The 56,068-nt window shown below is 63.0% G+C and carries 52 protein-coding genes and 1 pseudogene (1 of these 53 cut by a window edge); 30 read left to right on the top strand and 23 right to left on the bottom strand.

Annotated elements, in window-relative coordinates; all coding sequences use genetic code 11:
- The 3 genes from treS to C8K18_RS26950 all read right to left on the bottom strand — a co-directional run.
- Positions 1-1,596: the start of a maltose alpha-D-glucosyltransferase gene (gene treS, locus C8K18_RS26960; protein ID WP_107710461.1), read on the bottom strand. Its footprint begins 1,866 nt before the window's first position; the window shows 1,596 of its 3,462 coding nt (coding positions 1-1,596); the start codon lies at positions 1,594-1,596; the stop codon falls past the left edge of the window.
- A complete protein-coding gene (locus tag C8K18_RS26955) occupies positions 1,593-5,057 on the bottom strand; it encodes a maltotransferase domain-containing protein (protein WP_107710462.1) in 3,465 nt (1,154 codons plus the stop codon). Before C8K18_RS26955 ends, treS begins: the two co-directional genes overlap by 4 nt.
- Positions 5,058-5,499: 442 nt before the next feature.
- Positions 5,500-6,162, bottom strand: coding sequence for a DUF1345 domain-containing protein (locus C8K18_RS26950; protein ID WP_107710463.1), 663 nt, complete (start codon positions 6,160-6,162; stop codon positions 5,500-5,502).
- Between the two features lie 369 nt (positions 6,163-6,531).
- Here C8K18_RS26950 and C8K18_RS26945 point away from each other — a divergent pair, with 369 nt between their 5' ends.
- Complete coding sequence (locus tag C8K18_RS26945) at positions 6,532-7,269, top strand: metallophosphoesterase (RefSeq protein ID WP_006047624.1); 738 nt, start codon at positions 6,532-6,534, stop codon at positions 7,267-7,269.
- 21 nt (positions 7,270-7,290) lie between these two features.
- On the opposite strand, the gene C8K18_RS26940 is transcribed toward C8K18_RS26945, so the two are convergent.
- Complete coding sequence (locus tag C8K18_RS26940) at positions 7,291-7,992, bottom strand: RES family NAD+ phosphorylase (protein ID WP_006047625.1); 702 nt, start codon at positions 7,990-7,992, stop codon at positions 7,291-7,293.
- Positions 7,989-8,426 (bottom strand): MbcA/ParS/Xre antitoxin family protein, encoded by a 438-nt coding sequence (locus C8K18_RS26935; protein ID WP_053859681.1) that lies wholly within the window; start codon positions 8,424-8,426, stop codon positions 7,989-7,991. The genes C8K18_RS26940 and C8K18_RS26935 overlap by 4 nt, the downstream gene beginning before the upstream one ends.
- A gap of 112 nt (positions 8,427-8,538) precedes the next feature.
- On the opposite strand from C8K18_RS26935, the gene C8K18_RS26930 reads away from it, so the two are divergent.
- Entirely contained in the window at positions 8,539-9,090 is a 552-nt protein-coding gene (locus tag C8K18_RS26930) for a hypothetical protein (protein WP_107710464.1), read from the top strand.
- A 20-nt stretch (positions 9,091-9,110) separates the two neighbouring features.
- Here the strand turns inward: C8K18_RS26930 and C8K18_RS26925 are convergent, their stop codons facing one another.
- The gene (locus C8K18_RS26925; RefSeq protein WP_107710465.1) at positions 9,111-9,962 is read right to left on the bottom strand and encodes a LysR substrate-binding domain-containing protein; all 852 of its coding nucleotides are present in this window, start codon (positions 9,960-9,962) and stop codon (positions 9,111-9,113) included.
- A 99-nt stretch (positions 9,963-10,061) separates the two neighbouring features.
- Between C8K18_RS26925 and C8K18_RS26920 the strand changes: the two genes are divergently transcribed.
- Together C8K18_RS26920 and C8K18_RS26915 are read left to right on the top strand one after the other, a co-directional pair.
- Positions 10,062-10,445 carry a tautomerase family protein gene (locus tag C8K18_RS26920; protein ID WP_107710466.1) on the top strand — a complete coding sequence of 128 codons (384 nt, stop codon included), beginning with the start codon at positions 10,062-10,064 and terminating at the stop codon, positions 10,443-10,445.
- Between the two features lie 81 nt (positions 10,446-10,526).
- Positions 10,527-11,363 (top strand): TOBE domain-containing protein, encoded by an 837-nt coding sequence (locus tag C8K18_RS26915; protein WP_107710467.1) that lies wholly within the window; start codon positions 10,527-10,529, stop codon positions 11,361-11,363.
- A 71-nt stretch (positions 11,364-11,434) separates the two neighbouring features.
- On the opposite strand, the gene C8K18_RS26910 is transcribed toward C8K18_RS26915, so the two are convergent.
- From C8K18_RS26910 to C8K18_RS26895, 4 genes are all read right to left on the bottom strand, one after another.
- The gene (locus tag C8K18_RS26910; RefSeq protein WP_107710468.1) at positions 11,435-12,136 is read right to left on the bottom strand and encodes a sulfate/molybdate ABC transporter ATP-binding protein; all 702 of its coding nucleotides are present in this window, start codon (positions 12,134-12,136) and stop codon (positions 11,435-11,437) included.
- A gap of 1 nt (position 12,137) precedes the next feature.
- Positions 12,138-12,812 (bottom strand): molybdate ABC transporter permease subunit, encoded by a 675-nt coding sequence (gene modB / locus C8K18_RS26905; protein ID WP_006047632.1) that lies wholly within the window; start codon positions 12,810-12,812, stop codon positions 12,138-12,140.
- Positions 12,813-12,862: 50 nt separating this feature from the next.
- Positions 12,863-13,636 carry a molybdate ABC transporter substrate-binding protein gene (gene modA, locus C8K18_RS26900; protein WP_107710469.1) on the bottom strand — a complete coding sequence of 258 codons (774 nt, stop codon included), beginning with the start codon at positions 13,634-13,636 and terminating at the stop codon, positions 12,863-12,865.
- Positions 13,637-13,767: 131 nt separating this feature from the next.
- Positions 13,768-14,469, bottom strand: coding sequence for a phosphatase PAP2 family protein (locus tag C8K18_RS26895; RefSeq protein WP_107710470.1), 702 nt, complete (start codon positions 14,467-14,469; stop codon positions 13,768-13,770).
- Between the two features lie 336 nt (positions 14,470-14,805).
- Between C8K18_RS26895 and C8K18_RS26890 the strand changes: the two genes are divergently transcribed.
- Positions 14,806-15,996, top strand: a complete 1,191-nt coding sequence (locus C8K18_RS26890; protein WP_107710471.1) for a PHB depolymerase family esterase — start codon at positions 14,806-14,808, stop codon at positions 15,994-15,996.
- A 119-nt stretch (positions 15,997-16,115) separates the two neighbouring features.
- Complete coding sequence (locus C8K18_RS26885; protein ID WP_006047636.1) at positions 16,116-16,292, top strand: DUF3563 family protein; 177 nt, start codon at positions 16,116-16,118, stop codon at positions 16,290-16,292.
- A 164-nt stretch (positions 16,293-16,456) separates the two neighbouring features.
- Here C8K18_RS26885 and C8K18_RS26880 read toward each other — a convergent pair whose 3' ends face one another.
- The 4 genes from C8K18_RS26880 to C8K18_RS26865 all read right to left on the bottom strand — a co-directional run bounded on the left by C8K18_RS26880 (position 16,457) and on the right by C8K18_RS26865 (position 20,411).
- Entirely contained in the window at positions 16,457-17,938 is a 1,482-nt protein-coding gene (locus C8K18_RS26880; RefSeq protein ID WP_107710472.1) for a deoxyribodipyrimidine photo-lyase, read from the bottom strand.
- A gap of 18 nt (positions 17,939-17,956) precedes the next feature.
- Positions 17,957-18,766 (bottom strand): BPSS1780 family membrane protein, encoded by an 810-nt coding sequence (locus tag C8K18_RS26875; protein WP_006047638.1) that lies wholly within the window; start codon positions 18,764-18,766, stop codon positions 17,957-17,959.
- The gene (locus tag C8K18_RS26870) at positions 18,757-19,752 is read right to left on the bottom strand and encodes a homoserine kinase (protein ID WP_029971441.1); all 996 of its coding nucleotides are present in this window, start codon (positions 19,750-19,752) and stop codon (positions 18,757-18,759) included. Before C8K18_RS26870 ends, C8K18_RS26875 begins: the two co-directional genes overlap by 10 nt.
- 263 nt (positions 19,753-20,015) lie before the next feature.
- On the bottom strand, positions 20,016-20,411 hold the full coding sequence (locus C8K18_RS26865; protein ID WP_006047640.1) for a hypothetical protein: 396 nt from the start codon (positions 20,409-20,411) through the stop codon (positions 20,016-20,018).
- A 199-nt stretch (positions 20,412-20,610) separates the two neighbouring features.
- Between C8K18_RS26865 and C8K18_RS26860 the strand changes: the two genes are divergently transcribed.
- Positions 20,611-22,137, top strand: a complete 1,527-nt coding sequence (locus C8K18_RS26860; protein WP_006047641.1) for an AMP nucleosidase — start codon at positions 20,611-20,613, stop codon at positions 22,135-22,137.
- A 73-nt stretch (positions 22,138-22,210) separates the two neighbouring features.
- Here C8K18_RS26860 and C8K18_RS26855 read toward each other — a convergent pair whose 3' ends face one another.
- Entirely contained in the window at positions 22,211-22,738 is a 528-nt protein-coding gene (locus C8K18_RS26855) for a chromate transporter (RefSeq protein WP_006047642.1), read from the bottom strand.
- Positions 22,735-23,304, bottom strand: a complete 570-nt coding sequence (locus tag C8K18_RS26850) for a chromate transporter (RefSeq protein ID WP_107710483.1) — start codon at positions 23,302-23,304, stop codon at positions 22,735-22,737. The genes C8K18_RS26855 and C8K18_RS26850 overlap by 4 nt, the downstream gene beginning before the upstream one ends.
- 97 nt (positions 23,305-23,401) lie before the next feature.
- Here C8K18_RS26850 and C8K18_RS26845 point away from each other — a divergent pair, with 97 nt between their 5' ends.
- Positions 23,402-24,316 carry a transcriptional regulator GcvA gene (locus tag C8K18_RS26845; RefSeq protein ID WP_006047644.1) on the top strand — a complete coding sequence of 305 codons (915 nt, stop codon included), beginning with the start codon at positions 23,402-23,404 and terminating at the stop codon, positions 24,314-24,316.
- An 85-nt stretch (positions 24,317-24,401) separates the two neighbouring features.
- Here C8K18_RS26845 and C8K18_RS26840 read toward each other — a convergent pair whose 3' ends face one another.
- Positions 24,402-25,145 carry a TIGR00730 family Rossman fold protein gene (locus tag C8K18_RS26840; RefSeq protein ID WP_013342013.1) on the bottom strand — a complete coding sequence of 248 codons (744 nt, stop codon included), beginning with the start codon at positions 25,143-25,145 and terminating at the stop codon, positions 24,402-24,404.
- Between the two features lies 1 nt (position 25,146).
- Between C8K18_RS26840 and polA the strand changes: the two genes are divergently transcribed.
- From polA to C8K18_RS26825, 3 genes are all read left to right on the top strand, one after another.
- The gene (gene polA, locus C8K18_RS26835) at positions 25,147-27,888 is read left to right on the top strand and encodes a DNA polymerase I (protein ID WP_107710473.1); all 2,742 of its coding nucleotides are present in this window, start codon (positions 25,147-25,149) and stop codon (positions 27,886-27,888) included.
- Positions 27,889-28,043: 155 nt separating this feature from the next.
- A complete protein-coding gene (locus C8K18_RS26830; protein WP_006047647.1) occupies positions 28,044-29,390 on the top strand; it encodes an NAD(P)/FAD-dependent oxidoreductase in 1,347 nt (448 codons plus the stop codon).
- Between the two features lie 122 nt (positions 29,391-29,512).
- Positions 29,513-30,385, top strand: a complete 873-nt coding sequence (locus C8K18_RS26825; RefSeq protein WP_107710474.1) for a dienelactone hydrolase family protein — start codon at positions 29,513-29,515, stop codon at positions 30,383-30,385.
- Positions 30,386-30,496: 111 nt separating this feature from the next.
- Here C8K18_RS26825 and C8K18_RS26820 read toward each other — a convergent pair whose 3' ends face one another.
- Both C8K18_RS26820 and C8K18_RS26815 read right to left on the bottom strand, forming a co-directional pair.
- Complete coding sequence (locus C8K18_RS26820) at positions 30,497-31,366, bottom strand: sulfurtransferase (RefSeq protein ID WP_053859670.1); 870 nt, start codon at positions 31,364-31,366, stop codon at positions 30,497-30,499.
- 163 nt (positions 31,367-31,529) lie between these two features.
- Positions 31,530-32,636, bottom strand: coding sequence for an aromatic ring-hydroxylating dioxygenase subunit alpha (locus C8K18_RS26815; RefSeq protein ID WP_029971445.1), 1,107 nt, complete (start codon positions 32,634-32,636; stop codon positions 31,530-31,532).
- A 288-nt stretch (positions 32,637-32,924) separates the two neighbouring features.
- Here C8K18_RS26815 and C8K18_RS26810 point away from each other — a divergent pair, with 288 nt between their 5' ends.
- The 4 genes from C8K18_RS26810 (at position 32,925) to folE2 (ending at position 37,224) form a co-directional block, all read left to right on the top strand.
- Positions 32,925-33,233: an exodeoxyribonuclease VII small subunit gene (locus C8K18_RS26810; protein ID WP_006047652.1), complete on the top strand. Its 309-nt coding sequence runs from the start codon at positions 32,925-32,927 to the stop codon at positions 33,231-33,233.
- A complete protein-coding gene (locus tag C8K18_RS26805; RefSeq protein WP_006047653.1) occupies positions 33,230-34,111 on the top strand; it encodes a polyprenyl synthetase family protein in 882 nt (293 codons plus the stop codon). The genes C8K18_RS26810 and C8K18_RS26805 overlap by 4 nt, the downstream gene beginning before the upstream one ends.
- Before the next feature lie 84 nt (positions 34,112-34,195).
- Positions 34,196-36,103, top strand: coding sequence for a 1-deoxy-D-xylulose-5-phosphate synthase (dxs, locus tag C8K18_RS26800; protein ID WP_006047654.1), 1,908 nt, complete (start codon positions 34,196-34,198; stop codon positions 36,101-36,103).
- Positions 36,104-36,417: 314 nt separating this feature from the next.
- Positions 36,418-37,224, top strand: coding sequence for a GTP cyclohydrolase FolE2 (gene folE2 / locus C8K18_RS26795; RefSeq protein WP_053859668.1), 807 nt, complete (start codon positions 36,418-36,420; stop codon positions 37,222-37,224).
- A 110-nt stretch (positions 37,225-37,334) separates the two neighbouring features.
- Here the strand turns inward: folE2 and tsaD are convergent, their stop codons facing one another.
- Positions 37,335-38,363 carry a tRNA (adenosine(37)-N6)-threonylcarbamoyltransferase complex transferase subunit TsaD gene (gene tsaD, locus C8K18_RS26790; protein ID WP_029971448.1) on the bottom strand — a complete coding sequence of 343 codons (1,029 nt, stop codon included), beginning with the start codon at positions 38,361-38,363 and terminating at the stop codon, positions 37,335-37,337.
- Between the two features lie 112 nt (positions 38,364-38,475).
- On the opposite strand from tsaD, the gene C8K18_RS26785 reads away from it, so the two are divergent.
- From C8K18_RS26785 to rpoD, 5 genes are all read left to right on the top strand, one after another.
- Positions 38,476-39,693, top strand: coding sequence for an NAD(P)/FAD-dependent oxidoreductase (locus C8K18_RS26785; protein ID WP_107710475.1), 1,218 nt, complete (start codon positions 38,476-38,478; stop codon positions 39,691-39,693).
- Between the two features lie 68 nt (positions 39,694-39,761).
- Positions 39,762-39,974: a 30S ribosomal protein S21 gene (gene rpsU, locus C8K18_RS26780; RefSeq protein ID WP_006047658.1), complete on the top strand. Its 213-nt coding sequence runs from the start codon at positions 39,762-39,764 to the stop codon at positions 39,972-39,974.
- A gap of 259 nt (positions 39,975-40,233) precedes the next feature.
- Positions 40,234-40,680 carry a GatB/YqeY domain-containing protein gene (locus C8K18_RS26775; protein ID WP_006047659.1) on the top strand — a complete coding sequence of 149 codons (447 nt, stop codon included), beginning with the start codon at positions 40,234-40,236 and terminating at the stop codon, positions 40,678-40,680.
- A 102-nt stretch (positions 40,681-40,782) separates the two neighbouring features.
- Positions 40,783-42,657, top strand: a complete 1,875-nt coding sequence (dnaG, locus tag C8K18_RS26770) for a DNA primase (RefSeq protein ID WP_107710476.1) — start codon at positions 40,783-40,785, stop codon at positions 42,655-42,657.
- A 91-nt stretch (positions 42,658-42,748) separates the two neighbouring features.
- Entirely contained in the window at positions 42,749-45,172 is a 2,424-nt protein-coding gene (gene rpoD, locus C8K18_RS26765; RefSeq protein ID WP_107710477.1) for an RNA polymerase sigma factor RpoD, read from the top strand.
- 570 nt (positions 45,173-45,742) lie between these two features.
- Here the strand turns inward: rpoD and nhaR are convergent.
- The gene (gene nhaR / locus C8K18_RS26760) at positions 45,743-46,639 is read right to left on the bottom strand and encodes a transcriptional activator NhaR (RefSeq protein ID WP_006047663.1); all 897 of its coding nucleotides are present in this window, start codon (positions 46,637-46,639) and stop codon (positions 45,743-45,745) included.
- A gap of 233 nt (positions 46,640-46,872) precedes the next feature.
- Between nhaR and C8K18_RS26755 the strand changes: the two genes are divergently transcribed.
- From C8K18_RS26755 to C8K18_RS26725, 7 genes are all read left to right on the top strand, one after another.
- On the top strand, positions 46,873-47,847 hold the full coding sequence (locus C8K18_RS26755) for a Tim44 domain-containing protein (RefSeq protein ID WP_107710478.1): 975 nt from the start codon (positions 46,873-46,875) through the stop codon (positions 47,845-47,847).
- A 337-nt stretch (positions 47,848-48,184) separates the two neighbouring features.
- Positions 48,185-49,375, top strand: coding sequence for an aminotransferase class V-fold PLP-dependent enzyme (locus C8K18_RS26750; protein WP_107710479.1), 1,191 nt, complete (start codon positions 48,185-48,187; stop codon positions 49,373-49,375).
- A 297-nt stretch (positions 49,376-49,672) separates the two neighbouring features.
- Complete coding sequence (locus C8K18_RS26745) at positions 49,673-50,506, top strand: transporter substrate-binding domain-containing protein (protein ID WP_053859662.1); 834 nt, start codon at positions 49,673-49,675, stop codon at positions 50,504-50,506.
- A 40-nt stretch (positions 50,507-50,546) separates the two neighbouring features.
- Complete coding sequence (locus C8K18_RS26740) at positions 50,547-51,263, top strand: amino acid ABC transporter permease (RefSeq protein WP_006047667.1); 717 nt, start codon at positions 50,547-50,549, stop codon at positions 51,261-51,263.
- Positions 51,264-51,285: 22 nt separating this feature from the next.
- Positions 51,286-51,936, top strand: coding sequence for an amino acid ABC transporter permease (locus C8K18_RS26735; RefSeq protein WP_006047668.1), 651 nt, complete (start codon positions 51,286-51,288; stop codon positions 51,934-51,936).
- Positions 51,933-52,685, top strand: coding sequence for an amino acid ABC transporter ATP-binding protein (locus C8K18_RS26730; protein ID WP_006047669.1), 753 nt, complete (start codon positions 51,933-51,935; stop codon positions 52,683-52,685). Before C8K18_RS26735 ends, C8K18_RS26730 begins: the two co-directional genes overlap by 4 nt.
- Before the next feature lie 89 nt (positions 52,686-52,774).
- Entirely contained in the window at positions 52,775-53,536 is a 762-nt protein-coding gene (locus tag C8K18_RS26725; protein ID WP_029971455.1) for an IclR family transcriptional regulator, read from the top strand.
- Positions 53,537-53,539: 3 nt separating this feature from the next.
- Here C8K18_RS26725 and C8K18_RS26720 read toward each other — a convergent pair whose 3' ends face one another.
- Positions 53,540-54,049, bottom strand: a complete 510-nt coding sequence (locus C8K18_RS26720) for a GNAT family N-acetyltransferase (protein ID WP_107710480.1) — start codon at positions 54,047-54,049, stop codon at positions 53,540-53,542.
- Positions 54,050-54,346: 297 nt separating this feature from the next.
- On the opposite strand from C8K18_RS26720, the gene C8K18_RS33860 reads away from it, so the two are divergent.
- The 3 genes from C8K18_RS33860 to C8K18_RS26705 all read left to right on the top strand — a co-directional run bounded on the left by C8K18_RS33860 (position 54,347) and on the right by C8K18_RS26705 (position 55,770).
- A complete protein-coding gene (locus tag C8K18_RS33860; protein ID WP_244231059.1) occupies positions 54,347-54,502 on the top strand; it encodes a hypothetical protein in 156 nt (51 codons plus the stop codon).
- Between the two features lie 75 nt (positions 54,503-54,577).
- Positions 54,578-55,282 carry a hypothetical protein gene (locus tag C8K18_RS26710; RefSeq protein WP_107710481.1) on the top strand — a complete coding sequence of 235 codons (705 nt, stop codon included), beginning with the start codon at positions 54,578-54,580 and terminating at the stop codon, positions 55,280-55,282.
- Positions 55,283-55,449: 167 nt separating this feature from the next.
- Positions 55,450-55,770, top strand: coding sequence for a pyrimidine/purine nucleoside phosphorylase (locus C8K18_RS26705; protein ID WP_025602071.1), 321 nt, complete (start codon positions 55,450-55,452; stop codon positions 55,768-55,770).
- A gap of 96 nt (positions 55,771-55,866) precedes the next feature.
- Here the strand turns inward: C8K18_RS26705 and sdhB are convergent.
- Positions 55,867-56,068, bottom strand: a pseudogene (gene sdhB / locus C8K18_RS26700) (succinate dehydrogenase iron-sulfur subunit); the annotation flags it as partial.

The raw sequence follows: 56,068 nt of genomic DNA, 5'->3' as shown, positions 1-56,068 counted from the left end.
CGGCGCACGCGACAGATTCGCGACGCAAAGAATCGGCGGCTCGCCGGGCAATTCGCGCAGATACGCGAGAATCTTGCGGTTCTCCGGCTTCAGGAAACGGATCGTGCCGCGCCCGAACGTCTGTTTCGCGCGACGCGTGGCGAGCATGCGCCGCGTCCAGTTGAGCAGCGAATGCGGATCGCGGCTTTGCGCTTCGACGTTCACCGCGTCAAAGCCGTAGAGCGAGCCCATCACCGGCGGCAGCACGAGTTGCTCGGGATCGGCGCGCGAGAAACCGCCGTTGCGATCCGACGACCATTGCATCGGCGTGCGCACGCCGTCGCGATCGCCGAGGTGAATGTTGTCGCCCATGCCGAGCTCGTCGCCGTAATAGATCACGGGCGTGCCAGGCATCGACAGCAGCAGCGAATTGATCAGCTCGATGCGGCGGCGGTCGCGCTCCATCAGCGGCGCGAGACGGCGGCGAATGCCGAGATTCAGGCGCGCGCGGCGATCGCTTGCGTAGGTGTTCCACAAGTAGTCGCGCTCGGAATCCGTGACCATTTCGAGCGTGAGCTCGTCGTGATTGCGCAGGAAAATCGCCCATTGATTCGACGGCGCGAGGTCCGGCGTTTGCCGCATGATGTCGGTGATCGGGAAGCGGTCCTCGCTCGCAATCGACATGTAGATGCGCGGCATCAGCGGGAAGTGGAAGGCCATGTGGCATTCGTCTTCGTCGCCGAAATATTCCTTCACGTCTTCCGGCCACTGGTTGGCTTCGGCAAGCAACATGCGGTTCGGATACTCGGCGTCGATGGTCGCGCGAATCTTCTTCAGCACTTCGTGCGTTTCGGGCAGGTTCTCGTTGTTCGTGCCTTCGCGTTCGACGAGATACGGCACCGCGTCCAGACGCAGCCCGTCGATGCCCATATCGAGCCAGAAGCGCATGATCTGCAACACCTCGCGCAGCACCGCGGGATTGTCGAAGTTCAGATCGGGCTGATGCGAGTAAAAGCGATGCCAGTAGTACGCGCCCGCGACCGGATCGTGTGTCCAGTTCGAAGGCTCGGAGTCGATAAAGATAATGCGCGTTTCCTGGTACTTCTGATCGGTATCGGACCACACATAGAAGTTGCGATGATTCGAGCCTGGCTTCGCGCGGCGCGCGCGCTGAAACCACGGGTGTTGGTCCGACGTGTGGTTAATTACCAGTTCGGTAATCACGCGGATGCCGCGCGCGTGCGCTTCCTGAATGAAGCGCTTGACGTCGGAGAGCTGGCCGTAATCCGGATGCACGTTGCGGTAATCGGCGATGTCGTAGCCGTCGTCGCGGCGCGGCGACGGATAGAACGGCAGCAGCCAGATCGCATTCACACCGAGTTCGGCGATGTAGTCGAGCTTCGCGATCAGGCCGGGAAAGTCGCCGACGCCGTCGTTATTCGCATCGAAGAACGACTTGATGTGCACCTGATAAATGATCGCGTCCTTGTACCAGAGCGGATCGTCGCTGAGCGCCGCCGGCTTGCCGCGGCGACGCGTGCGCGCGTTGGTTGCGCTGGCAGTCGCCGCGCTCGCATGTGCTTGCGACGCGGCCTGAGAGGGATCGTCACGCTTCATATCGCACCTTCCGTCGGGGTAGGGTTGCCGGCGTCTGCGTGAAAGGCGCCAGGCGGGGCACTGCTCGAATCGCTGTCGGCTTCATCGGGACGTTCGGCGGGCAGGCCGCCGAGCGGCGCGATGCGCCAGATCGAAAAAGGCTGACCCGTGCCGAGCCGCACATGCTGCCAGCGGCCATGCCATTCGAAACGGGCGCCCGTCATCTGATCGGTCACTTCAAGCGGGCCGTGGTCATGCAGATTCCATTTCTGGAAGGTGTCCCACGACAGCTCGATGTCCGCGCCCTGTTCGTTGAACGGGTCGAGATTGATCGCGACCAGGATCACGTTATCGCGCGCTTCGGTCGCCTTTTCGAAGAACAGAATGTTGTCGTTGTGCGCGGGCAGGAACGTGAGACCGAGATGCGTTTGCAGCGCGGGATTCGCGCGGCGAATCCGGTTCAGCGTGGTGATCTCGGCCATGATGTTGCCGGGCCGGTTCCAGTCCCACGCGCGCAACTGGTACTTCTCGGAGTCGAGATATTCCTCGCTGTTCGGCAACGCCGCGGCCTCGCACAGTTCGAAGCCGCTATACACGCCCCACAATCCGGCGAGCGTCGACGCGAGCGCCGCGCGAATCAGAAAGCCGGTGCGTCCCTGCGATTGCAGATGACGCGGGTTGATGTCCGGCGTATTCACAAAGAAGTTCGGCCGATAGAAATCGCGCGCGCCGGTTTGCGTGAGCTCCGTCAGATACTCGATGAAATCGCGCTTCGACTCGCGCCACGTGAAGTACGTGTACGACTGCGAGAAGCCGATCTTGCCGAGCCGGTTCATCATGCGCGGCCGCGTGAATGCCTCGGCGAGGAAGATCGTGTCGGGATAGCGCGAACGCACGTCGTTGATCATCCACTCCCAGAACGGCAACGGCTTCGTGTGCGGATTGTCCACGCGGAAAATATGCACGCCCGCTTCGATCCAGAACAGGATCACGTCGCGCAATGCGAGCCACAAGTCGGGCTTAGCGTCGTGTGCATAGAAGTCGGGATTGACGATGTCCTGATACTTCTTCGGCGGATTTTCCGCGTAACGCAGCGTGCCGTCGGGACGCCACGCGAACCATGTCGGATGCTCCTTCAGCCACGGATGATCCGGCGAGCACTGAATCGCGAAATCCAGCGCGATTTCGAGTCCGTGCGCGTGCGCGGCCGCGAGCATCGCCTTGAAGTCGTCGAGCGTGCCGAGCTGCGGATGCACGGCGGTATGGCCGCCTTCCGCGGCGCCGATTGCATACGGACTGCCCACGTCGCCCGGCTGCGCGTTCAGCGTGTTGTTGCGGCCCTTGCGATTGGTCACGCCGATTGGATGAATCGGCGGAAAGTACAAAACGTCAAAGCCCATGTCGCGAATGCGCGGCAGCTTCCTCGTGACATCGGCGAAGGTGCCGTGGCGCGCTTCGTCGTCGCTCATCGAACGAGGGAAGATCTCGTACCAGCTTGCAAAGCGCGCGGCCGTGCGTTCGGCGTCGATCTTGTAAGTCACCGGATCGCGGCTCAGGAACGGGCGATGCCGCGCGGCGGTCATTGCCTTCGCGGTGGCCGGATCGAGCAGCAGCCTGAGCTTCGTCTCGTCGTCGGCCTTCGTGAAGTCTTTGACGATGTGTTCCAGCGGTTGCCTGTCCGCGCCTTCGGCCGTTTCCACTTCGGCGAGCACGAGCGCGAACAGATGCGCGGCTTCGTCGAGTTCGGTTTCGACCGTTTGCCCCGCCTTCAATTTCTTCTCGACATGTTCGACGAGCGAAGCGAAGTCGTCGCGCCACGCAATCACCGTGAATTCATGACGGCCCATGCGTTCGAGTGGAATGCGCGCCTTCCAGATGTCGAGGCCCGCGGGTTGCGCGGGAGTCATCAGCACTTCGTGCCATGTGTTTTCGTCGGCGGCGCGCCACAGCACGGCGGCGGCGATCTTGTCGTGGCCTTCGGCGAAAATCGCGGCGCTGATTTCGGCCCGCTCGCCGACGCTGCGCTTCGCGGGAAAGCGGCCGTTGTCGACGGAAGGCATCACGCTTTCGATCGCCACGCGCGGCGCGTTGAGTGCTTCGAGCACGGTCTTGCGGCCGCTGCGCTTGCTGTTCGCCTTGTCGATGGGCGGCGCGAGACAGATCGGTTTTTCCGTCACGGCCTGAAAGAGCCGCACGGCGCCGGGCGCGAGCGTGAACGGCGTCAATGTCGTGGGCGACGCGTGGCCCGGCGCATCGAGCGGAATGAAGCGCGTGAAATTGCCGGGTACGCCCGCGAGAAAGCGCGCCGGGTCGACACGAACCGGCGCACCGAGTTCGGGATTGATCGCGATCAGGACCGCTTCCCCGGCATCGCGCACGTCGGGCCGATCCGCGCGCAGCAGCACGGCGGCGGGCGCGCCCGGTCCGCTCAACGGACGCAACTCGCCGTTCGCGTGCAGCGCGCCGGCCGTGCGTGCGAGTTCGTTCGCGCGCGAGATCTGTTGCGAGAGGTCGAATCGTTTGGATTGGCAAGCGAGCGCGAACTGCGACGCGTCGCCGCGCGTTTGCGACATCGGTTCGCTTACGCCGTATTCGAAGCCCATCGGCATCATCCAGCCAGCGCCGATTGACGCGGACGTGAAGAGCGCGCGCCGATAAGCCCGCTCGACGATGCCCGAATCGTGCGGATCGCTCAGTTCGGCGGCGAGCCGCGTACCGTAAGGCGCTTCCGGAAAAGCAATGGGTCCGCCGATGCGCGCGAGCGCCGCGTACTCGTCGGCCATCCAGCTTTCGCGATAGTCCCACCAGCGCAGCGACGAGAACACGCTGTCGAAGCCGGCGCCTTCGAGCGCCGGAAGATCGCTGCGCGCGAGGCCGGGCGTCGCGGCGAGAAAGCGCACGTCGGGATGCGCGGCGCGCACCGCATCGCGCAACTGCCGCCACACGTCGGCGGGCACGCGATGCGGCGAGTCGAAGCGAAAGCCGCCGATACCCGCATCGGCGAGCGCGAGCAACTGCTGCGTCCACCATGAGACGAGCGCGGCGCGCGTGCCGGCATCGCTGAAGTTGGCGTACGCGACGTTGTCCTCGCGATGCACGTGGCGCGGATCGAGGCGCGCCTCTTCGGTCTCGAGTGGATGGAACCAGTCGTGATGCTCGGCGTAAAGCGCGCCGTCGGCGGCCACGCGGTCGATCACGAGATCCACCAGCAATGTCAGGCCATGCTGGTGCGCGGCGTCCGCGAGCGTGCGGATAGCGTCCGTGGCGGACTGCCCGGCTTCGAACACCGGATGCAGGCGCGCATGATTGCCGACCACCTGGCCATGACTCGCCCGGCCCGGCTCGAACAGACTGCCGACCAGCGCATGATCGAAGCCGAGCGCGGCCGCGTGGGCGAACTGCGCCGGCCACGCGTCAAGCGGCCCAACAAGAAGTGAATGAAAAAAATAGATCCGCGGCGCGTACCCTTTTGGAGGTTCCATCGGTCGTTTCCAGATTTGTCCTGCTGCGGTGTGGATGCAGTTGGCATGCGATCACAGCGCTCATTGGGCTTCCAGAGCCGGCGGCCGCGCGATTCGTGAACTGTCGGCGCGTACTTGGTCAATGTAGTGCAAAGATCGTCACGCCGCTGGCCAGTTACGGGTGCCTCGCCGCCAGGCGTCGCGACGCGAGCCGGCCAGAACGTCTGCGGAAGTCAGCAAGGCCTGTGCCAGTGAACTCGGCCGGCGCGCGATGAAGGGGTGCGGGTGCCCTTATGGGGAGGCTTGCTCCGGGGCTTGCGGCCCGACGCTGCCGCAGAGGGCGGGCGCGTGTAAAAGGCGCTGCAATCGTCCGCGTTTTACACGCGACTCGCCTTGCGCGCGATTTAGCGGAGCGGGAAAGGAGAGGTCGCCGGGCGGCGATGCGCGCGCCCAGCGGAGCAGGTCACGAGCCGAGCAAGCCCGCTGCGATGTTTACGCACAAGCCGAGCACGGCAACGTTGAAATAGAACGACAGGATGGATTGCGCGAGCGCCGCGCGGCGAATGGTGCGCGAGCGCAGCACCACGTCCGACGTCTGCGAAGCGACCGCGATCGTGAACGAGAAGTACAGGAAGTCCCAATAGTCGGGCGTGAGCGAGCGGTCGGGAAACTGCAGCGGCGTTTCGGGCACGTCGGTGTCGTAATAGAGCCGCGCATAGTGCAGCGTGAAGATGGTGGGAATCATGAACCACGCGCCGATCATCGTGAGTCCGGTCAGCGTGTAGTGCCATACCGTCGACGCGCCCGCCGTGCCTTTCGCCGACGCAAGCTCGAGCACGATCGCGGCAATGCTGGCGACGGTGGCGGCGCAGATCACGAACAGCACGACGCCTGCGTTCTCATCGTCGCGGCGCGCGGAATCGCGCACGTTGCCTTCGTCGGCGCGGACCATGTGCGCCCAGATCAGCACGAGGTAACTCCACACGGTCGTGTCCCAGCCGACGAGTACGCGCGCCATCGGGCGTATGTGCGCGGGGATCAGCACGGCAGCCGCGACGCCGAACGCGAGGGCGATCAGCATGCGTGGGCGGTTGCGAAGCGTTTGCGGATAATATTTTGTGAACATGGAATGGCGAGCGAGGCGCTGAAGTGGCGCTGAAGTGGCGCGGAGTCTGTTGATGCGCCCGTAGTGTTCCGTAACGGCCTTGCGGGCCGCTTTCAATCGAAAGCGCATTGCAGGCCGAGCCTACGCGTGGCGCTTCTCGCAACTTTAGCCGCGCATGGGCGTCGAATCTGCGTTTATCGGCCAATGAGCACAGCCAGTTGGCAGTTTGCGAAGCCAGCAAGGACGCGCCCTCAAGTCAGCGATTTGCCGGAAAAATCTGCCCGGAATCTGTCGTTTTCGCGTGATTTTGTGTCAACTTTGCGCTTTCGATTGCCGCGCTACGAGAGGCAGCGCGCATACGCGTCGGACATTGCGCATTATCATGGGCTTATGGCTTCCGTACTCGACATCTCTGTTCAGCACCACCCGGCCAACCGGAGCGGCCGCGACTTCGTCGTCGGCGACTTGCACGGTTGTGTCGATGCATTGCGCTATCTGCTGCGCCTGGTTTCGTTCGACCCGGCGTGCGACCGGCTGTTTTCAGTCGGCGATCTCGTGGATCGCGGCGAGCATTCGGAGCAGGCGCTCGCGCTGCTCGACAAGCCGTGGTTCTTCGCCGTGCTCGGCAATCACGAAGACGCGCTGTGCGCCGTCGCCGATGGCCGCTTGCGGCGTCAGTGGTGGTACGGCATAGGCGGCGCGTGGGCCGCCAACCTGCCCGACGAAAGTTTGCGCCGCTATGCGGAGCGGCTGCGCACACTGCCGCTCGCGCGCGTGGTGGGCAGCGGGCCGGAGCGCTTCAATGTTCTGCACGCCGAATTTTTCGGCACCGACGCCGAACTCGACGCCGGCAATTTCTCCTCCGACACGCGCCAGCAAATGCTGTGGGGACGCGAACTCGCGATGGGCAACGGCGATCCGCAACGGCAACGCGGTTTGTCGCTCACTTACTGCGGCCATACGCCGATGCGCGACATCAAGCAGATCGGCTCGCAGGTGTTCGTCGATACGGGCGCGTTCGGGCCTGGCGGCAGGCTGACTTTGGTCGAGCCGAGGGCGCTGCGGCGCTGGTCCATTTCCGTCGAAGAAGCGCGCGCGGAAGGCGCGGCGGCGTTGGCGCTGCCCTGATCGCGCGTTGCTCGACGCGTGTCAGCCGACCTGGCTGAGTTCGAACACCATATCCACGCTGCTGCCGTTCCAGTTGTATTCCAGGTACGCCGCGTGATGGCAATCGCGCAGCAGCGTCGTTCTGAACGCGGCGAGGCATTCGCCTTCGGGGTCGCGCACCGACGGATACGCGATGCCCGGCGCTCCCGCTTCGCGCACCGCACGTCCGAGCGACTGGCCGGCGAGATAGTCGTCCGGCGACAGCACCGCGAGGTCCAGCTTCGGGTCGCCGCGCAGATCGACCACTTCGCCTTGCGCCGCCACGGTATAGAGACGCATCTGCTGACGCATGGGCGGCTCGGCGGTGGCTTCCAGGAATTTTCCCGTGTGATAACGCGTTTCGGCAATGGCGGTCGCGCGCGAGCGGGCGCAATAGAACACGCCGTACGTGCCGTCGGAAAAACGGCTGCCGAGCGGATTGAGATGCGTGAGCGCGGCCATGATCGGTCCATAACCCGGCCCGAAGCGGCGTTCTTCGCGCGGCACGAGATCGAGTTCGCCGATTTCGGTGCGCAGGCGGTCGTTGGTCATGGCTTCGAGCGCGTAGAGCGCGTCGAAATCTTCCGCCGATGCAACCCGGTCGAACAGATTGACGGCCGGAAAGCGTGTGGGAATCACGCGATACGCGGGCGACCAATCCAGTGGCGCGCTGCGCCAGCGGTCCTGCCAATGCGGTTCTGTCACGCCCAGCCGCCTCGCATTGCGTCGAGATACTGGCGCACGGCGACGAGGTCGCTAATGTTGCCGGCCAGCATGCGATCCAGCGCGCGGCGGCCGCCGAACGGCGGCGCGCTGTTGGGACGCTTGACCCAGTTGTCCGCGGCGCTGGGTTGCGGCAAGAGAATTTGCAGCGCCTTGTAGATGCCTAGCAGCAGCGACAGACGTTCCAGCGTGTCGCGGCCTAGCCGCGCCGTTTCCGGCGCCTGCTTCCATTTGAAGAAAGTCGAGCGGCCTGGCGAGCCGAGCAGCACGATCTGCTCGTCCGCGCTCAGATCCCAGTCTCGTGCGATGTTGAAGAACGCGCGCAATCCCGCTGCGGACATTTCTGCAAACGAGGGTTCCGAAAGCGGCCGACGAATCGGCGCTTCAGCTTGGGCGGCGCGGGCGGCATGTGCCATGAGCGGGTAAGTCCTTATATGTACTTATTTCCTATGCTAGTCCATTTCGGGATTTTTGCAAGGGAATATAATCCCGGCTCGTCGCAAAGGAAAGAATTCAGGAGTTCAGGAGATGAGATTTCGTGCAGTAGCAACGGCGGTTGCGGTGTGGTGCGCGTCCGGCGCGGCAATGGCGAGCGGTTATAGCGAAGTGTGGAATCCGCCTGAGGCCGCGGCGCACGGGAAGCATGGGGCGGCGAAGGGGCGGGCGAAGAGTGCTGCGAAGCATGTGGCGTCTGCGGGGGCCGCTAAGTCGAAGACGGGCGTAAAGCATGTGGCAAGCGCGGGCGCTAATAAAGCTTCCGGCCTCGCGAGCGGCAGGGCAAAGCCGAAGAGCGCGGGCGTCGCGGATGCCGTCAAACGCCCGGCGCAAGTCGTTCAGACGAAGTCCGATCACGCGAAGGCCATTCACGCGAAGGCCATTCACGCAAACATCGCGCAAGGTCAGAGCGCGCATGGCGGTGTAGTGAAGGTTGCCGGCACAGCGAAAGGCGCGGCTGCCCGCCCGGCGCCAGCGGACCACAAGACGCCGGCGCTCGCCGCTAACACTTCCGCGGATCAGCTAGACGCAGTCGCCAATCCTGCGACAGCCCGCAGCGGCTCCCTTCCGCCGATCTTGCACTGAACGCCCGAGCCGGCGCGCGCTCAACCGCCCGCCAGCCCGCTCGTCACCAGCCGCAGCGTTTCCCTCAAACGCGCATCCTTCACGCGCGAGTGCAGCGTCACGCGCGATTCCGGCAACGACGGCAAGCCGAGCCGCGTACCGACATCGACTAAACCGCGCGGCGCAACTCTTCTCGCCAGCGGCGACACCGCGAGCCCGGCTGCAACGGCCGCGCCGACAGCCGCGACGCCACCGCCGACAAACACCTCCTGCCATGCCACCGACGCCTCCGTCAGCGTCCGCAGCGCCACGTCGCGCACATTGCACGGCGCGCTCAACAGCGCCAGCGGCAACGGCTCGCCGACGCGCGGCAGCCACGCCGGCGTCGCGAGCCAGCAGACTGGTTCGCTGAACAGCACCTGTGCGTCGTCGCGCGGCGGCTCGTCAGCGCCATAACGGACGATGACCGCGTCCAGCCGGCGCTCGTCGAACTGGGCCAGCAGCGCGGCGGACGTGCCGAGGTGCAGTTCGACCACCAGCGCCGGATCGTGCGCATTCAGCCGCGCGAGCAGTTGCGGCAGATCGCGCCCCGCGACGTGTTCGCTCAACCCGAGCGCCAGCCGCCGGCGCTCCACCGACAGCGACCCCAGCGCCCGCTCATGCGCGCCCAGCAGTTCGCGCGCGGCGCCGAGAAACGCCTTGCCGTCGACGGAAAGCCGTACGACGCGCGGCGTGCGCTCCAGCAACTGCTTGCCCAGATGCGCTTCCAGCCGCTTCAGCTTGAGGCTGACGGCGGATTGCGTGGTGCCGAGCGCGTCGGCGGCGCGCGTGAAACTGCACAGGTCGGCGACGAGCACGAACGCGCGAACGGCGTCCAGATCGAGGACTTTCATTTCAATCCAACATAGATGAAATAGCTAAAGATGTCTGTTTATTATGGCTGAGCGCGCCTACGCTGTGTGCATGTATTCACCACCTCGAAGGAGAACGTCATGCCTTTCACCCGCATCGCTTTGCGCGCCGGCAAGCCCGTCGAATACCGGAAGGCGCTCACGGACAGCATCCAGCGCGCGCTCGTCGCCACCTTCAACGTACCGAAAGACGACATCTTCATGCTGATTAGCGAGCACGACGCCGCGAACTTTGTCTATGACAATCAGTATCTGAACGTCCAGCGAACGGACGATCTCGTGATGATTCAGCTCACCGTGAGCAACACGCGCACGCTCGAGCAGAAGAAGGCGCTCTATCAACGCCTGGTCGACGAACTGCACGAGTCGCCGGGACTGCGGCGCGAAGACGTGCTGATCAGTCTCGTGGAAGTGGTCAAGGAGAACTGGTCGTTCGGCAACGGGATTGCGCACTACGCGCTGTGAGCGGTGGCCGGAAGGCCGGTCGCTATAATGATCCGCTGCCTTTCCTCAATTCCGACCCGCTCATTCCCGACCGCCCGCGCCATGGCATCCGACCGCAACGATTCGTCCCACGAGCCGCTGGAACTCGGCGGCTCCGTCTGGTTCCAGGCGGGCGCGAACACGCTCGGCGGCGCGTCGCGAATCGCGCTGCTCGCGGCGATCGGCGAAACGGGCTCCATCACCAGCGCCGCGAAAGCCGTTGGCATGAGCTACAAGGGCGCGTGGGATGCCGTCGACGCCATGAACAATCTCGCCGGCGAGCCGCTCGTCATGCGGCTCACCGGTGGCAAGGGCGGCGGCGGCACGACGCTGACGCCGCGCGCGGTCAAGCTCATAGAGACGTTTCGCGCCGTCGAGCGCGAGCATCGGCGCTTTCTCGAGCGCGCGGGCGCGGCCATCGAAGGCTTTGCGACGGACTGGGATCTGATCGGCCGCATCGGCGTCAAGACGAGCGCGCGCAATCAGCTCTATGGCACGGTGTCGCAGATCACGCGCGGCTCCATCAACGACGAAATCTCGCTGACGCTGCCCGGCGGCCACACGATCGTCGCGGTTCTCACGCACGAAAGCACCGAGGCGCTCGGCCTCACGGTCGGCGCGGCGGCGTTCGCGCTGATCAAGGCGTCGTGGGTCGTGCTGCTCGTCGAAGATGAAAGCGGCGCGCCGCTGAAACTGTCGGCGCGCAATCAGTTGCGTGGCAGTGTGCAAAGCGTGAAGCGCGGCGCGGTCAATGCGGAAGTGTCGCTCGTGCTCGAAGGCGGCGCGGTCATTACCGCCGTCGTCACGAACCAGAGTGCCGAGGCGCTCAGTCTCGTGGAAGGCGCGAGCGCGGTCGCGGCCTTCAAGGCATCGAGCGTGATTCTTGGCGTGAAGGACTGAAGCGGACTGAATCGGACCGAAACGGACTGAAGCGGTGAAACGCGCGACGAAAGTGCGCGCTCAGGTCATGCTCACGTCTCGCTGCGCACGTAGCCGCTGAATGCCTGGTGTTCGCGGACGCGTCCGTCGCCGATCTGCACGACCTGATCGCCGAAGGCGGCGACGTCGTCGGGATCGTGCGTGATCAACACCATCGGAATGTCGAGGCGCGTTTGCAGCTCCGATAATTCCTGGCGCATGCGCTGGCGCAAATGGCTGTCCAGCGCGGAAAACGGCTCGTCCAGCAACAGCAGTTGCGGGTTGGCCACCAGCGCCCGCGCCAGTGCGACACGCTGCTTTTGTCCGCCGGAAAGCTGCGCCGGATAGTGGCCGCCGACGCTGCGCAACTCCAATGCATCGAGCCAGTAATCGACTTGCGCGGAACTCTTGCGCGCGCGCGGATTGAACCAGCCGCGCTGCAAGCCGAAGCCGATGTTCTGGCGCACGTTCAGATGCGGAAACAGCGCGTAGTCCTGGAAGAGATACGCGACCTGACGCGCCTGCGGCTTCAGATCGATTTCGCGCGCGCTGTCGAACAGCGCTTTGCCGTGCAGCGTGATCGTGCCTTCGTCGGGACGCAGCAGACCGGCGATCGCCTGCAGCGTCAGGCTCTTGCCCGCGCCCGAAGGGCCGAACAGCACCACCCGCTGCGTGGTCGCGGTAAAGGCGACGTCGAGCGTGAAGCGGCGCTCGGCGCTCTCGAAAGTCTTGCGGATGTCGACGCTTAGCGGCATATCAGCGGGAAACCAGAAGCGTGCGTTGCGGCACGAGGCGGCCGGCGAGCAGCAGGATGACGACGCACGTCACCGAAGTCACGACCACGAGGAAATTCGCGGTGCTGTCGTCGCCGGCTTGCACGGCCGAATAGACCGCTACCGAGAGCGTCTGCGTGCGGCCCGGCAAATTGCCCGCAATCATCAACGTGGCGCCGAATTCGCCGAGCGCCCGCGCGAACGCCAGCAAGCCGCCCGCGAGAATGCCGCGCGCGGCAAGCGGCAGGCTCACGCGAAAGAACACCGCCGTTTCGCTGACGCCGAGCGTGCGCGCGGCGCGCTCGAGTTGCGGATCGACGGCTTCGAATGCGGCGCGCGCGGACTTCAGCACGAGCGGGAAGGCGACCACCGTCGACGCGATCACCGCGCCTTGCCAGGTGAAGACCAGTTGAATGTCGAAGCGGTCGAGCCACGCGCCGATCACGCCGCGTCGCCCGAGCAGAACCAGCAGGTAGTAGCCGAGCACGGTCGGCGGCATCACGAGCGGCAGTGTCAGCAACGAATCCACGATGTCGCGCGCGCCCGAGCGCCAGCGCGACAAGCCGAAACCCGCCGCGACGCCGAACACGAGATTCAGCGCGGTCGCCCAGCCCGCCACTTTGAGTGACAGCATCAGCGGAATCCAGGCTTGTTGCATGACTTGCGGTTCCTCTGGGCGTGAGTGGATGGGCGTAAGTGGATGGCCGATCAGTGAGCGGGCTTGAAGCCGTACTTCGCCAGCACCGCCTGGCCCGCCGGCGACAACACGAAGTCGACGAAAGCCTGCGCATCCGCCGCGTGCCGGCTGCCTTCCACTTGCGCGATCGGATAGGTAATCGGCGTTTGTGTCGGCACGCTCAGCGCGACTTTCACCTTGCCCGGCACGATCGCGGCGTCGGTGCCGAACACGAAACCGGCGTCCACTTCGCCGCGCGACACGTAGTCGAGACTTTGACGCACGTTCGCCGCCAGCACGGCTTTGGCGCTGACCGCGTCCCACACGCCCGCAGCTTGCAGCGCGCCTTGCGTGTAGCGGCCCACCGGCACGGACGCCGGATCGCCATACGCGATCCGTTTCACGTTCGTCGATGCCAGTTCGTTCAGGCTCGACGGCGCAAAACGGCTGTCCGTCGGCACGATCAGCACCAGCGAGTTGGCCGCGAAATCCTTGCGCGTGGCCGGCACGATGACTTTTTCGGCGGCGGCCTTGTCCATCGCCTTCTGATCGGCCGAGGCGAACACGTCGGCGGGCGCGCCTTTGGCGATTTGCTGCATCAACACGTCGGACGCGCCGAAGTTGAGCAGCACTTTGGTGCCGGCGTGCTGCTTTTCGAAGGCGTCGCTGACGGCCTTGAATGCGTTGGTCAGACTCGCGGCGGCCGAGACGACCAGCTCATCGGCGCGTGCGTTGGCGCTCAAGGCAACGGAAAACGCGCTGGCGACAAACAGCGCTTGTTTCAGCAGGCGGCGGGAAGGCGTCATGAACGTATCAGACTCTGGCGTGTGCCGGAGCGGTGGTTAAAACGCATATCGTAATATAGACGAGGTTATAGCGCTGGCATGACGGACATTCGGCCGGTCAAATAGAGCAGCGAGCCAGAGCGAAAACGCGTTTAAACGTGGGAAGAACTGATGAGCGCGAGCGTGTCGCGCGTCTGCGAGACCGGCGCGGCGCCCGGCTGGACATCGCGCACGGCCTTCCATTTTGCGCGGATGAAAGGCCGGTCATGCCCCGACACTTTCAGCGCGATGTGAGTCACCCAGCGCTGCGTCGGCACGTGCACGCCGTGCATCAGCACCGCCAGCACCATCAGGCTCACCGCGACCGGAACCGCCGAAAGGCGCTCGGGCTGGGCCTTCCATGCCATCCGCACGAAAAGCAGCGCGGCAACGGCGCCGACGAGACAGCCGGTAATCGCTTCCGAAGGCGAGTGCGCGCTCAGGACGACGCGCGACACGCCCACGGCCATGCCTGCGGCGAGTCCGAGCAGAACGCCGAGCACGCGAGCCGGCGGACGCGTTCGCAGCAGCATCAGGAAAAGCGCGACGGGATAGACCGCCGTGGACAGCATCGCGTGGCCGCTGACGCCCGTGAAATCCAGCTCGCGCACGCCGACGCCCCAACCGAGGAACGCCAGCTTCGTGACGGTCACGACGCCGATCGCCGCGCCGAGCAGCACCAGCCAGCCCGCCGCCATGCGCCACGTATAGCCGACCGCGAGCCACAGCGCGATGGCGAACGCGAGCGGCAGCGTCATGCCGGCGCCGCCCAGGCTGGTGATGGAGTACCACAGATAGTCAGGCAATTCAGGCATCGGAAAAGGCGCTCAGGGCCGCATAGAATCGTTCATATCAGACTGCAACGCGCGAACCGGGCAAACCGACGACGCGCGCGACAACCGCCAGTATAGACGGCGGCCATCGACGGCTCGCGCCGTACGAAAAGCCTTTTTGTTTCGGGACGTTAGGTGGCCAACAGGGGCCGGCAGCGCTGCGCGCGCGTCGTCACCGCACGGGTTCATCGCAAAAAAACGGGGCGGCGAATTCGCGTGACGCGTTCTGCATCGCTGCTCGATTGATGTTATTGTGCATTGCACAAGAAGCCGGTTTCGCCCGGCAGTCCTGCCCCTTTTTGCGAGGTTTTTGCGCCGATGGCAAAAAGTCTATCGAAGATCTGGCTCGGCGGTCTTAAGCGCCTGCTGGCGATTCAGAGCGAGCACGCCCACAAGACCACCAAGCGCACCACGACGCGCCCGGCCCGGCCGGCGTCCAGCAAGCCGTCGACGAAAGTTCGTCCGCTCAAGTCCGCCGCGCTCCGTACTCCCGCCAAACGCGAGACGCCGCACGCTGCCGCGCGCGAATCGCGGGTGCGTCCGCGCGCGGCCGCGTGGGCGAGCGGTGCGTGGACGCGTTCGTTTCATTCGGCGCCCGCGGCGCCGGGACGGCTCGTCAATCATCTCCAATATGGGCTGTATGTGCCGTCGGGCCACGCACTCGAGAGCATGCCGCTCGTCGTGATGCTGCACGGCTGCACCCAGTCCATCGACGAATTCGCGCAAGGCACACGGATGAACGTGCTGGCGGATCGCTACGGCTTTGCCGTCGTTTATCCCGAGCAATCGAAGCACGCGCACTCGCACCGTTGCTGGCACTGGTACGACGCGGGCGAGAACGCGGGCGGCGCGGAGGCGCGCGCGGTGGCGTCGCTCGTCGATTCGTTGATCGTGCAGCACGGTTTTGACAGCGAGCGGGTGTATGTCGCCGGTATTTCCGCCGGCGCCGGGCTGACGGCGTTGCTCGCGCTGCGTTATCCCGAGCGCTTCGCCGCGGTCGCGCTGCATTCGGGCCCTGCTTTCGGCGAAGCCCGCTCCGGCATCACGGCGATGGACGTGATGCGGCGCGGCGCACGGCGCGATCCCGTCGAACTCGCCGACGAAGTGGCCGACGTCACCAATTATCCGGGCATGCCGGCGATCATCCTTCACGGCGACGCCGACGATGTCGTTGCGGCGGTCAACGCCGACCAGCTCGCGACGCAGTTTCTGCGGCTGAACCGGATGGTCGATCCGAAGGGCGCGCGCAAAGCCGGCGAATTGCGCGAAGAGCGCAAAGGCGGCGTGACGATTCGCGACTATTTCCGCAGCGGCCGGCGCGTGGTGCGCATGTGCCGCGTGCAGGGACTCGCGCACGCGTGGGCCGGCGGCGACGACGCCGTGCCGTTCCATTCGTCCAAGGGGCCGGACGCGAGCGCAATGGTGTGGGAGTTCTTCAAGCATCAACGGCGAGTGGGCGCGGGCGTTGTTGAAAGCACCGCCGACGAGGCGTCCGCTCAGGCCCGGTGACATCCGAGCAACACTTCGAAAATGAATGCTGGCGCGCGCCTAGGGTTTTCCCTATAATACGGGTTATCCCCTAGGCGTTAACACCAAGCCAACGCCAACACTCATTGCCGAGGTTCACCATGTACCTGCTTAGCCGCCTGTTCCTGTTTCTGACGAAGTCGCCCGAACAACTCGCCAAAGAACGCGCTGACGCGTTCCTCGCCGAAGCCACTGACCTGTACGACCTGGAATTCCGCATGCGCAAGCTGGATCGCGAAGCGAACTTCCGTCAGCCGTCGTGGATGAGCCAGCACTAAGCTGCGCGTCAGTTGAAGCATCGGCGGTAGTGAAGGACGCCGGTGCGGGGCTTGAGCGACTTTGCTTTTTGCCCCCGAGTTTTCATGCTTTTGAGGCTTCGAACTCGATTAAGCCGAAGCGAGCCATCCTCCGGCTGCATCGTTAGTTTCATGTGAGCGTGTGCTCACTTGCCGAATCGGGCCAACGTCCGCGCCCTTGCTTGCGCGTGATCCACGATCGGCGCCGGGTAATCTTCGCCCAGCACCACGCCGAACGCCGCCAGTTTTTGCGCGCCAGCCAACCACGGCGCATGAACCCATTTGGCCGGCAACTTCGCGAGCTGCGGCAAATAGCGCTTGATGAACCGCCCGTCGGCATCGAATTTCTCCGACTGCGTAATCGGATTGAAGATGCGGAAATAGGGCTGAGCATCGCATCCCGTCGACGCCGCCCATTGCCAGCCGCCGTTATTCGCTGCGAAGTCGTAGTCGTTCAATTGGTCGGCGAAATAGCGTTCGCCGCGCCGCCAGTCGATACCCAGATCCTTGACCAGAAAACTCGCCGTCACCATGCGCAGGCGATTGTGCATGTAGCCGGTGCGGTTCAGTTGCAGCATCGCCGCGTCGATCAGCGGGTAGCCCGTGCGGCCTTCGCACCATGCGGCGAACGCAGCATCCGCTGCCGGGCCTTGCTCCCAGCGCAGCCCGTCATATTCCTGCTTGAACGATGCGCCGCCCGCGAGCCTCGGGTGATGCGACAGGATCATGAAGTAAAAATCCCGCCAGATGAGTTCCGACAACCACGTCGCCGCTCCCAGGCCATCCGGCTGCAGCGATATCTCGTGAGCGAGTCGCGCGAGCGTGCGGATCGACACCGTGCCGAAGCGCAGATGCACCGACAAGTAGCTCGGCCCCCTGGCCGCCGGAAAATCGCGCCGCTCGGCGTAGCTGGCGATTCGCGTCACGAAGTCGTCAAGCAGACGCTGTGCGCCGCTCATGCCCGTAGGCAAGTCCAGTTCCGCGAGGTTGCCCGGCGCGAAGCCGAGTTGTTCGAGCGTCGGTAACTGTCGGTTCAGCCCCGGCGGCAGCGCGGCGAGACGATTCGCGTAAGTTTCGACCGGGTAGGGCTTCAGATAGAAGCTCGTCAACTGCTTGAGCCAGGCATTTTTGTACGGCGTGAACACGGTGAACGGCTTGTTCTGGCGGGTCAGCAATTCCGCGCGCTCGAAGATCACCTGGTCCTTGAACGTCAGGCACGCGCGGCCCGCTTCGGCGAGCCGCTCGCGCACGGTCTCGTCTCGCTCGATCGCGGCGGGTTCGTAATCGTGGTTCGCAAACACCGCGTCGACGCGAAGCTCGTCGGCCAGTTTCGGCACGAGATCCGCCGGATCGCCGTATAACACGATGAGACCGCCGCCTTGCGCGCGCAGCGCGTCGTCCAGTTCGCGCAGCGACGCAAGAATGAACTCGACGCGCCGGTCTTGCGCCGGCGCACCCGGATGGCGGGCCTGCCATGTATCGATGAGCGGTTGCAGGATCGTGGTGTCGAACACGAACACACACCAGACGCGCTCGCAGTGTTTGAGCGCGTGGTACAGCGCGGCGTGGTCGGTGGTGCGCAGGTCGCGGCGGAACCAGACCAGCGCGGTATCGAAAGTGTCGTTCACGACGGACGCGCGGCGCCCTCAGGTCGCCGGTGTGCTCGGCAGATCGGGCGTCTGCGGCGCCTGTACGCCGTAGCAGCCGCGATATGTCGCGTAGAACGAGCAATACAGCATGGTCGTGACGATCATCGTGGCCGGCATGAGCACGGCGAACGCGAAGTCGCCGGCGCCGAGCGCCTGCATCAGCACTGACAAGCCGAGCGATACGGTTGTCGCCACCGCGAACCACAGCGCGCCGAACACGACAAACGCGCCGCGGTTGCGCCAGCAACTAACGAGGCTGAAGAACATCGCCTTGATGGGCGGCACGTCATGCCAGGCAGCAAGAATCGGCGAGAACCAGAAAAGCATGGCCACCGGAATGTAGAACGCGAAGGCCGTGACCACGGCCAGCGGCATATTGCTGTTGGCCATCGCCTCGGGGTCCATTGCGCCGGCCGCGCCGAGCATCACCTTGAGCAGCATGCCGCCGTCGGCGAGCGCCGAGCCCGCCAGCACCAGCGCCATCGCGATCACATAGAACACGCCGAGCACGATCAGCCGGCGCGCGACTACCGAGCCGTAGGAACGGAAACCGTCCGCGAGAATCGTCGGGAACACCGGCTTGCCGGCGATCGTGTTGCGGCACGCGGCCATGAAGCCGACCGCGACGCCGGGAATGAACGCGAGCGGCAAAACGCTGCCGATCAGCGGAATTTGCGCGACGAGCGTCATCACCAGCAGATAGGTGAAGAAGAGCGTCAGGAACGCGAGCGGATTCTTGCGGAACAGCCAGATGCCTTGCCGGAACCAAACATAGCCGGTTTTCGCGGGGACTTCGATCAGTTGCATGAGGTATGGATGCCAGGAAGTGCGACGCCGGACAGGCGCTCGCGCAGAATGCGCTCGAAATGGCCGGGGTCGTGCGGCTTGAGCAACTCGGCCGCGCGCGGCAAATAAAAATCATACAGGCGCGACACCCAGAAACGGTACGCGCCCGCCCGCAGCATGTCGCCCCAATGACGGTTTTCCTCGACGGTGAAAGGACGCACGGTCTGATACGCGCGCAGCATCGCCTCGGTACGCGCGTGATCGAGCTTGCCGGTGGCGAGGTCCACGCACCAGTCGTTGACCGTCACCGCCACGTCGAACAGCCACTTGTCGCAGCCGGCGAAGTAAAAATCGAAGAAGCCGCCGAGGCGCACTTCGTGGCCGGTGTCGGGCGCGGCGTGCGCGAACATCGCGTTGTCGCGGAACAGATCGGCGTGGCACGGGCCTTCGGGCAACGCGGCGTAATCGGCGGATGCGAAGAACGCTTCCTGATACGCGAGTTCCGACGACAGCAGTTCACGCTGCTCGCCTTCGAGAAACGGCACGATGGTCGGCACGGTTTCCTTCCACCACGGCAGGCTGCGCAGATTCGGCTGATAGCCGCTGTAATCGCGCCCGGCGAGATGCATGCGCGCCAGCATCTGGCCGACTTCGATGCAGTGTTCGACGCCCGGCGCGAGCTCGGGCGCACCTTCGAGCTTCGTCACGATCGCCGCGGGCTTGCCGTGCAACATGCCGAACAGCGAGCCGTCCTCGCGCGGCATCGGGTCCGGCACGGGTACGCGGTGCGCCGCCAGATGGCGCATCAGGTTCAGATAGAACGGCAACTGCCCGGCCGTGAGCTTTTCAAAAATGGTGAGGACGTATTCGCCGCGCGTCGTCGTCAGAAAAAAATTGCTGTTTTCGATGCCGGATGTGATGCCGCGAAATTCGACGACGTCGCCGAGATCGTAATGGCGCATCCATTCTGCAAGTTGGGATTCGGTGACAGCGGTGAAGACAGCCATGCGGGGAACGTCGGATCAGGTTGGTCGGGCTGGCGCGGTGCGGCCAGCAACATACGTGCGGTGGTCAAGCCAGTGGCGAACGCGCGAACAGCGGGTCCGCAAACGGCAGCGGGATTCACGGCAACAGCGGCATCGAAACGGTTACAGCGGCTAAAGCAGCAGAAGCCGTCAAAGCGGTCAGGCGGTCAAGGTGGCCAACTTCGCGACGCCATATCCGCGCGCGCGTTGGCAAAAGCGGGGCGGAGCCACTGCCCCGCGATTCATCAGTACCTCAGATTCACCGAAGGCAAGCGCGTGCTCGCGCGACCGTTGTCGCGCACGGATGGCGACGTGTCGAGCGGCGCACTCATCTGATAGCGCGTGCCGAGGTTCGAATGCACATTGATTTCGACCGGCTTGCCCTTGTCGCGGTATTCGGTGATTTCGGTGCCGTTCGCGCTGCGCTCGTAAAAGCTCGGCGTGCGCGGGACGTTGATCTCGACCTTCGAGCTGACCTCGGCGGCCGGCCGGTTGATCTTGTCAAGGTCGGGCAGACCGGCGCGTTCGTTGGCGGACTGCGGCGCGCCCGGAGGCGGCGTGGCGTCGACAGGCTGAGCAGCCATCGCGGCGTTGCCAAAGGCAAGGGCCAGTGCAACGGCGACGGGAAGGAGCGGCTTCATGGTGATTCTCCGGAAGGGTGCCCCGATTCTAGCAAATCCAGACCTCTGCCACGGGCGCGATCCCTTATTTTGCGCCGCTTTCGCGCGCCGCGTCCGCGATTGCGCGAACGCTGCGACGGCGCATGTCGACGAGCGGCGCAGTCATTTGGCGATCACGGGTTCCGTGGTAATGTCGTCTCATCAATCGAGGCGAACGAAGATGAACAACGATACCAATCAACGCGCGGTGCAAACTCCCGCGAACAGCTTCCCGACCGAATCCTTCGACGACGCTGCCGAAGCTGTCACCCGCCTGTCGGCGATCTACGAAGCGAACACCTCCTTTTTGCGCGACGCCTTCGCGCGCTATCGCCGCAACGAACTGTTCGAGCGGCGGGTGCGCGCATGCTATCCGTTCGTGCGCGTCTGCACCGAAGTGAACACGCATATCGATTCGCGCCGCTCGTATGGGTTCGTCGCGGGGCCCGGCGTGTTCGAGACCACGGTGACGCGGCCCGATCTGTTCGGCAACTACTATCGCGAGCAATTGCGGCTGCTGGCGAAAAACCATCATGTGAAGATCGAAGTCGGCGTATCCGACCAGCCGATTCCGATTCACTTCGCGTTCGCCGAAGGCATTCACCTCGAGGGCGATCTCGATCGCGAGCGTCTGTTCCTGATGCGCGACGTGTTCGACACGCCGGACCTCGCGCTGCTCGACGACCGCATCGTCAACGGCACGTATGAGCCGTTGGCTGGCGATCCGCATCCGCTCGCGCTCTTCACGGCGGCGCGCGTCGATTTCTCGCTGCATCGGCTGAAGCATTACACGGCGACTTCGCCGACGCATTGCCAGAACTACGTGCTGTACACGAACTATCAGTTTTATATCGACGAGTTCGTCAAACTGGGCCGCACGATGATGGCCCATACCGACGACGAGGAACTGCGCGCCTATCGCAGCGAATACACGTCGTTTGTCGAACCGGGCGACGTCGTCATGTACAACGAGAATCTCGGCGAGCAGGCGCAGGAAGGCACGGCGCCGCCGCGTCTGCCGCAGATGCCCGCGTATCACCTGAAGCGCGCGGACGGCAGCGGCATCACGATGATCAACATCGGCGTGGGGCCGTCGAACGCGAAGACCATCACCGATCACATTGCCGTGTTGCGTCCGCACGCGTGGATCATGCTTGGTCACTGCGCGGGTCTGCGCAATACGCAGCGTCTGGGCGACTATGTGCTCGCGCACGGTTATGTGCGCGAAGACCATGTACTCGACGCCGATTTGCCGCTGTGGGTGCCGATTCCGGCGCTCGCCGAAGTGCAGGTCGCGCTCGAGCGCGCGGTCGCGCAGGTCACGCAACTCGACGGTGTGGAACTCAAGCGCGTGATGCGCACGGGCACGGTCGCGAGTGTGGACAACCGTAATTGGGAGTTGCGCGATCATCGTGAGCCGGTGCAACGGCTGTCGCAAAGCCGCGCGATTGCATTGGATATGGAGAGCGCGACGATCGCCGCGAACGGGTTCCGTTTCCGTGTGCCTTACGGGACCTTGCTATGCGTGTCCGATAAACCGCTGCACGGTGAACTCAAACTGCCCGGCATGGCGGACCAGTTTTATCGCGCGCAGGTCGATCAGCATCTGCAGATCGGCGTGAAGGCGATGGAGCTTTTGCGCGAGAACGGGCTGCATCGTTTGCATAGCCGCAAGCTGCGCAGTTTCGCGGAAGTGGCGTTTCAGTAACGCGGCGTTTTCGGGAGCGCGCGGTGGCTTTCGCCGCGCGCTTCTGCGTTTGCAACCGCGACCGCAACCCGCCTTACTGCCCGAAGCCCGTAAGCCCGATCAAGCTCCCGGCGGCCAGCAGCCACAGCGGATGAATGCGCGTCTTCAACGCGACCGCCGCAGTCAACGCGGTGATCGCCCATGCGATCGCCGTCGAATCCGACGCTTGCGCAATCAGCGCCGCGCTCGCCGCGACGATGCCGGCCGTCACCGGCACGAGTCCGACTTGCGCGTAACGCCGCCACGGGCGGTCCTTGAAACGGTCCCACGCGTGCAGCGCGAATATCGTCACGATCGACGACGGCCCGAACTTCGCAATCGACGTGACCAGCATGCCCGGCCAACCGGCCACGTGCCATCCGATCAACGTGACGATCATCAGGTTCGGCCCCGGCGCGGCTTGCGCGAGCGCGAACAGCGCGCTGAATTCGCTGGCCGGCATCCAGTGATGCACCTCGACCACCTGACGCTGCATCTCCGGAAGAATGGTGTTCCCGCCGCCGAATGCGAGCAGCGAAAGCTGGCTGAAAATGATCGCGAGGGAAATCAGCGTGTCGTTCATTGCGCGTTCCTCGATGCGACGTAGATGCTGAGCGGCGTCAGCACCAGCATGGTGGGCAGGAGCGGCAGCCGCATGATCGCAATCGCGATGAAGCCGAGCGCGGCGATCAGCGCGGCCGTCGGTTTATTGCGCAACGGCAGCACGATTTTTATCGCCATCGAAATCAGGAGGCCCGCCGCGGCAGCCGCAAGCCCCGCGAACAGATGGCGCACATGCGGGTCGTCTTGCGTGCGTTCGTACAGCACGCCCAGACCGATCACGACCAGCGACGGCCCAGCGATCAACCCAAGCAATCCGGCAAGCGCGCCCGCAATTCCGCGAAAGCGCATGCCAACGGCGACCGAAAGATTGATCACATTGCCGCCGGGCAGGAACTGGCAGAGGCCGAGCAGATCGGTGAAGTCTTCGGCGCTCAGCCAGCGGCGCTGCTCGACGAGCGCGCGGCGCGCGAGCGGCAACGCGCCGCCGAACGAGATCAGGCCGAGGCCGAGAAAGCCGCTGAAAATTTCCCGCACGGTGGGCTTCGGGCCCGTGGCGGAATCGAGTGAGGTGAGGTTGTGGTCCATGGCGCTTCGCTTCCAGTTCAAGCTCAGAAGGTTAGCGCCGAACCGCCGCGCCACAAAACGATTTTTGCGCCGCGCCTTGTGATCTACAATCACAAGCATGGCTCGCAATCTTCCTCCCTTCCCCGCGCTGCGCGCCTTTGAAGCCGCGGCGCGTCACGAAAGCTTCAGCGCCGCCGCGAACGAGCTGCATGTGACTCACGGTGCAATCAGCCGGCAGGTCGCCGCGTTCGAGTCCTGGCTCGGCGTGCAGGTGTTCCAGCGTCACGGCAAGCGTGTGCGGCTGACGGCCGACGGCCGCCGCTATCTGTCGACGGTGCAAGCCGCGTTCGACAGCATCGCGCACGCCACCGACCAGTTGCGCGACACCGGCGTCGTGCATGTGCTGCGCGTGAATGCGCTTCCCACGTTCGCGATGAAGTGGCTGCTGCCGCGTCTGCACCAGTTCCAGCGCAAGGTGCCGAATGCCGAATTGCGGCTCGCAACGTCGAATGCGCCCGTCGAGACATTGGACAGTTTCGACGTCGCGGTGCGGCGCGGTCCCGCGCATTGGGCGAACTGCGTGAGCGGCCATTTTCTCGGCGAGAGCGAGCTGCCCGTATGCAGTCCCGCGTTGCTGCAGCGCTCGCCGATCCGAATCGCGGACGATCTCGCGCGGCATGTGCTGCTGCATTCGGACACGCGGCCCGATGCGTGGAGCAACTGGTTATCGGCGGCGGGCGTGACGGCCAAGTGCCGCAAAAAGCAATCGTTCGATCACTTCTATCTGGCGTTGCAGGCCGCGGTGGATGGGCTCGGCGTGGCGCTCGGCCCATTGCCGCTGCTCGCCGACGAACTCGCGTCGGGCCGGCTCGTCGTGCCGCTCGCCGGACCGCGGATCGACGCGCGCGGCTATTGGTGGGTCGCACGCAGGGAGGTCGCGAATGCGCCGCTCGTCGCGCAATTCTGCGAATGGTTGCAGGCGCAAGGCGATCAGACCGACGAGATGCAAATGCAGGTGCAGGCGCAGACGTAGGCCGTTAAACATTAAACATGAAGCACAAACGCAAAACGGGCAGCACAAAGGCTGCCCGCTTTTTTAACGCTTCCGCGTGCTTGCGTTACAGATAGAACATCCGGTCTTCTTCCGACTTGGTCGGCTGCGGCTCGGCGCCTTCGCGATCTTCGTAGAACTTCAACACCGCTTCGAGCACCTGGTCCGGATCGTCGATCACCTGCATCAGGTCGATGTCGGTCGGATTGATGAGACCCATTGGCGTGAGCGAATTCTTGAACCACGCAAGCAGACCTTCCCAGAACTCAGCGCCGACCAGAATGATCGGCACGTGGCGCGACTTCTTGGTTTGAATGAGCGTGAGCACTTCGGCGAGTTCGTCCAACGTGCCGAAACCGCCGGGCATGACGATCACCGCGTCGGAGTTCTTGACGAACGTGACCTTGCGCGTGAAGAAGTGACGAAAGCGCAGCGAGATGTCTTGCCACTGATTGCCCGATTGCTCGTGCGGCAACTCGATGTTGAGGCCAACCGACGGCGCCTTGCCTGCATGCGCGCCTTTATTCGCGGCTTCCATGATGCCGGGGCCGCCGCCAGAGATCACGGCGAAGCCCGCATCCGACAGCTTGCGCGCGATTTGCGTGGCGAGTTTGTAATACGGCGAGTTCGGTTTCAGGCGCGCTGAACCGTAGATGCTGACAGCCGGGCGAATCTCCGAGAGGTACTCGGTCGCCTCAATAAACTCTGCCATAATCGTGAACATCTGCCACGATGCGCGGGCCTTTTTTGCCGTTGCGCGCTCTTGATCTGCGAGTGATCGCAGACTCGGAATCACTTTTCTCTTAGTCATAATGCCTGAAGAACGAAGCCTTGAAGGTAAGACCCTGCTATTGGTCGACGGTTCGAGTTATCTGTACCGGGCCTACCATGCGATGCCTGATCTGCGCGGGCCCGACGGTGGTCCCACGGGTGCGCTCTACGGGATGATCAACATGCTGCGGCGCATGCGCAAGGAAGTCACAGCAGAGTATAGCGCGTGCGTGTTCGACGCCAAGGGCAAAACGTTTCGCGACGACTGGTATCCCGACTATAAGGCGAATCGTCCCTCCATGCCCGACGATCTGTCGCGGCAAATCGAGCCGATTCACGTGGCCGTGCGCGCGCTCGGCTGGCCGCTTCTGATGATCGACGGCGTGGAAGCCGACGACGTGATCGGCACGCTTTCCACCGAGGCGGAAAAGCGCGGCATGAACGTGATCGTGTCGACTGGTGACAAGGATCTGGCGCAGCTCGTGTCGGATCATGTCACCCTCATCAATACGATGACCAACGAAAAGCTCGACCGTGCCGGCGTGCTCGCCAAATTCGGCGTGCCGCCGGAGCGCATTGTCGACTACCTGTCGTTGATCGGCGATACCGTCGACAACGTGCCGGGCGTCGAGAAATGCGGGCCGAAAACCGCGCTCAAATGGCTGACGCAATATGAGTCGCTGGATGGCATCGTCGCACATGCGGACGAGATCAAAGGTGCGGTAGGAGACAATCTGCGACGCGCGCTCGACTTTCTGCCGATGGCGCGCAAGCTCGTCACCGTCGAACGCAATTGCGATCTGACCGAACATATCGCGTCGATCGAGGAAAATTTGCAGAGCCGCCCGGAATCGCGGGAGGAATTGCGCGACGTGTTCACGCGCCACGGCTTCAAGACCTGGCTGCGCGAGGTGGAAATTGCCGATGCGGTCGAAGGTCCGGAAACCGACGTGCCGCCGGCGCTCACCGTCGATCACGAACGGCACTACGAAACCGTGCAGACGTGGGAGCAATTCGACGCGTGGCTGCAAAAGATCAACGCGGCCGAGATCACTTCGTTCGATACCGAAACCACGTCGCTCGATCCGATGGTCGCGCAAATCGTGGGCCTGTCGTTCTCGGTTGAGGCAGGTCATGCGGCTTATGTGCCGGTCGCGCATCGCGGCCCGGATGCGCCCGTGCAACTGCCACGCGACGAAGTGCTCGCGAAGCTCAAGCCGTGGCTCGAAAGCGCGGAGCATAAGAAAGTCGGTCAGCATCTGAAGTACGACGAGCAGGTGCTTGCCAATTACGGCATTGAAATGCGCGGCGTCGAACACGACACGCTGCTGCAATCGTACGTGCTGGAATCGCATCGTCCGCATGACATGGACAACCTCGCGCTGCGCCATCTCGGCATCAAGACGATCAAGTATGAAGACGTCGCGGGCAAGGGCGCGCAGCAAATCGGTTTCGACGAAGTCGCGCTCGACAAGGCCGCCGAATACGCAGCCGAAGACGCCGACATCACGTTGCGTCTGCATCAAACGCTGTATCCGCAGCTCGCGGCGGAAGAGACGCTCGAGCATGTGTATCGCGACATCGAAGTGCCCACGTCGCGAGTATTGCGCAAGATGGAGCGCAGCGGCGTTTTGATCGACGCGGAAAAGTTGCGTCAGCAAAGCAGCGAAATTGCAACGCGGCTTATCCAGTTGGAGAGCGAGGCGTATGTGCTCGCCGGCGGCGAATTCAACCTCGGTTCGCCGAAGCAGATTGGCCAGATCTTCTTCGAACGACTCGAGTTGCCGGTCGTGAAGAAAACGCCGAGCGGCGCGCCTTCGACGGACGAAGAAGTGCTGCAAAAGCTCGCCGAAGATTATCCGTTGCCCAAGATTCTGCTCGAACATCGCGGCTTGTCGAAGCTGAAGTCCACGTACACCGACAAGCTGCCGCGCATGGTCAACGCAAGCACGGGCCGCGTGCACACGAACTATGCGCAGGCCGTCGCGGTCACGGGGCGTCTTGCGTCGAACGATCCGAACCTGCAGAACATTCCTGTGCGCACCGGCGAAGGCCGCCGCATTCGCGAAGCCTTCATTGCGCCGCCGGGACACAAGCTCGTTTCCGCGGATTACTCGCAAATCGAACTGCGCATCATGGCGCACATTTCCGGCGACGAATCGTTGCTACGCGCCTTCTCGGAAGGTGAAGACATTCACCGCGCGACCGCAGCGGAAATTTTCAGCGTGACGCCGCTCGAAGTCTCGAACGATCAGCGGCGCGTGGCGAAGGTCATCAACTTCGGCCTGATCTACGGCATGAGCTCGTTCGGCCTCGCGTCGAATCTCGGCATTACGCGCGATGCCGCCAAGCTTTATATCGACCGCTATTTCGCACGTTATCCGGGCGTCGCGCGTTATATGGACGAGACGCGCTTGAGCGCGAAAGCCAAGGGTTATGTCGAGACCGTTTTCGGCCGACGGCTGTGGCTGCCGGAAATCAACGGCGGCAACGGTCCGCGTCGTCAGGCCGCCGAACGCGCGGCGATTAACGCGCCGATGCAAGGCACGGCCGCCGACCTCATCAAGCTCTCGATGATCGCGGTGCAGAAATGGATCGAAGAATCGAACATCGGCACGCGCATGATCATGCAGGTGCACGACGAACTGATCCTCGAAGTACCCGACGAAGAACTGTCCGACGTGCGCAAGCGTCTGCCGGAGTTGATGTGCGGCGTCGCCGCGCTGAAAGTGCCGCTGGTCGCGGAAGTCGGCGCGGGGCTCAACTGGGAGGAAGCGCATTGACGCAGGTGTGACGGCGCGCAATAGCGTCGTTTGCATGTCACACATGCAAATTGGCAGCTTGTGACAACCCGTGCGGCTCACGGACAATCGGTAAGAACGCGTGCCCGCGGCGCGCGATTACGACGCACAACCCATCGGCAAATACGGAGAGTTCAATGCATCGTTTTATCGTCGTTGGCGGAGGCGCAGGAGGACTCGAGCTGGCAACTCGCCTGGGCGATCGCTATGGTCACAACAACAAGGCGGGCACGCGTGCGCAGGTCACGCTCGTCGACCGTAATCCGACGCATATCTGGAAGCCGCTGTTGCATGAAGTGGCGGCCGGCAGCATGGACCCGTTCACGCAGGAACTCGAATATGCGGCGCAAGCGCGCTGGCATGGCTTCGAGTTTCAGCAGGGCGAGCTGACGGGACTCGATCGCGCGAACAAGCGCCTCACGCTCGGCACCGTACTCGACGACGACGGCGCCGAACTGCTGCCCGTGCGCCAGCTCGAGTACGACACGCTGATCATCGCGATCGGAAGCACGACCGCATTCTTCGGCGTGAAAGGCGCGCCGGAATTCTCCCTTGCACTCGACACCGTCAGCCAGGCCGAGCGCTTTCGCAAGCGCCTGATCGCGGCTTGCATGCGGGCCGAGCATCAGGCGCATGAACCGGTCGAGTCGGGACCGGGCACGTCGCCTTCAACCGAGCCGCGCATTCAGGTGGCGATTGTCGGCGGCGGCGCGACCGGCGTCGAACTGTCGGCGGAATTGCGCAACACGGCGCAGGTGTTGTCGGCGTACGGTCTGCACAAGCTCGATCCGCGGCATGACGTGGGCATCGTATTGATCGAAGCGGGGCCGCGCATTTTGCCGGCCTTGCAGGAACGCGTGTCGACGGCAACGGCCGAATTGCTGACCAAGCTCGGCGTCAGGCTGATGACGAGCGAAACGGTGGCCGAGGTCGCGCCCGGCATCATCCGCACGGCGAGCGGCAAAACAGTGCGCGCCGATCTGACCGTGTGGGCGGCGGGCATCAGGGCGCCCGCTATCCTGAGCCAGCTCGACGGCCTGCCCGTCAACCGGCTTGGTCAACTCAACGTGCGCCGCACGCTGCAAACCGAAATCGACGACAACGTGTTCGCGCTCGGCGATTGCGCGGCGTGTCCGTGGCCGGGCAACGAGAAGAATGTGCCGCCGCGCGCGCAGGCCGCGCATCAGCAGGCGAGCTTTCTGTTGAAGGCGCTGGCGGCGCGGCTCGAGAACCGGCCGCTGCCCGAGTTCACGTATCGCGACTTCGGCTCGCTCGTGTCGCTCGGGCACTTCAGCGCGGTCGGCAATCTGATGGGCGGGGTGATCGGCGGCAATATGCTGATTGAAGGGCTGTTCGCGCGCTTCATGTACATGTCGCTGTACCGGCTGCATATCGCCGCGCTGCACGGCTATGCGCGCATGGTGCTCGACACGTTCGCGCACTGGCTGCGGCGCACCACGTTGCCGCGGGTCAAGCTGCACTGACTGCGCGGCATGTTGGACGTTCGCACGTTCGCGCGTGGTTGCATGTTCGCATGTTCGGATCTGCAACGGGACACGCGTGAGGCGTATCCTGTTGCCTCCACCGTTCAACGAGGAGCGCCCGCATGCTGAACCCCGATGTCGACAGCCTCGCCCCGCACGTTCCCTTCAATCGACGCACCTTCATCAAGGCCGCACTCGGCACCGGCTTCGCGGCTGCGGTGTTGCCGGTGTCGGCGCAAACCATCCATACCGATAGCGAAGGTCTCGAGGCCGGCGAAATTGCCGTGCGCTCGGGCGGCACGCTGGTGCCCGCCTATCGCGCGCAGCCGAAGGGCAAGGCGCATCTGCCGGTGATCATCGTGATTCACGAGGCGTTCGGCGTGCATGAGCATATCGCCGACGTTTGCCGGCGCTTCGCCAAACTCGGCTATCTGGCCATTGCGCCGGATCTGTTTGTCCGCGAAGGCGATCCGATGGCGCTGCCGACCATTGCGCAGATCAGCCAGCAGATCCTCAGCAAAGTGCCGGACGACCAGGCGCTGGCCGATCTCGACGCGACCGTTGCGTGGGCCGGCGAGCACGGCGGCGATCTGAAGCGCCTCGGCGTGACGGGCTTTTGCTGGGGCGGCCGCATGGCCTGGCTGTATGCGGAGCACGAGCCGCGGCTTAAGGCGGCGGTCGCGTGGTATGGGCGCGTAGCCGGCGATCATACGGCCACCAATCCGGCGAATCCGCTCGACCGCGTGGCCGATCTTCACGCGCCGGTGCTCGGTCTTTACGGCTTGCAGGATCAGAGCATTCCGCAGGAATCGCTCGAGCAGATGAAGCAGGCGATCGCGCAAGGGCCGAACGTCGCGCGCGGTTCGCAGTTCGTTGTCTACGACGATGCGGGCCATGCGTTCTTCGCGGATTACCGGCCGAGCTACAAGAAGGCCGATGCTGAAGATGGCTGGCGCCGCGCGCTCGCCTGGTTCAAGCAGCACGGCGTGGCTTGACGGGCGAGCCCGACTCTTTCGAAGCGCGTGCGTTTGCTGAATGAAAAAAGGCCGTTGCCGCTTATAAGCGGCAACGGCCTTTCGTCTTTCAGACTTAATCTTCGCGCGGCCTCAAGGCTTCGGCCCGGTCGCAACGGGCCGCTTCGGGTCCGAACTCCATTCGCTCCAGGAACCCGCGTAGAGCGCGGCGCCATGCAGGCCGGCCACTTCCATTGCAAGCGCATTGACGCACGCTGTCACGCCCGAGCCGCATTGCAGGACGACGTGTTCCGGCGGCGTGTCGCCGAGCAGCACGTGGAATTCATCGCGCAGCGTGTGAGCCGGCTTGAAGCGGCCGTCGGCGGTGAGGTTGTCCTTGAAGAAGCGATTGAGCGCGCCGGGAATATGGCCGCCTACGCGATCCAGCGTCTCGTTCTCGCCGCGATAGCGGTCGGCCGCGCGGGCGTCGACCACCACGCGTTCCTTCGAGCCGAGATTGCGCTCGATCATGTGCGCGTCGACGGTAACGGAAAGCGGCGCGCCGGCCTTGAAGTCGCCGGTGTTTTGCGGCGGCACGTCTTGCGTGAGCGGCTGGCCCGCGGCTTCCCACGCCTGCAATCCGCCGTCGAGCAGCGCGACGGCGTCGTGGCCGAGCCAGCGCAGCAGCCACCACGCGCGTGCGGCATACATGCCGCCTTGCGCGTCATACGCGACAACTTGCTGGCCTTGCTTCAGGCCGCGCGATTCCAGCGTTTCGACGAGCCGCTCGCGATCCGGCAACGGATGGCGTCCATTGGTGCCGGTCTTCGGCCCCGACAGGTCGCGGTCGAGATGCAGATAATGCGCGCCCGGCAGATGTCCGGCGAGATACGCCTTTTCGCCGGCTTCGGGATCGGCCAGATCGAACCGGCAGTCGATGACGAACACGCTGCCCGGTGCCTCGGCGAGCCGTTCCGCGAGATTGGTCGCGGAGATCAAAGTGGTGTAGTGAGTGTGGGGCATGACGTCTCCTCGATGCGGGCGATGGCGGCTCCCTTGCCGGCGGCCTCATGACGCGACCGGATGGCTGGGCTACATCGTTAGTCTAAACAAAAAAAGACGGGCCGAAGCCCGTCTTTCCATGCGTTCGTGCAAACGCGAATGAGGCGATGCGTGAGCGCCGATTCTAGATCGTGCCCAGTTCGCGCCGCAGGAACTCGTGGAAGTGCTGCATGCCGTCTTCCATCGGGCTCTGGTATGGACCAACCTGCGACTCGCCGCGTTCCATGAGTGCCCGGCGGCCCGCGTCCATGCGTTCGGCGATCTCGTCGTCTTCACGCGCCGTTTCCATATACGCGGCGCGCTCGGCTTCGACGAACTCACGCTCGAACAACGCGATTTCCTCAGGGTAATAGAACTCGACCACGTTGGTGGTTTTCTGCGGACCGCGCGGAATCAGCCATGACACGACCAGTACGTGCGGATACCACTCGATCATGATGCCGGGGTAGTACACCATCCAGATCGCGCCGAACTCGGGCGGATTGCCGCCGCGAAAACGCAGGACTTCGTCGTGCCATTTGCGGTACGTCGGACTGCCCGGCTGCTCGAGGCCTTTGTGGACGCCCACCGTTTGCACGCTGTACCACTCGCCGAATTCCCACGCGAGGTCGTCGCAATTGACGAAGCTGCCAAGGCCCGGATGGAACGGCGCAACGTGATAGTCCTCCAGATAGACCTCGATGAAGGTCTTCCAGTTGTAGTTGCACTCGTGCACTTCGACGTGATCGAACATGAAGCCCGAGAAGTCGAAGTGTTGTCTGGTGCCGAGGTTGGACAGATCGCGCGCGACGTCGCGGCCTTGTGCTTCGAACAGCAGCCCTTGCCAGTTCTGCAGCGGCGTGGCGCCGAGATTCAGACAGGGGTTGTCCGCAAAATGCGGAGCGCCGAGAAGCTGGCCGTTGAGGTCGTATGTCCAGCGATGCAGGGGACAGACGATATTCTCCGCGTGGCCGCGGCCGTTGAGCATGATGGCCTGCCGGTGGCGGCACACGTTCGACAGAAGTTCGACTTGCGACTGCTGGTTACGAACGAGCACGCGCCCCTCGCTTTCGCTGGGCAAGGCAAAATAATTCCCCACTTCCGGCACCATGAGCTCGTGCCCGACGTAACGGGGACCTTTCCTGAAAAGGGTTTCGATTTCGCGCGTTAGAAGCGCTTCGTCAAAGTAAGCCGTGACTGGCAGTTGGCTGTGAACAGACCGCAACTGCAATGCATTGCTCAGATTGGACATTCCCACTCCCGATGAAGACGTGAAAGCAGTGAACAACCCAACCATCGAAGATTCGATTTAGGGAGCCCGAGATTATACCTGTTTCCCCCTCCTTGGGACAGTTAAGTCACTGATTTGGGTCAAAAATGTCGGGAAAGTTCGGCCTTTTCGGCACAGACCGATCGATTTTTTTCTGCGAGACTGACAGGGCGGCCACCGGCGAACACGCAGCCCGAAGGTGGGCTGAGAGATCGGATTTATCGCTTTTGCCGTAGAATGTCCGACTTGTTTTAATTTTTGCGACTATTCATGGCGAAGACCGCGTCGAACGATACCGCTGCCGCGCCAGCCGAGGGCGTCGACAACACGCCGCTGCCCGAGAATTACGAGGCGGCGCAGGCGGAGCTGGAGGGCCTCGTTGCACGCATGGAAAGCGGCAATCTGAGCCTCGAAGAGTCGCTGTCCGCGTATCGGCGCGGCGCGGCTCTGGTGGCGTTTTGCCAGCAGCAGCTCGAGAAGGTCGAGCAGCAGGTACGGGTGCTCGACGGTGAGACGCTCAAGCCACTGCCCGTGAATACAGCAGGAACAGCCGCTACTGAAAGCGGGGACGACCTATGACATTCGAACAATGGACTCGCTCGGTGCTCGAGCGCGTCGAAGCGGCACTCGAACACTACTTGCCGGCTGAAACAACGGAGCCTGCAAAGCTTCACGAAGCGATGCGCTACGCGGTGCTTGGCGGCGGCAAGCGGGTCCGCCCGTTGCTGTGCCATGCGGCGGGCGAACTCACCGGCGCGCGCGCCGAGTGTCTCGATGCGGCGGCAGCGGCGCTTGAAATGATCCACGTGTATTCGCTCGTGCACGATGACATGCCCTGCATGGACGACGACGCACTGCGTCGCGGCAAGCCCACGGTACACGTCAAATATGACGAAGCCACGGCACTGCTGGTTGGGGACGCGCTGCAATCGCAGGCTTTCGTTTCGTTGACGTCCGATGTGCTGGCGCCGGCGCAACAGGCGGCGCTCGTGCGCGAACTGGCTCTGGCGAGCGGTTCGATCGGCATGTGCGGCGGTCAAGCCATCGACCTCGCGAGCGTCGGTCATACGCTGACGCGCGCGCAGCTCGAAACCATGCACCGCATGAAGACCGGCGCGTTGCTGCGCGCCGCGGTGCGCATGGGCGCGCTGGCCGGCGAGGCGCCCGACGCAAACGCGATGCGTTCGCTCGACGCTTATTCGGCCGCGGTCGGTCTCGCGTTTCAGGTCGTCGACGATATTCTCGACGTCACGACCGATTCCGCGACGCTCGGCAAGACAGCAGGCAAGGACGCGAAGGACGGCAAGCCGACCTACGTGTCGATTATTGGGCTCGACGCATCGCGTTCGCTCGCCGCGCAGTTGCGCAGCGACGCGCACGCCGCGCTGGCGCCGTTCGGCGCACGCGCGCAGCGTCTTGCCGAATTGGCCGACCTGGTGGTGAACCGGGTTAGCTGAACGCGAAAGCCCGCCGCCGCGCGCCGTCCCACAAGGTGCGTGTATGAAGTGCGGGCGCGTAAGTTTTCCTACAATGGAACGACGATGTACGACTTGCTGAAAACCATCGACGACCCGGCCGCCCTGCGCCGCCTCGATCGCCGCCAATTGCAACCGCTTGCCGACGAGTTGCGCGCTTTTGTGCTCGACAGCGTGTCGCAGACGGGCGGCCATCTCTCGTCCAATCTCGGCACGGTCGAGTTGACCATTGCTCTGCACTATGTGTTCGACACACCGCACGACCGCATCGTGTGGGACGTCGGCCATCAGACGTATCCGCACAAGATCCTGACGGGCCGCCGCGAACGGATGCACACGCTGCGCCAGTTGGGCGGCATCTCCGGCTTCCCGAAGCGCGACGAATCCGAGTACGACACGTTCGGCACCGCGCATTCGAGCACGTCGATTTCCGCGGCGCTCGGCATGGCTATCGCGAGCAAGCTGCAGGGCGACAACCGCATGGGCATCGCCGTGATCGGCGACGGCGCCATGACGGCGGGCATGGCGTTCGAAGCCATGAACAACGCGGGCGTTGAAGACGACGTGCCGCTGCTCGTGATCCTGAACGACAACGACATGTCGATTTCGCCGCCGGTCGGCGCGCTCAATCGCCATCTGGCGCGGCTCATGTCCGGACGCTTCTACGCTGCCGCGCGCGCGGGCGTCGAGCGCGTACTGCGCGTCGCTCCGCCCATGCTCGATCTGGCGCGCAAGCTCGAAGAGCACGCGAAGGGCATGATCGTGCCGGCTACGCTGTTCGAGGAATTCGGCTTTAACTACATCGGCCCGATCGACGGCCATGATCTCGATTCGCTGATCCCCACGCTGCAAAACATCAAGGAACTGCGCGGTCCGCAATTCCTGCACGTGGTGACGAAGAAGGGCCAGGGCTACAAGCTGGCCGAGGCCGATCCGGTGCTGTACCACGGCCCCGGCAAGTTCAATCCGGCCGAGGGCATCAAGCCGGCCTCCGCGCCGTCGAAGAAAACCTACACGCAGGTGTTCGGCGAATGGCTGTGCGACGCCGCTGAACTCGACGCGCGCGTCGTCGGCATCACGCCGGCCATGCGCGAAGGCTCGGGCATGGTGGAGTTCGAGAAGCGCTTCCCGGACCGCTATTTCGACGTCGGCATCGCCGAGCAGCATGCGGTCACGTTCGCCGGCGGTCTTGCCGCCGACGGCATGAAGCCGGTCGTCGCGATCTACTCGACGTTCCTGCAGCGCGCTTACGACCAGTTGATCCACGACGTCGCGCTGCAGAATCTGCCGGTGGTGTTCGCCATCGACCGTGCGGGTCTGGTCGGCGCGGACGGTGCGACGCACGCGGGCGCCTACGACCTCGCGTTCATGCGCTGCATTCCGAACATGATGGTGATGGTTCCGTCGGACGAAAACGAAAGCCGCCAGATGCTGTACACGGCGCTGCAGCAGTCGTGCCCGACGGCGGTTCGCTATCCGCGCGGCGCCGGCACCGGCGTGGCGACGGTCAAGCAGATGGCCGCGCTCCCGGTCGGCAAGGGCGAAGTGCGTCGCGAAACCTCGCAACCGGCGGGCAAGCGCATTGCGATCCTCGCGTTCGGCACGATGGTCGCGCCGTCGCTCGCGGCTGCCGAGCAACTCGACGCCACGGTGGCGAACATGCGTTTCGTGAAGCCGCTCGACGCAGACCTCGTGCGTCAACTGGCGGAAACGCACGACGCCATCGTCACTGTCGAAGAAGGCTGTGTGATGGGCGGCGCAGGCTCGGCGTGCGTCGAAGCCCTGCTTGAGAGTGGGGTTATGCGTCCGGTACTACAATTGGGCCTTCCCGACCGCTTCATCGATCATGGCGATCCGGCCAAGCTGCTCGCCGCATGCGGACTGGACGCCGCGGGCATCGCGAAGTCGATTCGCGAACGCTTCCTGTCGAGCGGCGCGGTCGGCGCGCAATCGTCGGTTAAGCGGGTTGCTTGAGCGGAGGCTTAAGCTGGTCGATCGCATCTGTTGACCAGTCAGGCTAGCCGCTCGATCAACGCGCCGGCCGTCACGATGCGCCATCTCTAACTTGAGTCGATGGGCGTGTGCCCATCATCGAACGCCGGCAGGGGCCGGCGTTTGCCGTTGCGGTTTTTGCTTCGCGCGGCCGCTGACGACTCCCAGACCTGTCGCTTCGCGAACGCCTCAAAGGGGCGACTCTCCATCCACGAAGACTTGCTTCAAGGAGCGGAGATTTTCTGCGAAGTTGAACACAGGGTGGCGAGTCAGCGTCTTCCTGAAAGGACAAGAACATGAATCAGATGAATCCCGCCTTTGTGATGCCCGACGTGCAAAGCACGCCGGATACCCGCCAGATTCCGATTCAGCGGGTTGGCGTCAAGGCGGTGCGCCATCCGCTGACGGTGCGTACACAAAGCGGTGATGCGCAGCCGACGGTCGGCACCTGGAACCTCGACGTCCATTTGCCCGCCGATCAGAAGGGCACGCACATGTCGCGCTTCGTCGCGTTGCTCGAGGAGAACAAGGCGCCACTCGAACCGGCGACGTTCCGCACGATGCTCGCCGCGATGCTCCAAAAGCTCGAGGCCGAGGCGGGCCGCATCGAGGTGTCGTTTCCTTACTTCGTGAACAAGACCGCGCCGGTGTCGGGCGTGCAAAGCCTGCTTGATTACGAAGTCACGCTGACCGGCGAGACGCGTAATGGCGAAACGCGTCTGTTCCTGAAAGTGTTGGTGCCGGTCACAAGCCTCTGCCCGTGCTCGAAGAAGATCTCGCAGTACGGCGCGCACAACCAGCGCTCGCACGTCACGATCAACGCGGAACTGGCAGGCGAGGTCGCGGTGGAAGACCTGATCCGTATCGCCGAAGAAGAAGCATCGTGCGAACTGTGGGGCTTGCTCAAGCGCCCGGACGAGAAGTTCGTCACTGAGCGCGCGTACGAGAACCCGAAGTTCGTCGAAGACCTGGTGCGCGACGTCGCGCAACGTCTGAACGCGGACGAGCGGATCGTCGCTTATGTGCTCGAGGCCGAGAACTTCGAGTCGATCCACAATCACAGCGCGTATGCGGTGATCGAACGCGATAAGCGAGTGGTTTAACGCCGACTGATAGCCGGCAATGACTGAATGAAAAGCCGCTTGCTGAAGCGGCTTTTTTGTCGGCATTTACACGGGATGCGTCGGGCGCTACGTGAAAATCTGACTCACGTTCAGCGCGCGAGCGAGCTCAAATCCCAGCGCGGCTTCACGGTAAACGCGTAGTCCTTGCCCGACTGATCCGGCCAGCGCTGCAGCCGCAACGCACCGGCGAGCGCGATCATTGCACCGTTGTCCGTGCACAGCGACAAGTCCGGGTAATGCACATAGAAGTTGCGCTTTTGCGCCGCCGCCGAGAGCGCTTCGCGCAACTGCCGGTTCGCGCCCACGCCGCCCGCCACGACGAGGCGGTTTAACTTCGTGCGCTTGAGCGCGGCGATCGACTTGGTTGCCAGCACATCGACGGCTGCGTCGACGAAACCGCGCGCCAGGTCCGCTTTCGCCTGCTCGCAGATGTTCGCGCCGCCGAGCTTTTTCGCGTGCGTGAGCACAGCCGTTTTCAGACCGCTGAAACTGAAGTCAAGGTCGCCGGAATGCAGCATCGGACGAGGCAGCACGACCGCGCCCGGCGTGCCGAATTCGGCCATGCGCGAGACTTCCGGGCCGCCCGGATAGCCTAGGCCAAGCAACTTGGCGGTTTTGTCGAAGGCTTCGCCGGCGGCGTCGTCGAGCGTCTCGCCAAGGGTTTCGTACACGCCCACGTCGGTCACGCGCATCAACTGTGTATGGCCGCCCGACACCAGCAATGCGACAAACGGAAACGGCGGCGGTTCGTCGACGAGCAGCGGCGACAGCAAATGCCCTTCCAGATGATGAATGCCGATGGTCGGCTTGTCCCACGCCATCGCCAGCGAATTGGCGACGCTCGCGCCCACCAGCAGCGCGCCCGCGAGCCCCGGCCCTTGCGTGTAGGCGATCGCGTCGATGTCGCCGCGTGCCGCGCCCGCGCGCTCCATCACCTCTTCGAGCAAGGGCAGCGCACGCCGGATATGATCGCGCGACGCGAGTTCAGGCACCACGCCGCCATACTCGCGATGCATCGCGATCTGCGAATGCAGCGCATGCGCGAGCAGGCCGCGCTCGGTGTCGTAGAGCGCGAGGCCGGTTTCGTCGCAGGAGCTTTCGATGCCGAGAACGAGCATGTCTGGTGGGGCTGAAACGGACGCTTGAGAGCGTCCGCAACGCAGAGAAGTAAGCCTGAAAGTATAGCAGCGCGGGCAAGCCGCCGCCGGCCCGCAGGTACAATGCGGCCCCATGGAATCCTTCGATATCGCAGTGATCGGTGCGGGCGCGGCCGGCATGATGTGCGCGGCCGTGGCCGGGCAACTGGGCCGGCGTGTCGTGCTGATCGATCACTCGCAGCGTCTCGCGGAAAAAATCCGCATCTCGGGTGGCGGCCGCTGCAACTTCACGAATCTGTACGCGGGCCCGGCCAATTATTTGTCGGCGAATCCGCATTTTTGCCGCTCCGCGCTCGCACGCTACACGCCGCGCGATTTCATGGCGTTGCTCAAGCGCCATCACGTGACGTGGCATGAAAAGCACAAGGGCCAGTTGTTCTGCAACGAGTCGAGCGACGCGGTCATCAACGTGCTCAAAAGCGAGTGCGACGCGGGGCATGTCGCCTGGCGTACGCCGCTTGCGGTCGAACATGTGAGGCAGGACGCCGAAGGCCGCTTCACGCTGGACACGAATGCGGGTCCGATTGCGGCGCGCGCGCTCGTCGTCGCGACGGGCGGGCTGTCGATTCCGAAAATCGGCGCCACGGATTTCGCTTATCGTCTGGCGAAGCAATTCGGCCACAAGCTGATCGATACGCGCCCCGCGCTCGTTCCGCTGACTTTTGCCGCCGCCGACTGGGAGCCGTTTTCGGCGCTGTCGGGCGTCTCGCTGGAAGTGCGGATCGCGACGGGGAACAAGAAGACGGGCGCCGAATTCGAAGAGGATTTGCTGCTCACGCACCGCGGGCTTTCCGGCCCTGGCGTGCTGCAGATTTCGAGCTACTGGCAGCCGGGCGAGCCGATCCACATCGATCTGCTGCCGAACCAGGATGCGGCTGCCGCGTTGCTCGAAGCGAAGACCGGGACCCGCCGCCAGATCGCGAATCTGTTGTCGGAATGGGTGCCGCAGCGGCTCGCCCACGTGTGGCTCGACACCCATCAGATTCCCGCCGAAGCGCGCGTGGCCGATCTGCCGGACAAGGCGCTACGGCGCATCGGCGAGGCGCTGTCGCGCTGGACGCTCACGCCCAACGGCACCGAAGGCTACCGCAAGGCCGAAGTGACGCGCGGCGGCGTCGACACCCGCGACCTTTCGTCGACGACGATGATGAGCGCCCGCGCGCCGGGCCTGTACTTCATCGGCGAGGCGGTGGACGTCACCGGCTGGCTCGGCGGCTACAATTTTCAGTGGGCCTGGGCGTCGGGCGTGGCGGCCGGCCAGGCTGCCGCGGAGTACGCTCGGGGGGCTTGACGGCGCAGTGGCTTTGTGTAAAAGCTCTGCTATACTCCTGAACCTTTACAAAGTTCCGTTATTGAAAAATGACGACCATCCGCGTAAAAGACAACGAGCCGTTTGAAGTCGCCATGCGCCGTTTCAAGCGCACCATGGAGAAAAGCGGGTTGCTGACGGAACTGCGGGCGCGCGAGTTTTACGAAAAGCCTACGGCTGAGCGCAAACGCAAGAAGGCCGCCGCGGTGAAGCGTCATTTCAAGCGTCTGCGCAGCCAGATGCTGCCAAAGAAGTTCTACTGATTCTGGTGTTGCCGCTGTTGCAGTCCAACGGAACAACGACAACGAACCGGTGACGGCGCAACCAGTGCCGTCACGGAAAACACGGTCTCTTCGGACCAGCCAGCAGGGTCGCATCCACTACGCACAATTGCGTCAACCCGCTTGAGGAAGCAGTCCCAAGCGGGCGTTTGTGTTCATGCGCTGCTTATGCGTGCTTGTGCGTGCTTGTGCGTATGTCCGACGCGGCCGGTTCTCAATTTTCAACGCATTCAGGTGAGTGATGAGCCTCAAAGACCGGATCAACGACGATATGAAAACCGCCATGCGGGCACGTGAGACCGAGCGTCTTGGCACGATCCGGCTGCTGCTCGCCGCGATCAAGCAACGCGAAGTCGACGAGCGTGTGACGCTGGACGACGCCGCGGTGACCGCTGTCATCGACAAGATGATCAAGCAGCGCAAGGACTCGATCAGCCAGTTCGAAGGCGCGGGCCGCACGGATCTCGCCGACAAGGAAAAGGCGGAGTTGGCCATTCTTTCGGCATACATGCCCGAGCAGATGTCCGAGGCGGAAATCGTCGCCGAGGTGCAGGCCGCCGTCGCGCAAACCGGTGCCGCCGGTCCGCAGGACATGGGCAAGGTAATGGGCGTGCTCAAGCCGAAGCTCGCGGGCCGTGCCGACATGACCGCCGTATCGGCTCAGGTCAAAGCCGCGCTCGCGAAGTAAGGCGAAAGCGCGGGCTGTGTGTGTGGTTCGCGTGCCCGCGGTTGAGCGTGGCGCGCGCCGCATCGGGTGTTTCAGGCAGTCATTCAGGCAGCGTCATCTACCTTGATTCCTCCGTCATTCCTGCAGGATCTGCTCAACCGCGTCGATATCGTCGACGTGGTGGGCCGGTACGTGCAGTTGAAGAAGGGCGGCGCGAACTTCATGGGGCTTTGCCCGTTTCACAACGAGAAAAGCCCGTCGTTCACCGTTAGTCCGACGAAGCAGTTCTATCACTGCTTCGGCTGCGGCGCCCACGGCACGGCGATCGGTTTCCTGATGGAACACGTCGGCGCCTCGTTTCCCGAAGCCGTCAACGAACTTGCGCAATCCGTCGGCCTGACAGTGCCGAACGAGCCTTCGCCCGGCTACGGAGGCGCAGGCGGCTCGGGCGGCGGCTATTCGCCGGCCGCTTCCAAAGCAGTCACCACCGCGCTTTCCGACGTCATGCAGACCGCCTGCGATTACTACCGCAAGCAACTGCGCGGCGCGCCGGTCGCGATCCAATATCTGAAGAAGCGCGGCCTGACCGGCGAGATCGCCGCGCGCTTTGGCCTCGGCTACGCGCCGGACGGCTGGCAGAACCTCGAAGCCGCGTTTCCGAACTATCGCGATGACTCGCTGGTCGAATCGGGTCTCGTGATCGTCAGCGAAAAATCGGACGCACAGGGTCAGAACCGGCGCTACGACCGCTTTCGCGAGCGGATCATGTTCCCGATACGCAATGTGAAGGGACAGGTGATCGGCTTCGGCGGCCGCGTGCTGGACGGCGGTGAGCCGAAATATTTGAATTCTCCGGAAACGCCGCTATTTAACAAAGGCAGCGAGTTATACGGCCTCTTCGAGGCGCGTCTCGCGATTCGGGAACAGGGCTACGTGCTGGTCGTCGAAGGCTATATGGACGTGGTCGCGCTGGCTCAATTGGGGTTCCAGAACGCGGTCGCCACGCTCGGCACGGCTTGCACGCCGGTCCATGTGCAGAAGCTGATGCGCCAGACCGACACGGTCATTTTCAGTTTCGACGGCGATTCGGCTGGGCGGCGCGCCGCGCGTCGCGCGCTGGACGCCTGCTTGCCGCATGCGGCGGACAACCGGACCATCCGCTTCCTGTTTCTGCCTGCGGAGCACGACCCGGACAGCTACGTGCGCGAATTCGGCACCGAGGCGTTCGCCGAGCAGGTCGAGCGTGCGATGCCGCTGTCGCAGTTCATGCTGAACGAAGTGCTCGCCGGCAAGGAACTGGATCAGCCCGAAGGCCGGGCGCGCGCGCTGTTCGACGCGAAGCCGCTGTTGCAGGCGCTGCCGGCCAATGCGTTGCGCGCGCAGATCATGCATATGTTCGCCGACCGGCTCGACGTGCCGTTCGACGAGGTGGCCGCGCTCTGCGAGGTCGATTCGCGCATCGCGGCGGCCGCGCGCCTCGCGCCGGCTCGCAAGGACCGGCGCAGCGTGACGGGCATCGAGGAAAAGACGCTGCGCAATCTTGTGATGTATCCGCGCACGGTCGCGGTGCTCGATGAAGAGGCCGAACAGGCGTTGCTGACCGTCACGCGGCACGGCGAGCTATTCGAGGAAGTGACGACGCACGCGCGCGCACTCGGCGATTCGGCGGAGTTCCAGTTGCTCTCCGACCTATTGCGAAACGGTGCAAACGCCCCAACTTTCGAGGAAATCTTTCGCAAAATTCTGGACTATGATGAAAATGTCCGGGATTTGTTGCTGAAGGACCCGGAAGATGCGACCGTCATCGAGGAGCGGCGCGAGCAGGAACGGATCGTCGGAGAGGAGTTGAAAGCGGCGATTCTGAAGATGCGTTACGACGCTTATTGCGATCGTCTCGAGCAGCTTTCGCGGCAATCCCGGCACACGCCGGAGGAGTTCGCGGAACTCGCGGAGCTTAATCGTAAGCGAGCTGACATGAAGCGCCAGCTCGGCTTGTAGGCGGAGCCGCAGAAGCCTGAGTGGTATAATAAAAGGTTTCCAGCGGTTTGTTTTTCAAGGGTTTTCCTAGCAAAGGCGAAAAGGCGATGCGATGGCAAAGACTACAGGTGGAAAGAGCAAAACAGGCCCACGCTCCACGGAGCAGACCGCAAAGGTCGCCTCGGCCAAGTTGGTTTCTTCTACCCGGAAGGTGTCTGCTGCCAGCGTGACACCGGCTGCCAGGAGAAAATCATCGACCACTTCGCCCGCGCAAGCGGAGCCGGCAGGCAAGGCAAAAGGAGTGGCAACGGCGGTCACGAAGACGGCGCAAGCCGTACCGCCTCCGGCTGCGAGGCGGCCGGGTGTCAGAAGCGCAAGGGAAGCGGCTGTCGCGCAGGACGATGCGGCAGTGCGCGAGACTCCAGTATCCACGGTTCAACCGGCTGTTGTCCACCAGCCGCGAGTCGAGACTACAGCCGGTACGGCGAACTCCATGACGAAAAAGCTGAATGAAGTACCCGTCGATGACGACGCAACCCAAAGCGAAGAAACCCCTGTGGCCGCTCCCGGCAAAGTGGAAAAGGCCAAGGCTCGCGACCGCCGTGCGAAAGAAAAGGCGCTGCTGAAAGACGCGTTTTCGTCGTCGCAGCCCGGCACGGTCGAGGAACTGGAAGAGCGTCGTTCGAAACTCCGCGCGCTGATCAAGCTCGGCAAGGAGCGCGGCTTCCTCACATACGCTGAAATCAACGATCACCTGCCGGACAACTTCACCGAGACCGAGGCGATCGAAGGCATCATCAGCACGTTTAACGACATGGGCGTGGCTGTCTACGAGCAGGCGCCCGATGCCGAAACGCTGCTGCTGAACGACAACGCTCCGGCCGCTTCGTCGGACGACGAAGTGGAAGAGGAAGCCGAAGTCGCGCTCTCCACCGTCGACTCCGAATTCGGCCGCACGACCGACCCCGTCCGCATGTACATGCGCGAAATGGGCACGGTCGAGCTGCTCACGCGTGAAGGCGAAATCGAGATTGCGAAGCGGATCGAAGACGGCCTGAAGCACATGGTGATGGCCATCTCCGCGTGCCCGACCACGATCGCCGACATTCTGGCCATGGCCGAGCGCGTCGCGAATGAGGAAATCCGCATCGACGAACTGGTCGACGGCCTGATCGACGCCGACGCGGAAGACGCGGACGGCTTCTCGGTGCAGGAAGCGGAAGCCATCGAGAGCGAAGAAGAGGAAGAAGAGGAAGAGGACGAAGAGGACGAGGAAGAAGACGACGGCACCGCGCAGGCCACGGCCAACGCAGCGCAAATGGAAGCGCTCAAGCGTGCGTCGCTCGAAAAATTTGCCCTCATCAGCGAATGGTTCGACAAGATGCGTCGCGCGTTCGAGAAGGAAGGCTACAAGTCCAAGTCCTATCTGAAGGCGCAGGAAACCATCCAGAACGAGCTAATGACGATCCGCTTCACCGCGCGTACCGTCGAGCGTCTGTGCGACACGTTGCGCGCGCAAGTGGATGAAGTGCGTCAGGTCGAGCGTCAGATTCTGCACACCGTCGTCGACAAGTGCGGCATGCCGCGCGCCGAATTTATCGCGCGTTTCCCGGGTAGCGAAACGGATCTCGAATGGGCCGACAAGATCGTCAGCGAAGGGCATCCGTATAGCGCGATCCTCACGCGGAACATTCCGGCCATTCGCGAGCAGCAACAACGTCTGCTGGATTTGCAGGCGCGTGTCGTGTTGCCGCTGAAGGACCTGAAGGAAACCAACCGGCAAATGGCGGCGGGCGAACTGAAGGCGCGTCAGGCCAAGCGCGAAATGACCGAGGCGAATTTGCGTCTCGTGATTTCGATTGCGAAGAAGTACACGAACCGCGGTCTGCAGTTCCTCGACCTGATTCAGGAAGGCAACATCGGCCTGATGAAGGCGGTGGACAAGTTCGAATATCGTCGTGGCTACAAGTTCTCCACGTATGCAACGTGGTGGATTCGCCAGGCCATTACGCGTTCGATCGCGGACCAGGCGCGCACCATCCGCATTCCGGTTCACATGATCGAGACGATCAACAAGATGAACCGCATCTCGCGTCAGATCTTGCAGGAAACCGGTCTCGAGCCGGACCCGGCAACGCTGGCCGAGAAGATGGAAATGCCGGAAGACAAGATCCGCAAGATCATGAAGATCGCGAAAGAGCCGATCTCCATGGAAACGCCGATTGGTGACGACGACGATTCGCATCTTGGCGACTTCATCGAAGACACGAACACGGTCGCGCCCGCAGACGCCGCGTTGCATGCAAGCATGCGCGATGTCGTGAAAGACGTGCTCGACTCGCTGACGCCGCGTGAAGCCAAGGTGTTGCGCATGCGTTTCGGTATCGAGATGAGCACTGACCACACGCTCGAGGAAGTCGGCAAGCAGTTCGACGTCACGCGTGAGCGGATTCGTCAGATCGAGGCGAAGGCGCTGCGCAAGCTGCGTCACCCGAGCCGGTCCGACAAGCTGAAGTCGTTCCTTGAAGGGAACTGATCGACGCGATTGTCTGAAGCGTTGTTAGCGGCACATGATGTCAAAGGGGCTTCCCGGTCGTTTCGCAAAAGCGAAGCGGTTGCGGAAGCCCCTTTTTCATGTAGTCGGCCAGTCAGAAGGCGGGCCGCACGCGAAGCCCTTCGTTGTTTGCATCCGATACGGTAAAATCCCGAGTTCTCAGGGCCTCTAGCTCATGCCTGGTTAGAGCAGCGGACTTAGCAAAGGCTCACCTAAACCATGCAGCTTGGCATGGTGAGTCGTGAATGGGTTGCCTTGGGGTAAGTTAGCTCTGCCCCCTGGTAGAACTGCTCAAATTCGGGGAAACCTCTGCTGCTCGCAGCGTGGCAATCCCGAGCGAAGCTCTCTTTGAGAGAACGTGTAGAGACTGAACGGGCAGGTCGTAAAGACAAGAGACAGTCCAGACCACAAACCCGAAAGGGGCGGCGAAAGCCGTAGCTGGGTAGCATAATCCGTTGGTGCCGTGTTCGACTCACGGGAGGCCCACCAAACATTTCGAAAGCCACTCATCGCGAGTGGCTTTTTTCTTGGTGCGTGCCTGCGCGTTGCCGTCTACGCATTGAACAGTTCGCTGCGCGCGGCGTCGATGATCATCGCGACAGCCGGATGACTGATGCGGCGCTCGATCGAGATCGCGAAGAATTCCTCGACGATCGTATTGATCTGGCCGACCGTGGTCAGTTTGTGTTCCGCCTGCAACTGCGCCTCGAGCACGGTCGGCGCGAACAGCAGACCGCGTCCTTCGCGGCCGAACGCGAGGGCCATCGCGCCGTCATCGAATTCGCCGACGATCCGCGGTGAAATCGCGCGCGACGCGAGCCAATGATCCAGCTTGCGGCGCACCGCCGACTCCGTGCCGGGCAGCAGCAGCGGCAACTGACCGAGCGACAGCGGGAAGCGTTTGCGAACGCCCTGCAGCAGCGACTCGGCGCCAAAGCAGCTTAACGTCGAACGGCCGAGCCGGTGATTGAACGCCTTGATGTTGACGTCGGCGGGAATGGGCGCATCGGCGATGATCAGATCGAGCCGGTGCACGGCCAGTTGCGCGAGCAACGCATGCAGCTTGCCCTCGTGACAGATCACACGCAGCGACACCGGCGCGCTCAGCGCGGGTTCCAGCAGCCGGTAGGCGATCGCCTTCGGCACCGAGTCCGCGATGCCGACACGAAACCGCGATTGCGTGCCGACCTCTTTCTCGCGGCGCACCGCGCTTTCCAGTTCCGAACCCAGTGAAAAAATTTCGTCCGCATAGTCGAGCGCGAGCCGTCCCGCGTCGGTGAGTTCGAGCGTGCGTCCGCTCTTTCTGAACAGCTTCTTATCCAGCGCTTCTTCGAGGAGCTTGATCTGACCGCTCAGCGTTTGCGGCGTGACATGCAGTTGCTCGCCCGCGCGCACGATCCCGCCCGCGTGCGCCGCGACCCAGAAGTAATACAGATGCTTGAAGTTCACGCGTTCCTCCGTCGATTCAGCAACGTTACGGTTTTTACGAATGATCAGCAATAAAAATACGAATTTTCCGTCGTCTGGACTTCGGCTAGATTGAAGGCTCGCAGGTCGTACGTTGCAAATTGCCGGCAGACCAGCGGCAAACATGGCGACCGAAGAAAATTACCGTCCGTAAGCTAGTCGCGTGTGAAGACGACGCGCGAGGCGGGCGCCCCGGTTCATCAAGAGAGGTTTATATGCATACGCAAGCCATCAATCAGTTCCGCCGTGTCGCCAGTAAGGTGACGCGCGGCACCGCGACGCTCGGTCTCGCGGCCGTGCTGGCGCTCGGCGCGCTGGCGGCCAACGACGCCGAAGCGAAGCGCGTCGGCGGCAGTCAAAGCATCGGACGCCAGTCGCAGATGGCGTCGCCGTCCGCTCCGGCGCAACGAAGCCAGCAGGCTCAGCCGGCGCAGCAGGCCGCGCAGGCGCCGGCCGCGGCGCCCGCGCGCAACCGTTGGCTCGGTCCGCTGGCCGGTCTCGCCGCCGGCTTCGGCATCGCCGCGTTGCTGTCGTCGCTCGGACTGGGCGCGGGGCTCGCGCAAATGCTGTCGAACATGCTGCTGATCGGCCTCGTCGTGATGGCCGGCGTGATGCTGTTCCGCTTTATCGCTAATCGTCGTCGTCCGGATCTGGCTTATGGACAGGGCGCCGCGAGCCGGTCGCAGGGCAACGGTTCGCCGTTCCAGCACCCGAACCAGAACGGCCAGGCGCGGCCCGATACGAATTTTTTCGGCACGCAGCGCGCCGCGACGAATCCGGTCGCTGCAACGGGCGCATTCAGCGCGCCGTCGCAGCCGCTCGGGCTCGATCAGGCTGAACTGGTGACGTCGGCGAAAACCATGTTCATGCGTCTTCAACGTGCATGGGACGCCAACGAGCAGGGCGACCTGTTCGAGCTGACCACGCCTGAGATGTTCGCGCAGCTCAAGCGCGATCTGGAGGGCCGCGGCAGCCAGCCGAGCCGTACGGAGGTGCCGCAACTCGATGCGGAAGTGCTCGGTGTCGAAAGTACGGCAAACGAAACGTTCGTCAGCGTGCGCTTCTACGGCCAGATGCGTGAGGACGATGCACCGACCGCGCAACCGTTCCAGGAGGTCTGGAATATTGTCCGAAGCGCGCATACCGGAGATACGTGGCGACTCGCGGGCATTCAGCAACTGGATCGTTAAGCGAGCGAAGGAACTACGCCTGACCGGATGCAATCGGTCGGGCGTGTGTGCGAGAGGGCGTGCATCTTTTGGTGCGCGCCCTCGTCAAAAAAAGAACAACGTCAATCTATGCGCTACATGCGCGCCTCTCCTAATACACCGTTGTCGGCGGACCGCATCTGCCGCGGCATCGTCGGCAGCGGTCCCCACGGCACAACCTCTTTCCTCCGGCCGTAAAAACATTTTCTGCGTGCGGTTTTCGCCGCCTCAACGACGAGACACGCACCCGGTTACCGGCTAAGTTAACGTCGGCACCGAAAGACGCGCCCCCGCGTCGCGCCACGCAGAGGACGAGCGAATGCACACGGACACTTTGAGCTTCACAAAAACCAACGCCGGCGTGGACTGGGCACGCGTGCGCGAGTCATACCCGAAGCAGCATCCGCTGCTCAATCTGAACAACGCCGCCGTGAGTCCGCCGCCGCTGGTTGTCGAGCAGGCGGTCATCGACGCCTATCGCTTCGTCAGCAAAAATCCGGACGTCAACATGTGGACCGGTCTGGATGCGAAGCTGCCGGACATCAAGCGGCAGTTGGCTGCACTAGCCGATTGCGCCGCCGACGAAATCGCGCTCAACCGGAACGCAAGCGAAGGCCTGAGCGTGGCGATTTTCGGCATTCCGTTGTCGGCCGGCGAGCGGGTGCTCGTGTCTCCGTGGGACTACCCGAGCGCACTTGGCGGCTGGCAGCAGCGGCAGACGCGCGAGGGCATTGTTGTCGACACGGCCGCGTTCGATCCGCTTGCAAGCGACGACGAAATCGTCGCGGCGTACTCATCCGCGATGCGTTCCGGCACGCGCGCGCTTCACCTGACGCATATGCTTCACTGGACCGGCAGAGTGCTGCCTGTCGGCCGCTTGTGCGCGCTCGCGCGAGAGCGCGGCATCATCACCGTTGTCGATGCAGCGCAGTCGTTCGCGCAGATGCCGGTGAGCTTCCGCGAACTCGGCTGCGATTTCTTCGTCACGAGTTTGCATAAGTGGCTCGGCGCGCCCGTCGGCAATGGCATGCTGATCGTCAATCGACAGCGCATACGCGAGACCTGGCCGCTGCTCGCTCCGTTCGATGCCGCGCCGGATGCCATCGACAAATTCGATCACTGGAATCTCGGCACCTATAACTCGGCGCTGCAAGCGGGCATCGAACCGGCGATTCGCTTCCATCAGGCGATCGGCGCCGCCAACATTCATGCACGGCTCAGCGCGCTGACCCGTTACTGGGCAGCACGCGCCGCGGACATCGCCGGCTTACGCTTTCACACGCCGCTCGACACGGAAACGCTCGGCGCCGTGAGCCTCTTTTCTATCGAAGGCGTCGACGCCCTGCGCGTCGAGCGTACATTGCGGGAATCGTTCGCGATTCACGTCAAGTACCGTTGCGTCGGCGAGCTGCAAGGCCTGCGCGTGTCGCCGCATATCTACATGAACGAAGCGGACCTCGACATGTTCGTCGATGCCCTCCGCGCGGCCGTCAGGGACGCGCGCGCATAAATCGCCGCCTCGGCTAGCAGCAAACGGACGGGCGCTTTCGCGCCTCGTCCGCCATCGCCACCTTCCCCGCCATCGCCGAAAAACCACCGCGCTCGACGGTGTATACCCCATTGCCAGCATTTTTTTCGCATGAAACACTGCGACTATCTGCTGTGCCGGACACGATTCCGATATATCAGACGACCAACTTCAGCCGCGCGATCACTTCTGTCCCGCCGATAGCGGACATGCCGCGAAGACCATGCTGATCGCCGTTTCTTCCACGCACGAAGCTTCAACACCAGACCGGGATCGAAAATGAGATTTGTCAGGGAAAGCGCACGACTTGCCTCTTTGTTTGCCGCGGCCGCGTTGCTCACGCTCGTGGGCTGTACCAAGGTGACGCCGCCGGAACAAAGCGCCGGAGCCGATTCGACGCTCAAGCAGGTCTTGCAGCGCGGCACGCTGCGGGTCGGCGACTGCCTGACCTTCGCGCCGTTCGGCTTCTACAACAAGGACGGCCAACCCGACGGCTACGACGTCGACCTCGCGAAAGAACTGGCGAAGCAGATGGGCGTCAAGCTCGAGGTCGTCAACACGACGAGCGCGAACCGCATTCCGAACCTGCAAACGAGCAAGGTCGACGTGGTGTTCTGCAACTTCACGCGCAACCTGGAACGTGCGAAGGAAATCGCCTTCACGAATCCGTATGTGGTGGCGAGCGAGGCGCTGCTGGTCAAGAAAAGCAGCGGCATCAAGTCGATCAACGATATGGCCAATCGTACGATTGCGACAGTGAAGGGTTCGACGAACGGCGACGAAGTGCGCTCGCTGAACATGCAGGTCAAGATTCAGGAGTTCGACAGCTCGCAGGCCGCGATTCTCGCGGTGAAGCAGGGGCAGGCGGACGCGATGATCGAGGACAACAACTTTCTGGCCTATCAGGCATCGCTCGATTCGAATCTGACGGTCACCAACGAAGCGCTTGTGCCGCTGGAGTACAACGCGTTCGGCGTGAAGGCGGGCGATCAGGTGTGGCTCAATTACCTGAACCTGTTCCTCTTCAACATCAATGCGTCGAAACAGAATGCGCAGCTCTACAAGAAGTGGTTCGGAACAGAGCCGCGTTTTCCGCTGAATCCGCAGTACTGAATGCGCGCATGCAAGTTGTTGTTCAACGGACGGAGGAACCATGAGCTATGAATGGATAACCCTCGCGGGTTATTTGAACGATTTCGTTCGCGCGTCGTGGCTGACGCTCCAGGTCACGCTGCTGGCCTTCGTTCTGTCGATGGTGCTCGGCTTGCTGACCGCGCTGGCGAGCGCGTCGCGCGTGCGGCTGCTGAGAGGTATTGCGAGCGTTTATATCGAGGCGATCCGCAATACGCCCGTGCTATTACAGATATTCATCGTGTTCTTCGGGTTGCCGTCGCTCGGCATCACGCTCAACGCTTATACGGCCGGCGTAATCGCATTGGGTGTGAACGTCGGCGCCTATCTCGCCGAGGTATTTCGCGCCGGCATCCAGTCGGTGCCGCGCGGACAACTCGAGGCCGCGTCGATTCTCGGGCTCGAACGCTCGCAGATTTTCATGGAGGTTGTGTTGCCGCAGGCGGCGCGCGCGGTTTATCCGGCGATCGTCAACAACCTGATTCAGTTGCTGCTGGGCACGTCGCTTCTGTCGGCAATTGCGCTGCCTGAATTGAGCGGCACGGCGACTGTCATCAATGCTCGCACGCTGCTCTATATCCAGACGTTCACGATCACGCTGATTGCGTATCTGTTCCTTAGCAATGTGCTGTCGTGGGTCGCGGGCCAAATCGGCGTGCGCGTTTTTCATCCGCCGCTCGAAGTGAAGAAACGCACGCGGCGACTCTTTCTTGTCGCACGACAGGCCGATCGCACCTGAGCGCTGAAACCGGAGACCGAACATGTCGAGCGAATTGTTAATGACGAGCCTCGCCATCCTTTTTCAGGGATTGCTCGCGACACTGCTGTTGTCCGCGGCGGCGATTGTCGGCGGAACGTTGATCGGCCTGCTCGCAGCCGTGCTGCGTTCGTTCGGGCCGTGGGGCACGCCGACCGTCGCACGGCTCTATACCGAACTGTTTCGCGGCACGCCGGTGCTCATCACGCTGATGTTCATCTACTTCGGCGTGTCCTACTTCGGCTACGCGATCGATGTATTCGCCGCGGGCGTCGTCGGCTTAAGCGTTTATCAGGGCGCCTACATTGCCGAGGTATTCCGCTCGGGCATCGAAGCGGTGCCGAAAGGCCAATGGGAAGTCGCGCAGATTCTCGGGCTCAGCAAGACGCAGGCGTTCTTCTCGGTGATCTTGCCGCAGACGGGAAAGATCGTGATGCCGCCGCTTATCGGCCAGTACTTATCGCTGATCAAGGACACGTCGATTGTGAGCATGATCGGCATGTCGGAATTGATGCATGGCGGGCAGGCCATCGTCGACCGGATTGGCAAGCCGGTTGAGATTTATGGACTCGTTGCCGTGCTTTATTTCATCGTGTGCTTTCCACTATCGCAGTGGGTGCGCCACCATGACCGAAGAAGGAGCCTGCTGTCATGACCACAGTCACTACGTCGAAGCCGATTATCAAACTCACGGGCGTCGGCAAATCGTTCGGCGCCACGCAGGTCCTGAAGGAAATCGATCTCGACGTGCGGCCGGGCGAAGTACTCGTGCTGATCGGCGCATCGGGTTCCGGCAAGAGCACGGTGCTGCGCATCATGAGCGGCCTTGAAACAGCCGATGCGGGCGAAGTCTGGGTGAACGACGTGCCGCTTCACGATGCACGTCGCGCGAAGGAGATTCGCGGGCACGTCGGCATGGTGTTCCAGCAGTTCAATCTGTTTCCGCATAAGACCGCGCTCGGCAACGTGACGCTGGCGCTCATCAAGGCGCGCAAGATGAATGCGGCCGACGCGCGCAAGCGCGGCATGGAGGCGCTCGACAGAGTAGGTCTCGCGGACCGCGCCGAACACTATCCGAGCCAGCTCTCCGGCGGCCAGCAACAACGTGTGGCCATTGCAAGAGCGCTGGCCGTCGAACCGGGCATCATGTTCTTCGACGAAGCCACGTCCGCGCTCGACCCGGAGCTCGTCGGCGAAGTAACGGAAGTCATGCGCGGACTCGCGCGCGACGGGATGACGATGGTCGTCGTCACACATGAAATGGGTTTCGCGCGCAAAACGGCCGACCGTGTCGTGTTCATGGATAAAGGCGTGATCGCGGAGCAAGGTGCGCCTGAGCAGATCTTCGTGAATCCGCAGAACGAACGCACGCGGCAGTTCCTGCATCGCGTGCTCGACCATTGAGGGGCCGCACGGCGCATCGCCCGCCGCATGCCAGACTCGCGTCACATAACAGATACAGTGCGAACCCTATCGCTGACGGAGTTGAATGAATGTCTGCACCGGAATCAACCAGGGCCAGGGGAGTCGATCGCGTGATCGGCATTCTGAAGCAGTTGCATATTGCGCGGCGCCCGATGACGATGCGCGAGTTGATCGAAGCGACGGGCGCGCCGCGCTCGAGCATCTACGAACTGGTGACCATGCTCACGGAAGCGGGCTGGCTCGAGACAACGCCCGACGGCAGCGTGTTCTTCGGCCGCGAGATGCATTACTACGGGGCCGACTATGCGGTTCACAATGATCTGATCAGCCGCGCGCACCAGGCGATTCTCGGACTCGTGCGAACCCACGACGAGACCGCGCAGTTGTGCATGCTCGAAGGCAACAAGTACACGGTAGTGCTGTCGGAGAACAGCTCGCGGCCGTTCAATATCAGTTCCGACATTGGCGTGAAGGTGCCGATTCCGTGGACGGCGTCTGGACGCCTGCTGCTCGCTCATTTGCGTGCCGACGAAATTCGCAGCCTGATTCCAGACGATGACTTCGTGCTCGACAACGGCAGACGCATTGACTTCGACGATTTCGTTCATGACGTGCAGCGCGCCGCCGAACAGGGGTACTGCTGCACGGAAGGCTTGTCTCACACTTTCCGGCTCTGCATGGCCGCGCCGATACGCGATCGCACGGGTCTTCCCGTCGCGGCGCTGTGCTTCATGACGAGCCGCGATACCGATCCCGAGAAGCGCGCGACGATGCTTGAAGATCTGATCAGGTCGGCGAAGGCCTTGTCGCAACCTTATGTGCGGTTGTAGATCTCAGCGTGGTTCGAAGTGCAACGACATATGCACTTCGTCGTACCGCTTTCCTTCGACAATCATCGAGCCAGGCTCGAGTCCGAACTGTTTAAATCCGAGCGATGAATAAAGCCGGATAGCGACATCGTTGCATGCGTTGGCCGTGATGTTGACTTGCGTAATGCCAGGCACCGACTGCGCAAAACGGATCGCCTCGCTGACGAGGGCTCTGCTGACACCGCGGCCTCTTTGTTCCGGTGCGACGTAGACGCCCCAGACGAACGCCTTGTGGCGCAACTTGGTGTGGTTCTCGCGTCCGAGTCCTGCAATGCCTATTAGCTGCGTGTCGTGGAACGCGCCAAAAACTCCGTGGTCGTCCTGCTTCGTTAACTGCCTTTCGATGTCATCGGATGAACGATGCACTTCTTCTTCATAGCTCGACGCGAACGATGTGGGCGTCTCCTTCAGTCCTGAAAGACGCAGGGCTTGAAAGGTCAGCGCGTCGGATGGAACAAGTTGGCGAATGAGCAATTTGGCGGTCTCCGTGACGGGCGAAGAAGGTGTGGCAAAGCGCGGCTGTTGAGCGGAAGAAAAATCCTCGTTGAACTCGTCTTCGCCGTGAACTTCAGCGCTTACTTTAAAGGATCACGAGTAATCTGCCGAGAGCCAATGCGAGGCTTGCCATTTGATCCCTTGCATGGTGTGCACAGGCACTCAGGCACAATACGAGGCACGCGGCGACTGCGCGACGAACTGCGTTGTTCTTCATCTGGTTTCCAGGTAGTGGCAATGCGGCCGCGTTTCGAACCTTCGTTCAGGAGCCATTCAATGGAAACCAGCATCACAGTCATCGCAGCCGCGCTTGCCTTCGTGGGCGGTCACTTCGCACACACGTTGCTCGGTGGCCTGGTTGTGTGGCTTGCCGCTACGTGGGCGCATATTCCGCTTTCGGGCTTCGCGGCAGGCATCTGGCGCTGGCTTTGAGTCGGAAGCAAACATCGCTTCTAATGGTTACGATACATAGATGATTCGTCATCCGAACAGTTTAACGCGCGAGATATGCTGATCTCCTATTTCTCCAGCGGCGATGCGATTCGCAGTCGGCGCGTGAGCGACGTCGTGCTGTCGGGCGTCGTCGATATACCCATGCCCCCGCAGCGTGTGTTAATGGATTGGGAAAGAGAAACCTCGTCGCGCATGAACCTGGAACCTGGCGACGTCGAGGCGATGCCTTTCGCGCGAACGCGCGTGCGTTGGCCGGACTACCCGCGTTGCGTGCAGGCGATGTCGGACTGGACGCACTCACTCGGATTACCCGGCGTGCTGGCCTCGAGCGACGTAGCGTTGATGGCGTGCCGCGGCGCGAGGTATCACCACGACGCCGAGCAGTATGGCGGCGCGGCGTTCTGCAATCTCTTCCTCACCGAAGACCAGGGCTTCGACGTGCATTTCGCGGGCACAGGTCAGCGTATTCCGTTGACGCGCGGCACGGCGCTGATATTCGACACCGGCCAGCCTCATGGTGTAATCCGTCGCGACAGCAGCGGTTTTAATGCGAGCGACTTCACGCTGGATCAGCATTGCGTGCAGATGTTCCTGACGTGGGAGCTTCCTATCGAAGACGCGCATGTGGCGCGCGCGCTTCACATTGACTTCGACGTTGCTGCATTGCCCGCCTCGCATCCAGACACAGAGCAAGTGTTGCTGGACGGCCAACCGGTAGTCGTATGCGAGGAGTCTGGCCGCTGGCGCCGGGCCGACTGAACCGCGGCGCGATGCGCATGTCGTTGCACGGCCGCGCTCGCCTGTATCATGGCGGGCTTGCATCCGACCGCACGCTTGCGTCGATGGTCGGCGCAAAACGCATCTAGCAGCGGTGCCGCCACGCGGCGCACGCGCATTCTTTCACGACGACTCACAGGAACATCGCCATGACGGCCGCTACGCAATTCGATCAGGTTTCCGTTATCAAACGCGCCAACGTCTACTTCGACGGCAAATGCGTGTCGCACACCGTTCTGTTCGCCGACGGCTCACGCAAGACGCTCGGCGTGATCCTGCCGGGCACGCTGAACTTCGGCACCGACGCGCCGGAACTGATGGAAGTGCAGGCGGGCCAATGCCGCATCCGCCTCGAAGGCAGCGACGAGTGGAAAACCTATAGCGCGGGGGAGTCGTTTTCGGTGCCGGGCAAAAGCCGTTTCGACATCGACGTGATCGAGACGCTCGACTACGTTTGCAGCTATCTGTAAACGCAATCGAGCGACGTCATAGGGAAGAATGAAGATGCTGGAGTCCCGGAACAGGACTCCAGCCGACGCAGCGATGCGTGCGTCGATGTGTGCGTGTCAGACAGTGCGGCGAACCATCAATTCCTTGATCTTGCCAATCGCCTTCGTCGGGTTCAGTCCCTTCGGGCAGACGTCGACGCAGTTCATGATCGTGTGGCAACGGAACAGACGGTACGGATCTTCGAGGTTGTCGAGCCGCTCGCCGGTCGCCTCATCACGGCTATCCGCGATAAAACGATAAGCCTGCAACAGACCCGCC

Origin of the sequence: Paraburkholderia sp. GV068 (genome assembly GCF_003058125.1) — a bacterium.
Lineage (GTDB): Bacteria > Pseudomonadota > Gammaproteobacteria > Burkholderiales > Burkholderiaceae > Paraburkholderia > Paraburkholderia graminis.
This window is presented reverse-complemented; position numbering and strand designations above follow the sequence as displayed.

What these genes read in the sequence shown, in the direction of transcription:
- C8K18_RS26910 (WP_107710468.1), bottom strand. Translation starts at nt 12,136, where the DNA reads ATGCCGCTAAGCGTCGACATCCGCAAGACTTTCGAGAGCGCCGAGCGC.
- C8K18_RS26865 (WP_006047640.1), bottom strand. Translation starts at nt 20,411, where the DNA reads ATGAAGCCGCTCCTTCCCGTCGCCGTTGCACTGGCCCTTGCCTTTGGC.
- C8K18_RS26710 (WP_107710481.1), top strand. Translation starts at nt 54,578, where the DNA reads ATGCTGATCTCCTATTTCTCCAGCGGCGATGCGATTCGCAGTCGGCGC.
- C8K18_RS26725 (WP_029971455.1), top strand. Translation starts at nt 52,775, where the DNA reads ATGTCTGCACCGGAATCAACCAGGGCCAGGGGAGTCGATCGCGTGATC.
- C8K18_RS26845 (WP_006047644.1), top strand. Translation starts at nt 23,402, where the DNA reads ATGGCTCGCAATCTTCCTCCCTTCCCCGCGCTGCGCGCCTTTGAAGCC.
- C8K18_RS26890 (WP_107710471.1), top strand. Translation starts at nt 14,806, where the DNA reads ATGGCAAAAAGTCTATCGAAGATCTGGCTCGGCGGTCTTAAGCGCCTG.
- C8K18_RS26820 (WP_053859670.1), bottom strand. Translation starts at nt 31,366, where the DNA reads ATGCCCCACACTCACTACACCACTTTGATCTCCGCGACCAATCTCGCG.
- C8K18_RS26955 (WP_107710462.1), bottom strand. Translation starts at nt 5,057, where the DNA reads ATGGAACCTCCAAAAGGGTACGCGCCGCGGATCTATTTTTTTCATTCA.
- C8K18_RS26930 (WP_107710464.1), top strand. Translation starts at nt 8,539, where the DNA reads ATGAGATTTCGTGCAGTAGCAACGGCGGTTGCGGTGTGGTGCGCGTCC.
- C8K18_RS26815 (WP_029971445.1), bottom strand. Translation starts at nt 32,636, where the DNA reads ATGTCCAATCTGAGCAATGCATTGCAGTTGCGGTCTGTTCACAGCCAA.
- C8K18_RS26945 (WP_006047624.1), top strand. Translation starts at nt 6,532, where the DNA reads ATGGCTTCCGTACTCGACATCTCTGTTCAGCACCACCCGGCCAACCGG.
- C8K18_RS26740 (WP_006047667.1), top strand. Translation starts at nt 50,547, where the DNA reads ATGAGCTATGAATGGATAACCCTCGCGGGTTATTTGAACGATTTCGTT.
- C8K18_RS26840 (WP_013342013.1), bottom strand. Translation starts at nt 25,145, where the DNA reads ATGACTAAGAGAAAAGTGATTCCGAGTCTGCGATCACTCGCAGATCAA.
- C8K18_RS26805 (WP_006047653.1), top strand. Translation starts at nt 33,230, where the DNA reads ATGACATTCGAACAATGGACTCGCTCGGTGCTCGAGCGCGTCGAAGCG.
- C8K18_RS26755 (WP_107710478.1), top strand. Translation starts at nt 46,873, where the DNA reads ATGCATACGCAAGCCATCAATCAGTTCCGCCGTGTCGCCAGTAAGGTG.
- C8K18_RS26920 (WP_107710466.1), top strand. Translation starts at nt 10,062, where the DNA reads ATGCCTTTCACCCGCATCGCTTTGCGCGCCGGCAAGCCCGTCGAATAC.
- C8K18_RS26870 (WP_029971441.1), bottom strand. Translation starts at nt 19,752, where the DNA reads ATGGCTGTCTTCACCGCTGTCACCGAATCCCAACTTGCAGAATGGATG.
- C8K18_RS33860 (WP_244231059.1), top strand. Translation starts at nt 54,347, where the DNA reads ATGGAAACCAGCATCACAGTCATCGCAGCCGCGCTTGCCTTCGTGGGC.
- C8K18_RS26915 (WP_107710467.1), top strand. Translation starts at nt 10,527, where the DNA reads ATGGCATCCGACCGCAACGATTCGTCCCACGAGCCGCTGGAACTCGGC.
- C8K18_RS26950 (WP_107710463.1), bottom strand. Translation starts at nt 6,162, where the DNA reads ATGTTCACAAAATATTATCCGCAAACGCTTCGCAACCGCCCACGCATG.
- C8K18_RS26860 (WP_006047641.1), top strand. Translation starts at nt 20,611, where the DNA reads ATGAACAACGATACCAATCAACGCGCGGTGCAAACTCCCGCGAACAGC.
- C8K18_RS26745 (WP_053859662.1), top strand. Translation starts at nt 49,673, where the DNA reads ATGAGATTTGTCAGGGAAAGCGCACGACTTGCCTCTTTGTTTGCCGCG.
- C8K18_RS26735 (WP_006047668.1), top strand. Translation starts at nt 51,286, where the DNA reads ATGTCGAGCGAATTGTTAATGACGAGCCTCGCCATCCTTTTTCAGGGA.
- C8K18_RS26705 (WP_025602071.1), top strand. Translation starts at nt 55,450, where the DNA reads ATGACGGCCGCTACGCAATTCGATCAGGTTTCCGTTATCAAACGCGCC.
- C8K18_RS26730 (WP_006047669.1), top strand. Translation starts at nt 51,933, where the DNA reads ATGACCACAGTCACTACGTCGAAGCCGATTATCAAACTCACGGGCGTC.
- rpsU (WP_006047658.1), top strand. Translation starts at nt 39,762, where the DNA reads ATGACGACCATCCGCGTAAAAGACAACGAGCCGTTTGAAGTCGCCATG.
- C8K18_RS26775 (WP_006047659.1), top strand. Translation starts at nt 40,234, where the DNA reads ATGAGCCTCAAAGACCGGATCAACGACGATATGAAAACCGCCATGCGG.
- C8K18_RS26750 (WP_107710479.1), top strand. Translation starts at nt 48,185, where the DNA reads ATGCACACGGACACTTTGAGCTTCACAAAAACCAACGCCGGCGTGGAC.
- C8K18_RS26785 (WP_107710475.1), top strand. Translation starts at nt 38,476, where the DNA reads ATGGAATCCTTCGATATCGCAGTGATCGGTGCGGGCGCGGCCGGCATG.
- C8K18_RS26850 (WP_107710483.1), bottom strand. Translation starts at nt 23,304, where the DNA reads ATGGACCACAACCTCACCTCACTCGATTCCGCCACGGGCCCGAAGCCC.
- C8K18_RS26875 (WP_006047638.1), bottom strand. Translation starts at nt 18,766, where the DNA reads ATGCAACTGATCGAAGTCCCCGCGAAAACCGGCTATGTTTGGTTCCGG.
- dxs (WP_006047654.1), top strand. Translation starts at nt 34,196, where the DNA reads ATGTACGACTTGCTGAAAACCATCGACGACCCGGCCGCCCTGCGCCGC.
- tsaD (WP_029971448.1), bottom strand. Translation starts at nt 38,363, where the DNA reads ATGCTCGTTCTCGGCATCGAAAGCTCCTGCGACGAAACCGGCCTCGCG.
- polA (WP_107710473.1), top strand. Translation starts at nt 25,147, where the DNA reads ATGCCTGAAGAACGAAGCCTTGAAGGTAAGACCCTGCTATTGGTCGAC.
- C8K18_RS26810 (WP_006047652.1), top strand. Translation starts at nt 32,925, where the DNA reads ATGGCGAAGACCGCGTCGAACGATACCGCTGCCGCGCCAGCCGAGGGC.
- modB (WP_006047632.1), bottom strand. Translation starts at nt 12,812, where the DNA reads ATGCAACAAGCCTGGATTCCGCTGATGCTGTCACTCAAAGTGGCGGGC.
- modA (WP_107710469.1), bottom strand. Translation starts at nt 13,636, where the DNA reads ATGACGCCTTCCCGCCGCCTGCTGAAACAAGCGCTGTTTGTCGCCAGC.
- rpoD (WP_107710477.1), top strand. Translation starts at nt 42,749, where the DNA reads ATGGCAAAGACTACAGGTGGAAAGAGCAAAACAGGCCCACGCTCCACG.
- C8K18_RS26935 (WP_053859681.1), bottom strand. Translation starts at nt 8,426, where the DNA reads ATGGCACATGCCGCCCGCGCCGCCCAAGCTGAAGCGCCGATTCGTCGG.
- C8K18_RS26895 (WP_107710470.1), bottom strand. Translation starts at nt 14,469, where the DNA reads ATGCCTGAATTGCCTGACTATCTGTGGTACTCCATCACCAGCCTGGGC.
- C8K18_RS26855 (WP_006047642.1), bottom strand. Translation starts at nt 22,738, where the DNA reads ATGAACGACACGCTGATTTCCCTCGCGATCATTTTCAGCCAGCTTTCG.
- C8K18_RS26825 (WP_107710474.1), top strand. Translation starts at nt 29,513, where the DNA reads ATGCTGAACCCCGATGTCGACAGCCTCGCCCCGCACGTTCCCTTCAAT.
- C8K18_RS26830 (WP_006047647.1), top strand. Translation starts at nt 28,044, where the DNA reads ATGCATCGTTTTATCGTCGTTGGCGGAGGCGCAGGAGGACTCGAGCTG.
- C8K18_RS26925 (WP_107710465.1), bottom strand. Translation starts at nt 9,962, where the DNA reads ATGAAAGTCCTCGATCTGGACGCCGTTCGCGCGTTCGTGCTCGTCGCC.
- folE2 (WP_053859668.1), top strand. Translation starts at nt 36,418, where the DNA reads ATGAATCAGATGAATCCCGCCTTTGTGATGCCCGACGTGCAAAGCACG.
- C8K18_RS26885 (WP_006047636.1), top strand. Translation starts at nt 16,116, where the DNA reads ATGTACCTGCTTAGCCGCCTGTTCCTGTTTCTGACGAAGTCGCCCGAA.